Annotated in this window: 54 protein-coding genes (1 of these 54 only partly in view); 23 read left to right on the forward strand and 31 right to left on the reverse strand. The window is 61.8% G+C overall.

Going from position 1 to position 55,089, the window contains the following annotated elements:
- Nucleotides 1–122: 122 nt before the first annotated feature.
- Genes ACQ4WL_RS14700 through modA form a run of 4 tightly spaced genes read right to left on the reverse strand, consistent with a single transcriptional unit; the run spans nucleotide 123 to nucleotide 3,084 of the window.
- Entirely contained in the window at nucleotides 123–890 is a 768-nt protein-coding gene (locus tag ACQ4WL_RS14700; protein WP_436510689.1) for a TOBE domain-containing protein, read from the reverse strand.
- Nucleotides 891–915: 25 nt separating this feature from the next.
- Complete coding sequence (locus ACQ4WL_RS14705; protein WP_436510690.1) at nucleotides 916–1,626, reverse strand: sulfate/molybdate ABC transporter ATP-binding protein; 711 nt, start codon at nucleotides 1,624–1,626, stop codon at nucleotides 916–918.
- Between the two features lie 8 nt (nucleotides 1,627–1,634).
- Nucleotides 1,635–2,306, reverse strand: a complete 672-nt coding sequence (gene modB, locus ACQ4WL_RS14710) for a molybdate ABC transporter permease subunit (RefSeq protein ID WP_436510425.1) — start codon at nucleotides 2,304–2,306, stop codon at nucleotides 1,635–1,637.
- A 19-nt stretch (nucleotides 2,307–2,325) separates the two neighbouring features.
- Nucleotides 2,326–3,084 (reverse strand): molybdate ABC transporter substrate-binding protein, encoded by a 759-nt coding sequence (modA, locus tag ACQ4WL_RS14715; protein WP_436510426.1) that lies wholly within the window; start codon nucleotides 3,082–3,084, stop codon nucleotides 2,326–2,328.
- Nucleotides 3,085–3,225: 141 nt separating this feature from the next.
- Here modA and ACQ4WL_RS14720 point away from each other — a divergent pair, with 141 nt between their 5' ends.
- From ACQ4WL_RS14720 to ACQ4WL_RS14730, 3 genes are all read left to right on the forward strand, one after another.
- Nucleotides 3,226–4,458: a putative DNA modification/repair radical SAM protein gene (locus tag ACQ4WL_RS14720; protein ID WP_436510427.1), complete on the forward strand. Its 1,233-nt coding sequence runs from the start codon at nucleotides 3,226–3,228 to the stop codon at nucleotides 4,456–4,458.
- Complete coding sequence (locus tag ACQ4WL_RS14725) at nucleotides 4,455–5,876, forward strand: UdgX family uracil-DNA binding protein (RefSeq protein WP_436510428.1); 1,422 nt, start codon at nucleotides 4,455–4,457, stop codon at nucleotides 5,874–5,876. The genes ACQ4WL_RS14720 and ACQ4WL_RS14725 overlap by 4 nt, the downstream gene beginning before the upstream one ends.
- Nucleotides 5,877–6,050: 174 nt before the next feature.
- Nucleotides 6,051–7,316, forward strand: a complete 1,266-nt coding sequence (locus tag ACQ4WL_RS14730; protein ID WP_436510429.1) for a DNA cytosine methyltransferase — start codon at nucleotides 6,051–6,053, stop codon at nucleotides 7,314–7,316.
- Between the two features lie 89 nt (nucleotides 7,317–7,405).
- Here the strand turns inward: ACQ4WL_RS14730 and ACQ4WL_RS14735 are convergent, their stop codons facing one another.
- The 6 genes from ACQ4WL_RS14735 to ACQ4WL_RS14760 all read right to left on the reverse strand — a co-directional run bounded on the left by ACQ4WL_RS14735 (nucleotide 7,406) and on the right by ACQ4WL_RS14760 (nucleotide 13,604).
- A complete protein-coding gene (locus ACQ4WL_RS14735) occupies nucleotides 7,406–8,263 on the reverse strand; it encodes a hypothetical protein (protein ID WP_436510430.1) in 858 nt (285 codons plus the stop codon).
- 182 nt (nucleotides 8,264–8,445) lie between these two features.
- Nucleotides 8,446–9,435, reverse strand: coding sequence for a bile acid:sodium symporter family protein (locus tag ACQ4WL_RS14740; protein WP_436510431.1), 990 nt, complete (start codon nucleotides 9,433–9,435; stop codon nucleotides 8,446–8,448).
- A gap of 213 nt (nucleotides 9,436–9,648) precedes the next feature.
- Nucleotides 9,649–10,011 (reverse strand): BON domain-containing protein, encoded by a 363-nt coding sequence (locus ACQ4WL_RS14745; RefSeq protein ID WP_076564669.1) that lies wholly within the window; start codon nucleotides 10,009–10,011, stop codon nucleotides 9,649–9,651.
- Between the two features lie 277 nt (nucleotides 10,012–10,288).
- On the reverse strand, nucleotides 10,289–11,656 hold the full coding sequence (locus tag ACQ4WL_RS14750; protein ID WP_436510432.1) for a sigma 54-interacting transcriptional regulator: 1,368 nt from the start codon (nucleotides 11,654–11,656) through the stop codon (nucleotides 10,289–10,291).
- Entirely contained in the window at nucleotides 11,653–12,195 is a 543-nt protein-coding gene (locus ACQ4WL_RS14755; RefSeq protein WP_436510433.1) for a hypothetical protein, read from the reverse strand. The genes ACQ4WL_RS14750 and ACQ4WL_RS14755 overlap by 4 nt, the downstream gene beginning before the upstream one ends.
- Complete coding sequence (locus ACQ4WL_RS14760; RefSeq protein WP_436510434.1) at nucleotides 12,192–13,604, reverse strand: HAMP domain-containing sensor histidine kinase; 1,413 nt, start codon at nucleotides 13,602–13,604, stop codon at nucleotides 12,192–12,194. Before ACQ4WL_RS14760 ends, ACQ4WL_RS14755 begins: the two co-directional genes overlap by 4 nt.
- Before the next feature lie 298 nt (nucleotides 13,605–13,902).
- Here ACQ4WL_RS14760 and ACQ4WL_RS14765 point away from each other — a divergent pair, with 298 nt between their 5' ends.
- Nucleotides 13,903–16,773, forward strand: a complete 2,871-nt coding sequence (locus tag ACQ4WL_RS14765; RefSeq protein ID WP_436510435.1) for an insulinase family protein — start codon at nucleotides 13,903–13,905, stop codon at nucleotides 16,771–16,773.
- 28 nt (nucleotides 16,774–16,801) lie between these two features.
- Here ACQ4WL_RS14765 and ACQ4WL_RS14770 read toward each other — a convergent pair whose 3' ends face one another.
- Together ACQ4WL_RS14770 and ACQ4WL_RS14775 are read right to left on the reverse strand one after the other, a co-directional pair.
- Entirely contained in the window at nucleotides 16,802–17,206 is a 405-nt protein-coding gene (locus tag ACQ4WL_RS14770) for a VOC family protein (protein WP_436510691.1), read from the reverse strand.
- A 44-nt stretch (nucleotides 17,207–17,250) separates the two neighbouring features.
- Nucleotides 17,251–17,448, reverse strand: coding sequence for a helix-turn-helix domain-containing protein (locus tag ACQ4WL_RS14775; RefSeq protein ID WP_436510436.1), 198 nt, complete (start codon nucleotides 17,446–17,448; stop codon nucleotides 17,251–17,253).
- Nucleotides 17,449–17,669: 221 nt separating this feature from the next.
- Here ACQ4WL_RS14775 and ACQ4WL_RS14780 point away from each other — a divergent pair, with 221 nt between their 5' ends.
- Nucleotides 17,670–18,422 carry an SDR family oxidoreductase gene (locus tag ACQ4WL_RS14780; RefSeq protein WP_436510437.1) on the forward strand — a complete coding sequence of 251 codons (753 nt, stop codon included), beginning with the start codon at nucleotides 17,670–17,672 and terminating at the stop codon, nucleotides 18,420–18,422.
- On the opposite strand, the gene ACQ4WL_RS14785 is transcribed toward ACQ4WL_RS14780, so the two are convergent.
- A complete protein-coding gene (locus tag ACQ4WL_RS14785; RefSeq protein ID WP_436510438.1) occupies nucleotides 18,419–19,318 on the reverse strand; it encodes a LysR substrate-binding domain-containing protein in 900 nt (299 codons plus the stop codon). The two genes, ACQ4WL_RS14780 and ACQ4WL_RS14785, sit on opposite strands and share 4 nt — an antisense overlap.
- Before the next feature lie 112 nt (nucleotides 19,319–19,430).
- Between ACQ4WL_RS14785 and ACQ4WL_RS14790 the strand changes: the two genes are divergently transcribed.
- Complete coding sequence (locus ACQ4WL_RS14790; RefSeq protein ID WP_436510439.1) at nucleotides 19,431–20,717, forward strand: MFS transporter; 1,287 nt, start codon at nucleotides 19,431–19,433, stop codon at nucleotides 20,715–20,717.
- Here the strand turns inward: ACQ4WL_RS14790 and ACQ4WL_RS14795 are convergent.
- Nucleotides 20,693–21,352 carry a helix-turn-helix transcriptional regulator gene (locus tag ACQ4WL_RS14795; RefSeq protein WP_436510440.1) on the reverse strand — a complete coding sequence of 220 codons (660 nt, stop codon included), beginning with the start codon at nucleotides 21,350–21,352 and terminating at the stop codon, nucleotides 20,693–20,695. The two genes, ACQ4WL_RS14790 and ACQ4WL_RS14795, sit on opposite strands and share 25 nt — an antisense overlap.
- A gap of 124 nt (nucleotides 21,353–21,476) precedes the next feature.
- Here ACQ4WL_RS14795 and ACQ4WL_RS14800 point away from each other — a divergent pair, with 124 nt between their 5' ends.
- The 5 genes from ACQ4WL_RS14800 (at nucleotide 21,477) to ACQ4WL_RS14820 (ending at nucleotide 28,227) form a co-directional block, all read left to right on the forward strand.
- Nucleotides 21,477–21,956, forward strand: coding sequence for a DUF2165 family protein (locus tag ACQ4WL_RS14800; protein WP_436510441.1), 480 nt, complete (start codon nucleotides 21,477–21,479; stop codon nucleotides 21,954–21,956).
- A gap of 70 nt (nucleotides 21,957–22,026) precedes the next feature.
- On the forward strand, nucleotides 22,027–23,127 hold the full coding sequence (locus ACQ4WL_RS14805) for an efflux RND transporter periplasmic adaptor subunit (protein ID WP_436510442.1): 1,101 nt from the start codon (nucleotides 22,027–22,029) through the stop codon (nucleotides 23,125–23,127).
- Nucleotides 23,128–23,142: 15 nt separating this feature from the next.
- Nucleotides 23,143–26,241, forward strand: coding sequence for a MexW/MexI family multidrug efflux RND transporter permease subunit (locus tag ACQ4WL_RS14810; RefSeq protein WP_436510443.1), 3,099 nt, complete (start codon nucleotides 23,143–23,145; stop codon nucleotides 26,239–26,241).
- The gene (locus ACQ4WL_RS14815; RefSeq protein WP_436510444.1) at nucleotides 26,238–27,626 is read left to right on the forward strand and encodes an efflux transporter outer membrane subunit; all 1,389 of its coding nucleotides are present in this window, start codon (nucleotides 26,238–26,240) and stop codon (nucleotides 27,624–27,626) included. The genes ACQ4WL_RS14810 and ACQ4WL_RS14815 overlap by 4 nt, the downstream gene beginning before the upstream one ends.
- Nucleotides 27,627–27,651: 25 nt before the next feature.
- Nucleotides 27,652–28,227 (forward strand): DUF1349 domain-containing protein, encoded by a 576-nt coding sequence (locus tag ACQ4WL_RS14820; RefSeq protein ID WP_436510445.1) that lies wholly within the window; start codon nucleotides 27,652–27,654, stop codon nucleotides 28,225–28,227.
- A gap of 1 nt (nucleotide 28,228) precedes the next feature.
- On the opposite strand, the gene ACQ4WL_RS14825 is transcribed toward ACQ4WL_RS14820, so the two are convergent.
- Both ACQ4WL_RS14825 and ACQ4WL_RS14830 read right to left on the reverse strand, forming a co-directional pair.
- The gene (locus tag ACQ4WL_RS14825) at nucleotides 28,229–28,627 is read right to left on the reverse strand and encodes a DUF4440 domain-containing protein (RefSeq protein WP_436510446.1); all 399 of its coding nucleotides are present in this window, start codon (nucleotides 28,625–28,627) and stop codon (nucleotides 28,229–28,231) included.
- A complete protein-coding gene (locus ACQ4WL_RS14830) occupies nucleotides 28,624–30,045 on the reverse strand; it encodes an MFS transporter (protein ID WP_436510447.1) in 1,422 nt (473 codons plus the stop codon). The genes ACQ4WL_RS14825 and ACQ4WL_RS14830 overlap by 4 nt, the downstream gene beginning before the upstream one ends.
- A 127-nt stretch (nucleotides 30,046–30,172) precedes the next feature.
- Here ACQ4WL_RS14830 and ACQ4WL_RS14835 point away from each other — a divergent pair, with 127 nt between their 5' ends.
- Together ACQ4WL_RS14835 and ACQ4WL_RS14840 are read left to right on the forward strand one after the other, a co-directional pair.
- Nucleotides 30,173–31,075, forward strand: a complete 903-nt coding sequence (locus ACQ4WL_RS14835) for a LysR family transcriptional regulator (RefSeq protein WP_436510448.1) — start codon at nucleotides 30,173–30,175, stop codon at nucleotides 31,073–31,075.
- Between the two features lie 114 nt (nucleotides 31,076–31,189).
- A complete protein-coding gene (locus ACQ4WL_RS14840) occupies nucleotides 31,190–32,020 on the forward strand; it encodes a hypothetical protein (protein WP_436510449.1) in 831 nt (276 codons plus the stop codon).
- Between the two features lie 34 nt (nucleotides 32,021–32,054).
- Here ACQ4WL_RS14840 and ACQ4WL_RS14845 read toward each other — a convergent pair whose 3' ends face one another.
- The 4 genes from ACQ4WL_RS14845 to ACQ4WL_RS14860 form a co-directional block, all read right to left on the reverse strand.
- Entirely contained in the window at nucleotides 32,055–33,110 is a 1,056-nt protein-coding gene (locus ACQ4WL_RS14845; protein ID WP_436510450.1) for a bifunctional nicotinamide-nucleotide adenylyltransferase/Nudix hydroxylase, read from the reverse strand.
- Nucleotides 33,107–34,822, reverse strand: coding sequence for an NAD+ synthase (locus tag ACQ4WL_RS14850; RefSeq protein WP_436510451.1), 1,716 nt, complete (start codon nucleotides 34,820–34,822; stop codon nucleotides 33,107–33,109). The genes ACQ4WL_RS14845 and ACQ4WL_RS14850 overlap by 4 nt, the downstream gene beginning before the upstream one ends.
- A 108-nt stretch (nucleotides 34,823–34,930) precedes the next feature.
- A complete protein-coding gene (locus tag ACQ4WL_RS14855) occupies nucleotides 34,931–35,443 on the reverse strand; it encodes a ClbS/DfsB family four-helix bundle protein (RefSeq protein ID WP_436510452.1) in 513 nt (170 codons plus the stop codon).
- Entirely contained in the window at nucleotides 35,443–36,087 is a 645-nt protein-coding gene (locus tag ACQ4WL_RS14860) for an ArsR/SmtB family transcription factor (protein ID WP_436510453.1), read from the reverse strand. The genes ACQ4WL_RS14855 and ACQ4WL_RS14860 overlap by 1 nt, the downstream gene beginning before the upstream one ends.
- Before the next feature lie 63 nt (nucleotides 36,088–36,150).
- Between ACQ4WL_RS14860 and ACQ4WL_RS14865 the strand changes: the two genes are divergently transcribed.
- Nucleotides 36,151–36,639: a DUF2938 domain-containing protein gene (locus ACQ4WL_RS14865; protein ID WP_436510454.1), complete on the forward strand. Its 489-nt coding sequence runs from the start codon at nucleotides 36,151–36,153 to the stop codon at nucleotides 36,637–36,639.
- On the opposite strand, the gene ACQ4WL_RS14870 is transcribed toward ACQ4WL_RS14865, so the two are convergent.
- Nucleotides 36,636–39,104 carry a DUF3772 domain-containing protein gene (locus ACQ4WL_RS14870; RefSeq protein WP_436510455.1) on the reverse strand — a complete coding sequence of 823 codons (2,469 nt, stop codon included), beginning with the start codon at nucleotides 39,102–39,104 and terminating at the stop codon, nucleotides 36,636–36,638. The two genes, ACQ4WL_RS14865 and ACQ4WL_RS14870, sit on opposite strands and share 4 nt — an antisense overlap.
- Before the next feature lie 336 nt (nucleotides 39,105–39,440).
- Between ACQ4WL_RS14870 and ACQ4WL_RS14875 the strand changes: the two genes are divergently transcribed.
- Nucleotides 39,441–39,743 carry a hypothetical protein gene (locus ACQ4WL_RS14875; protein WP_436510456.1) on the forward strand — a complete coding sequence of 101 codons (303 nt, stop codon included), beginning with the start codon at nucleotides 39,441–39,443 and terminating at the stop codon, nucleotides 39,741–39,743.
- Here the strand turns inward: ACQ4WL_RS14875 and ACQ4WL_RS14880 are convergent.
- The 3 genes from ACQ4WL_RS14880 to msuE all read right to left on the reverse strand — a co-directional run bounded on the left by ACQ4WL_RS14880 (nucleotide 39,721) and on the right by msuE (nucleotide 42,399).
- On the reverse strand, nucleotides 39,721–40,746 hold the full coding sequence (locus ACQ4WL_RS14880) for a methionine synthase (RefSeq protein WP_436510457.1): 1,026 nt from the start codon (nucleotides 40,744–40,746) through the stop codon (nucleotides 39,721–39,723). The two genes, ACQ4WL_RS14875 and ACQ4WL_RS14880, sit on opposite strands and share 23 nt — an antisense overlap.
- Before the next feature lie 24 nt (nucleotides 40,747–40,770).
- A complete protein-coding gene (locus ACQ4WL_RS14885; protein WP_436510458.1) occupies nucleotides 40,771–41,751 on the reverse strand; it encodes a DUF1852 domain-containing protein in 981 nt (326 codons plus the stop codon).
- Nucleotides 41,752–41,820: 69 nt separating this feature from the next.
- Complete coding sequence (gene msuE, locus ACQ4WL_RS14890; protein WP_436510459.1) at nucleotides 41,821–42,399, reverse strand: FMN reductase; 579 nt, start codon at nucleotides 42,397–42,399, stop codon at nucleotides 41,821–41,823.
- A gap of 128 nt (nucleotides 42,400–42,527) precedes the next feature.
- Between msuE and ACQ4WL_RS14895 the strand changes: the two genes are divergently transcribed.
- A complete protein-coding gene (locus ACQ4WL_RS14895; RefSeq protein WP_436510460.1) occupies nucleotides 42,528–43,463 on the forward strand; it encodes a LysR family transcriptional regulator in 936 nt (311 codons plus the stop codon).
- Between the two features lie 33 nt (nucleotides 43,464–43,496).
- On the opposite strand, the gene ACQ4WL_RS14900 is transcribed toward ACQ4WL_RS14895, so the two are convergent.
- Complete coding sequence (locus ACQ4WL_RS14900) at nucleotides 43,497–44,654, reverse strand: serine hydrolase domain-containing protein (RefSeq protein WP_436510461.1); 1,158 nt, start codon at nucleotides 44,652–44,654, stop codon at nucleotides 43,497–43,499.
- A gap of 126 nt (nucleotides 44,655–44,780) precedes the next feature.
- Nucleotides 44,781–46,610 carry a glutamine--fructose-6-phosphate transaminase (isomerizing) gene (gene glmS / locus ACQ4WL_RS14905; RefSeq protein ID WP_436476224.1) on the reverse strand — a complete coding sequence of 610 codons (1,830 nt, stop codon included), beginning with the start codon at nucleotides 46,608–46,610 and terminating at the stop codon, nucleotides 44,781–44,783.
- A 161-nt stretch (nucleotides 46,611–46,771) separates the two neighbouring features.
- On the opposite strand from glmS, the gene ACQ4WL_RS14910 reads away from it, so the two are divergent.
- Complete coding sequence (locus ACQ4WL_RS14910) at nucleotides 46,772–47,245, forward strand: Lrp/AsnC family transcriptional regulator (protein ID WP_436510462.1); 474 nt, start codon at nucleotides 46,772–46,774, stop codon at nucleotides 47,243–47,245.
- A gap of 313 nt (nucleotides 47,246–47,558) precedes the next feature.
- Here ACQ4WL_RS14910 and ACQ4WL_RS14915 read toward each other — a convergent pair whose 3' ends face one another.
- From ACQ4WL_RS14915 to glmU, 3 genes are all read right to left on the reverse strand, one after another.
- Nucleotides 47,559–47,963, reverse strand: a complete 405-nt coding sequence (locus tag ACQ4WL_RS14915) for a winged helix-turn-helix domain-containing protein (RefSeq protein ID WP_436510463.1) — start codon at nucleotides 47,961–47,963, stop codon at nucleotides 47,559–47,561.
- Nucleotides 47,960–48,319, reverse strand: a complete 360-nt coding sequence (locus tag ACQ4WL_RS14920) for a hypothetical protein (RefSeq protein WP_436510464.1) — start codon at nucleotides 48,317–48,319, stop codon at nucleotides 47,960–47,962. The genes ACQ4WL_RS14915 and ACQ4WL_RS14920 overlap by 4 nt, the downstream gene beginning before the upstream one ends.
- Before the next feature lie 371 nt (nucleotides 48,320–48,690).
- Nucleotides 48,691–50,067, reverse strand: coding sequence for a bifunctional UDP-N-acetylglucosamine diphosphorylase/glucosamine-1-phosphate N-acetyltransferase GlmU (gene glmU, locus ACQ4WL_RS14925; protein ID WP_436510465.1), 1,377 nt, complete (start codon nucleotides 50,065–50,067; stop codon nucleotides 48,691–48,693).
- Nucleotides 50,068–50,092: 25 nt separating this feature from the next.
- Between glmU and ACQ4WL_RS14930 the strand changes: the two genes are divergently transcribed.
- The 5 genes from ACQ4WL_RS14930 (at nucleotide 50,093) to ACQ4WL_RS14950 (ending at nucleotide 53,475) form a co-directional block, all read left to right on the forward strand.
- Nucleotides 50,093–50,998, forward strand: a complete 906-nt coding sequence (locus ACQ4WL_RS14930) for a DUF6279 family lipoprotein (RefSeq protein ID WP_436510466.1) — start codon at nucleotides 50,093–50,095, stop codon at nucleotides 50,996–50,998.
- Nucleotides 50,999–51,209: 211 nt separating this feature from the next.
- Nucleotides 51,210–51,869, forward strand: a complete 660-nt coding sequence (gene rsmD / locus ACQ4WL_RS14935) for a 16S rRNA (guanine(966)-N(2))-methyltransferase RsmD (protein ID WP_436510467.1) — start codon at nucleotides 51,210–51,212, stop codon at nucleotides 51,867–51,869.
- A 112-nt stretch (nucleotides 51,870–51,981) separates the two neighbouring features.
- Nucleotides 51,982–52,479, forward strand: coding sequence for a pantetheine-phosphate adenylyltransferase (gene coaD, locus ACQ4WL_RS14940; protein WP_034752633.1), 498 nt, complete (start codon nucleotides 51,982–51,984; stop codon nucleotides 52,477–52,479).
- A 14-nt stretch (nucleotides 52,480–52,493) separates the two neighbouring features.
- Complete coding sequence (locus ACQ4WL_RS14945) at nucleotides 52,494–52,760, forward strand: YfhL family 4Fe-4S dicluster ferredoxin (RefSeq protein ID WP_077398358.1); 267 nt, start codon at nucleotides 52,494–52,496, stop codon at nucleotides 52,758–52,760.
- Nucleotides 52,761–52,866: 106 nt separating this feature from the next.
- Nucleotides 52,867–53,475, forward strand: a complete 609-nt coding sequence (locus ACQ4WL_RS14950; protein ID WP_436510468.1) for a chalcone isomerase family protein — start codon at nucleotides 52,867–52,869, stop codon at nucleotides 53,473–53,475.
- A 45-nt stretch (nucleotides 53,476–53,520) separates the two neighbouring features.
- On the opposite strand, the gene ACQ4WL_RS14955 is transcribed toward ACQ4WL_RS14950, so the two are convergent.
- Entirely contained in the window at nucleotides 53,521–53,826 is a 306-nt protein-coding gene (locus tag ACQ4WL_RS14955; RefSeq protein WP_436510469.1) for a hypothetical protein, read from the reverse strand.
- A gap of 193 nt (nucleotides 53,827–54,019) precedes the next feature.
- Here ACQ4WL_RS14955 and ACQ4WL_RS14960 point away from each other — a divergent pair, with 193 nt between their 5' ends.
- Nucleotides 54,020–55,000, forward strand: a complete 981-nt coding sequence (locus ACQ4WL_RS14960) for a LysR family transcriptional regulator (protein WP_034783859.1) — start codon at nucleotides 54,020–54,022, stop codon at nucleotides 54,998–55,000.
- A 53-nt stretch (nucleotides 55,001–55,053) separates the two neighbouring features.
- Here ACQ4WL_RS14960 and ACQ4WL_RS14965 read toward each other — a convergent pair whose 3' ends face one another.
- Nucleotides 55,054–55,089, reverse strand: the 3' end of a protein-coding gene (locus ACQ4WL_RS14965) for a methyl-accepting chemotaxis protein (RefSeq protein ID WP_436510470.1). The gene runs 1,524 nt beyond the window's last position; the window shows 36 of its 1,560 coding nt (coding positions 1,525–1,560); its start codon lies off the right edge, out of view; its stop codon occupies nucleotides 55,054–55,056.

Here is a 55,089-nt window from a genome sequence, read left to right on the forward strand (position 1 = left end):
AGCTGATCATCGGCGCCATGATGCGCAAGCTGGTGCACGTGGCATTCGGCGTGCTCAGGTCGGGAAAAATATTTGATCCTACCTTGCACGCCGCTTGACGGGGATAACAGTATCTACGCAATTTACGCCGGCACACCCAGAATCACGCTGGACGCTTTAAAGATGGCCGTCACCTTGCTGCCGATCTCAATGCCCAGCTCGGTGCTGCTCTGGTTGGTGATGATGGCGGCAATCGTGCCGCCGCGCGGCAAGTCCAGCACCACTTCCGTGTTGACGGCGCCCGTCTGCACGCGCGTCACAAGCCCGGCCAATTGGTTGCGCGCGGAAAAGCGCGCCCCTTCGCTGTCCGCCACGAGGATGATCGACGAGGCCTTGATCAGCGCGAACGCTTCCGCGCCCGGCACCAGGCCCAGGCTTGCACTGCTGCCCTGCGTGACGATGGCAACGATATGCTGGCCGCCGGGCAATGCCAGGGTGACTTCATCGTTGACGGCACCTTGTTTCAGTTCGGCCACTTTGCCCAGGAATTGATTGCGTGCCGTGGTTTTCATGGCCATTCTCCGTATGAGTAAAAGATCGTCGGCGATGCCTTCCGCCTGGCTGCCCAACTGGCGCAGGTAGCGGGCATGCTCGCGCTCGATGATACGGAAATTGTCGACCAGTTGGCGCCCCCGTGGCGTGAGCCGCGTGCCGCCGCCGCCCTTGCCGCCCGTCAAGCGCTCGACCAGCGGCTCGCCAGCCAGGTTGTTCATGGCGTCGATGGCATCCCAGGCAGCCTTGTAGCTCATCTTGACGAGTTTGGCCGCCTGCGTGATGGAGCCGCACTCGGCGATGGCGCCCAGCAATTCCACCCTGCCGGCGCCGCCCAGGTGCTCGCCACCCACCGTCATCCATACCGAGCCTTGCAGGCCAATTTTATCCAATGCGTTCACCCAATGCCATGTGTTCTTCCCTGTTATCGATCTGTCCGTCGCGCAAGTACAGCACATGTTCGCCCAGGATGCGCGCATCTTCCGGATCGTGAGTGATCAGGATCATGGGCACGTCCAGGCGCTGCTGCCACTGGCTCAGTTCCAGACGCATTTTGACACGCAAGGCCGGGTCGAGGGCAGCAAACGGCTCGTCGAGCAGCAGCGCGTTTGGTTCGGCCACGAGCGCCCTCGCCAGCGCCACCCTTTGGCGCTGGCCACCGGACAACTCGTCGGGAAACTGGTGCGCCAGTTCCTGCAAGTGAAACGCGTCTAGCCAATGCTCGACCTTCTGCAATTTTTCGCGCGCGCGCGGGTTGAACCAGCCCCGCGCCAAGCCGAAGCCCACGTTCTGGCGCACCGTCAGGTGCGGGAACAGCGCGTAATCCTGGAACAGGTAAGCGACTTTGCGCTGCTGCGGCGGCAGGTTGATCCCAGCGGCGGAATCGAACAGGGTACGGCCGTTCAGGCGGATATGGCCCGCGTCAGGCGTAATGAGGCCGGCAATGGCTTTCAGGGTCATGCTCTTGCCGGCGCCGGACGGGCCATACACAGCGATGCGCTGGCTGTTCGAGGTGCATTGCACGTGCATGTCGAAGCGGCGTTTGCCGGAGCGCAAGGTGGCGCGGATGTCGAGGTCGAGTTGCATGGGCGTCATCATAGGCCTCATTTGTGCGCGATGCGCCCGGGCGCCAGGCGGCCAGCCGACAGCAGCACCACGATGCAGACCAAGGAGGTAATCAAGACCAGCGTATTGGCCACGTCATCCTGGCCCGCCTGCACGGCTTCATACACGGCCACCGACAGGGTCTGCGTCTTGCCGGGAATGCTGCCGGCCACCATCAGGGTGGCGCCGAACTCGCCCAGCGCGCGCACAAAACCCAGCAACACGCCGGCCAGGATGCCGCGCCAGGCCAGCGGCAAGGTCACGCGGAAGAAAATCGCCATTTCCGAGATGCCCAGCACGCGGGCCGCCTGCTCCAGCTGGCCATCGACGGCTTCGAAGGCGGCACGCGCCGGCTTGAAGACGAGCGGAAAGGCGACCACCGTGGAGGCGATCACGGCGCCCTGCCACGTAAAGATGAGGTTGATGCCGAAGTTGTCCTGCAGCCAGATGCCCAAGGTGCCGCGCCGGCCCAGCAGCACCAGCAAGTAATAGCCGAGCACGGTTGGCGGCATCACCATCGGCAGGGTCAGGAGGGCGTCAAGCAGCTCGCGCCCGGGAAAACGCGTGCGCGCCAGCAGATAGCCCGTACCGATGCCGAGCAACAAATTGAGCGCCGTGGCCCAGGCCGCTACTTTGAGCGACAGGGCCAGCGCGGTCCAGGCGATATCCATGCAGGTGCTTACCTAAAAATCAGGGCTTCTTGAAACCATACTTGGCGAGGATGGCTTGCGCCGGCGCCGTCTGCAGGTAGCTGACGAAGCGCTTCGCTTCGGCGGCATTGCTGCTGCCCTTGATGGTGGCGATCGGGTACAGCACGGGCGCGTCCAACGGCACGTCCAGCACGACGTTGACTTTATCCTTCATGATGGCCGCGTCGGTGGCGTAGACAAAGCCCGCATCGACTTCGCCGCGCGCCACGTAATCGAGCGACTGGCGCACGTTCTGCGTGCCGATAGCTTTAGCCTGCACGGCCTCCCACAACTTCGCCTTCTTCAGCGCGCCTTCCGAATAGCGGCCAACGGGCACGCTGGCCGGGTTGGCGATGGCCACGCGGGTCACACCCTTGTGCGTCAGGTCGCTCAAGCTCTTGATGCCCAGCTTGCTATCGTGCGGCACGATCAGCACCAGGCTGTTGCCGACGAAGTCCATGCGGTCGGCCGGCAGCACCAGGCCCTGCTTTTGCGCCGCATCCATGGTTTCCTGGTCGGCCGAGGCAAACACGTCCACAGGCGCGCCCTTGACGATCTGCTGCAGCAGCACGCCCGAAGCGGCGAAATTCAAGGACACCTTGCTGCCCGGATACTGCGCCTCGTAGCTTTGCGCCGCATCCTTGAACGCATTCGTCAGGCTGGCCGCGGCCGACACCACCACTTCGCCGGCAAAGGCGGACGAGGCGGCAGTGGCGAGCAGGGCGACGCTGATGAGTTTGGCGAGGGAGGTGAGGCGCATGATCGTATCCTTGTAAAGTGAACGGTGAACAAGGACCGTAATATACACTCATATATAGCGTTCTGCCATGGCGCAAGTCAAGGCAGCATAAGGTCGATTCCCTGCTATACTGTATATAAACACAGTATACCGAGGCACCCCATGGAACTGACGGACAAGCTGGAAATCCTGGCCGATGCGGCCAAGTACGACGCGTCCTGCGCCAGCAGCGGGGCGCCAAAACGCGATTCCATCGGCAAGGACGGCTTTGGCGCCACCTCCGGCATGGGCATCTGCCACAGCTACACGCCGGACGGGCGCTGCGTCTCGCTGCTGAAAGTGCTGCTGACCAATTACTGCCTGTACGATTGCCAGTACTGCGTCAACCGCCGTAGCTCAAACGTGCCGCGCGCGCGGTTTACGGTGGCCGAAGTGGTCAAGCTGACGGCCGACTTCTATCTGCGTAATTACATCGACGGCCTGTTCCTCAGCTCCGGCATCATCCGGTCAGCCGACTACACGATGGAGCAGTTGGTGCAGGTGGCGCGCGAGTTGCGCGAGGTACACCAGTTCCGCGGCTACATCCATCTGAAAACCATCCCCGACGCCGATCCTGCCCTGATCGCGCAGGCGGGCCGCTATGCCGACCGGCTCAGCGTCAATATCGAACTGCCGACGCAAGACAGCGTGCAAAAGCTGGCGCCGGAAAAAAGCGTGCACACGATCAAGCTGGCGATGGGGGCGATCCGCCGCAAGCTCGATGAAAAGGCGGAAGAACCGCGCTCGCCGCGTTTCGCGCCCGCCGGGCAGAGCACGCAGATGATCGTCGGCGCCGACGCCAGCGACGACCAGCAGATCCTCTCCACGGCAGAGACCCTGTACGGCAGTTACAAGCTCAAGCGTGTGTACTACTCGGCCTTCAGTCCGATTCCCGACAGCCCGAACAGCGTGCCGCTGGCGCCGCCGCCCATGCTGCGCGAACACCGGCTGTACCAGGCTGATTTCTTGCTGCGCAGCTACGGCTTTCAGGCCAGCGAACTGCTGCCTGCCAGCGGCGGCAACCTGGCGCTCGATATCGATCCCAAGCTGGCCTGGGCGCTGGCGCACCGCGAACATTTTCCGCTGGACTTGAACCGCGCCGCGCAGCACATGATCGCGCGCGTGCCCGGCATCGGCCTGCGCAATGCGCAGCGCATCGTCGACCTGCGCCGGCTGCGGCAAGTGCGCTACGCCGACCTGTCGCGCCTGCGCTGCAGCATGAAAAAGATTGCGCCGTTCATCATTACGGCCGACTACTTTCCCGCGCGCGACACCACCGCCTCCGAACAGCTGCGCCGGGCCATGACAGAAGCGCCCCGGCAGATGAATTTATGGCCGGAGCTGCAGGCCGCATGAAAGAGGTCAATGAGCGCGTCGTGCGGCTCGCGCAATCGTTCGACGAGTGGCGCGCGGCCGCGCGGGAATTGATCGCGCGTGGCGTAGCACCCGCAGACGTAGCCTGGCAGTCGCAACCCGGCGATGGCGACCTGTTTTCCTCCACGCCAGATGCAACGGATACCAACGCGCCGCCGCTGCGCCTGCCACGCCAGCTGGTGGAATTGCTGGAAAGCGCCGCCTGTTTCAACGTGCATGATCGCTGGGCCTTCCTGTACCAGGTGCTGTGGCGCTGGCAACTGGGCCAGCACGACGTGCTCTCGCCGGCCGACACGGACGGCGCGCGCCTGCACGCCATGGACAAGGCCGTACGCCGCGAGGAACACGACATGCATGCCTATGTGCGTTTTCGCGAACGCAGCGAGGCCGAGGGCGCACCCCGCTTTGTCGCCTGGTTCGAACCGACGCACGAGGTGCTACCGCAAGTGGCGCGCCACTTCGCCCGCCGCATGGGCACCATCAGCTGGATGATCGCCACACCCACGGCCAGCATGTTGTGGGATGGCGCAAGCCTGCACGCCGGACCGGCGCTCATGAACGGCGCAGCCGACATCGATGACGCGGGCGAAGCCCTGTGGCTGACGTATTACCGCAGCATCTTCAACCCCGCGCGCGTGAATGCGGATTTGCTGCACAGCCATATCCCCTCGCGCTTCTGGAAAAATCTGCCGGAAGGCGCCATCGTGCCCGCCATGCTCAGCGGCGCCGCGAACGGCGAACGGCGCACGGGCCAGACGGCCACAGTGGGCCAGCGCAGCGGCGCCACCATGATCCCGATTTCCGCCGAACGCGCCCAGCCCGCGCGCGCGGCAGCCACCACTTTGGACCAGTGCCGCCGCTGCGAACTGTGGCAACACGCCACGCAAGCCGTTCCCGGCAGCGGCCCGCCACAGGCGCGCATCATGCTCGTCGGCGAGCAGCCAGGCGACCAGGAGGATCTGGCGGGCTTGCCCTTTGCCGGCCCGGCCGGCGCGCTGCTGGACCAGGCGATGCACGATGCCGGCATGGCACGCGACAGCATCTATCTGACCAACGCCGTCAAGCATTTCAAGTGGGAACCGCGCGGCAAGCGCCGCCTGCACAAGACCCCTGCGCAGCGCGAAATCCTCGCCTGCCATGGCTGGCTGGAAGAAGAGCTACGACGCGTCCAACCGCAAGTGATCGTGGCGCTGGGCAGCACGGCGCTGAAGTCCCTGTTGCAAGATGCAACAGCGACCATGATGCCGTTGGTCGGCACGCCGATCCAGCACGACGGACGCTGGGTGGTGACCGTATATCACCCCTCGTATGTGCTGCGCGCGCCAGACGAGGCGAGCCGGCGGCAGGCGTATGCGGTGATTGTTGCTGGGTTGCAGCAGGCACAGCAACGACTTAACTAGGTCGGTAGACGAACATGATTAATAATTACAAATCGGCATTAAACGTCAGCATACGAACGACTATCAAAGGCAGCACAAGCCTCGATGAAACTTCAGAAAACGATCGACTTTCGACGATCAACAAAGTAAAATGCGGTTAGTTTTTTTGAATCGGTATAAAGTAAGGAGAGTTACATGGGCCGTCCAATAGGAATCGACTTGTTCGCAGGGGCAGGTGGGTTATCGTTAGGTTTTGAGCAAGCAGGTTTCGATATTGCTGCGGCTATTGAAATTGATCCGATTCACTGCGCGACGCACGAGTACAATTTTCCCAAAACAAAAACGATTTGCGCGAGCGTGATCGATCTATCAGGTGATGATATTCGTTTTCAGAGCGGCCTAGGCAGCCGCGAGATTGATGTAGTATTTGGTGGCGCACCTTGCCAAGGCTTTTCCATGATAGGTAAACGGGCTCTAGACGATAACCGTAATCAATTGGTTTTTCACTATGTTCGACTTGTTCGCGAGCTTCAACCGAAATATTGTGTTTTTGAGAACGTAAAGGGACTTACGCTTGGAAAACATTCACAATTTCTATCCGAGCTTATCGAAGCGTTAGAAGAAGCAGGATATAACGTTCTTATGCCGTATAAAGTTCTAAACGCATCCGCATTTGGGGTACCACAGTCAAGAGAACGGCTTTTCCTAATGGCTGCACGAAAAGATCAGATGCTACCGGAGTATCCTATAGCGACTAGTGATCCCGTGACCGTGGGCGATGCGATAGCAGATATCCCTGACGCAAATCAATTCCGCGCGCTAGAAAACTCCGACTCGGTAAAACTGCAATGGAAAACCGATTCAGAATACGCGCGCCGCTTGAGGGGCATGATCAAGGATTCAACCGACTACAGCTACAAGCGCGTTTTCGAAATAAATGAACTCACATGTAGCGCGATCACCGAACACACAGAAACGTCTAAAGCCCGGTTTCTTGCAACAGCTCCGGGACAGACCGAAAAAATCAGTCGCTTCTTAAGGCTGTCCCTCGAGGGAGTCTGCAACACGCTTCGTGCCGGTACCGATAGTGCTCGAGGAGCGCATACGTCTCCACGTCCAATCCATCCAATTTATCCACGAGTTCTGACTGTACGCGAGGCGGCACGCCTTCACTCATATCCTGATTGGTTCCGAATGCATGTCACTAAGTGGCATGGGTTTAGACAAATCGGCAATAGCGTTCCTCCATTGCTTGGACGCGCTGTTGCATCGGCAATAATGCAAGCCTTAAGCATCCTTCCGACACCACCAAAAGGCGCAATGAAATTAGGTGATCCTGCACTTCTAGCTATGAATATGGGTCAGGCTGCGTCTTACTTTTCTGTACTGCGAACAGTTATTGCTCAACGGGAAAGAAAAATCTCGGAAACATCCAAAACTGCTGATTTATTTGATAAATAAAAGCTATGCCAACGAATACCTCAACTTATTTATTAAGAATTTATCCAATTTCAAGTAAACCCCTGAAATTAACAAAACATATTAGTTAGTTATATGCCTTGAACCGATGGTTGTAAAATAAACATAGCTTCTCGATGAAAAACAGGTGTTTCGAACGTGGCAATATTGTCTCGATGTACCGCTTTGAATTCAACCACATACATCCCTTTACCTCTAATTGCCGCAATTGCCGTAGGAACAATCAAATTGTTTGAAGTGGACTCGAAACCAGCTCTAACCTGCCTAGCAATCTGTTCAGTTAGAATGCGTTGATTTCCTTGTTTTGCCTCAACTGTTATGAGGACACTTCCTGATGGATCTTCAACGCTAGGGGTACATTTGGCAAGGTATAAAGCGTCAATCTGGACTTTTCGCAACTTAATGTCCATTTGTAAATGATTTAATTCCAACGCGTCAATTTGTCTATTTTCACCAATGGCAAAATGACTTTCAATAATTCGAAGATTCACTGCTACTTGTAAAAGCCACGATTCGTCTGTTCGACCGAGTGCCTTCGATGCAAGCGGAAGACTCAAACTCTGGACTTGATAATGAGGCGTATCATCTGTTGGTCGAAAATCAACATCAAAACTCTCAGAAACGCCTGCGACCACAGGCACGAATGCAAATACATTTCCGTCGCCGGTTCGTTGTTCACCTACAAATCCCAATTGCCGAATACGATCAGGCCAAATTTTCGCAGCCGCTTTTCCTCGCACTATATCCTTCATGAAGTTAAAAGGATTACTGTCTAACTTGATCGTTGCACCAAGAAATTCATTACAGTAACGCTTCGCATCTTCTAAATCTCTCGCAGTGATGATACTCTTACTTAACGTACCCGTGGCTGGATCGAACAGCAAATCAAAGATGCGTTCAATAACAATAGTTTTCTGGCTTTTTGACATTAGTGACTATATATATAGATTATGGTTACACAAGTTTAACAAGAAATACTAAGTTCATAGCGATAATTTATTTGTATTTTTATTTAATAATTAAATTACAATTATAGCATCAGTGAGTGAAAAATTTCATACGGCCAATTACGGAAAAAACGTAGGTATTTAAATTTGCATATAGATATATTCTATGTTTCATCGCGCCTTGCATATTTCTGCGCAATCACGGCGCAGATCATCAGCTGGATCTGGTGGAACAGCATCAGCGGCAAAATCACCATGCCCAGCGAACGCGTGGAAAACAGCACCTTGGCCATGGGCACGCCGCTGGCCAGGCTTTTCTTCGAGGCGCAAAAGACGATGGCGATTTCATCTTCCTTGTTAAAACCCAGGCGGCGGCTGACAAAAGTCGAGATGCCCAGCACCAGCGCCAGCAGCAGCAGGCTGATCAGACCCAGCGCGACCAGGGTTTCCACCGAGATCGTATGCCACAGGCCTACACTGACGGCTTCGCTGAAGGCCGTGTAGACCACCAGCAAGATCGAACCCTGGTCGACATACTTCAAGGTGGCCTTGTGGCGGTCGACCCAGCGGCCGATCCAGCGGCGCAGGAACTGGCCGGCCAGGAAAGGCAGCAGCAGCTGCATGACAATCGACAATACCGCGTCCGCCGACGACTTGCTTTCCGCGCCCTTGGCCACCAGCAAGCCCACCAGGATGGGGGCGAGGAAAATGCCGATGAAATTCGAGGCCGAGGCGCTGCAGATGGCGGCTGGCACGTTGCCGCGCGCCATGGCCGTCATGGCAATTGAGGATTGCACGGTGGACGGCAGCGCGCACAGGAACAAAATGCCCATGTACAGGTCGGGCGTGAGAAACGTCAGCGCCAGCGGGCGCAGGGCCAGACCCAATAGCGGAAACAGGACAAAGGTGCTGGCCAGCACCAGCAGATGCAGCCGCCAGTGCATGGCGCCGGCCACCACGGCTTCGCGCGACAGCTTGGCACCATGCAAGAAAAACAAGGCGCCGATGGCGACGGTGGTGATGTTGCCAAAGACCACAGCCGTCGTGCCCGTACAAGGCAGGAAGGTGGCCAGCGCCACGGTGATGAGCAGGGCAACGGTAAAACTGTCGGGTTTGAGATTGCGCAGCAGGGCGGCGGGAGAAAAAGAAGACATGCGGTAGCCTGGTAGCGGCGCAGCCTTGCAACAGCATGCTGTGCCGGGGATGACAAACAGCGCCGGGAGCGGCGCCAGTGCTGGCTATTCTACCCGTATTGCCCAACTGCTTGCCTGGCGGCATGGGCATCGCTGCCCGGCAAAAAACCATGCGGACAAAAAAATGCCCTGTCCGCAGACAGGGCAACCCGGAGTAAAGTACAGCGCGAGGGATTAACCGGCGGCTTTGACTTTCAGCTCGTTTTTGATTTCTTTCACGCCGCTCACGGAAGCGACGATCTGCACGACGCGGTCACCCGCTTCGGCACTCGGTACATCGCCCGACAGGACGACGACACCTTGCTTGGTTGCTACCTTGACTGGCAGGGCAGCGGCTTGCGCATCGGCGCTCAGGGCGGCCTTGGCCGAGGAGGTGATGGTTTCGTCGGGGACGGCAGCGGCGGCGTTGGCGGCCACGACAGTGTCAGCAGGAGCTTGTGCTTTTGGTGCGGAGTCAGCGGCATGCGAAGCGGTGATCGAGGCGCCCGACAGTACGATAGCGGCGACCAGGGTATTGAACAGTTTCGATGTTTGCATGGTAGTTCCTCTCAATGAAGTTAAAAGCTTCTTACTTGGCTATAGCAATAAACAGCAACACTTTGAAGCGTCACATCTACCCATACAGCAAGCACCGTGCCAGCTTTTAAATTGCATTCAAAATCAACGACTTACAGCCAAACTCGATTTTTCCAGGGCGTTTCCGACGGATCTGGACGGAAAAGCAGGGCTTTTTGTCGCCGGACAGCGACAGCTTATGGCAACAATATCAATGTTTCTGACTAAGCCCCTGATTTAAAACACTTTATTTTTGTCGCTAATCAGCGACAGGGTCGCCGTCGCCCCGAAACAGGGCCGGCGTCAGCTCGTATTTCTGTAATAAACGGTAGAACTCCGTGCGGTTGCGGTCGGCCAGGCGGGCCGCGTCGGCCACGTTGCCGTCCGTCAGGCGCAGCAATTGAATCAGGTAGTCGCGCTCGAAGCGCTGCTTGGCTTCGTTATAGCTGAGCGCTTCGAGCGACGGCACACGCAGGGCCCGTTGCACCAGGGACAAGGGCACCAGCGGCGCCGTGGCCAGCGCGCACACTTGCTCGACGACATTGACCAACTGACGCACGTTGCCGGGCCATGGCGCGCTGACCAAGGCCGTGAGGGCATCGGGTGCGAAGCCGTTCAGGGGCTTCTGGTATTTGGCCGCCAGTTTCTGCAAGAAATGGTTCGCCAGCAGGGCAATGTCTTCGCGGCGCTCGGCCAGCGGCGGCAAGGTCAAGGTCACCACGTTCAGGCGGTAATACAGGTCTTCGCGGAACTGGCCTTCCGCCATGGCCACGTCCAGGTCGCGGTGCGTGGCGGACAAGAGCCGCACGTCCACCGGACGCGTCTGGTCGGCGCCGACGGGGCGCACGGCCCGCTCCTGCAGCACACGCAGCAGTTTCACCTGTAGCGGCAGGGGCATGTCGCCGATCTCATCTAAAAACAGGGTGCCGCCATCGGCCGCCAGGAACAAGCCTTCGCGGTTGCCGACGGCGCCCGTAAACGCGCCTTTCACGTGGCCGAACAGTTCCGATTCCAGCAGCTGCTCGGGAATGGCGCCACAGTTGACGGCGATGAACGGCGCCTTGGCGCGGCGGCTGGCATTGTGCAGCGCACGTGCCAGCAACTCCTTGCCGGTGCCGCTGGGGCCGCGGATCAAAATGCTGGCGTCCGATCCCGCCACCAGCTTGGCTTCGGCCAGCAGCTCGGCCATCTGCGCGCTACGGCTGATCAGCTCAGCGCGCCAGCTCTCGTCGCCGGACGCCGGCGCCGGCATGACGGTAGACAAGTTGATGGCATACGCCACTTTTTCCATGAGCAGCTTGCCATCGAACGGTTTCGTCAGGTAGGCAAACGCGCCGCGCGCCGTCGCGTCGACGGCGTCGGGGATGGTGCCGTGCGCCGTCAGCAGGATGACGGGCAGGGCCGCATGCTGGCGGCGGATTTCATCGAACAGGGCCAGGCCATCGCGGCCCGGCAATTGCACGTCAGTAATGACCAGGGCCGGCAATTCCACGGCCAGGCGCGCCAGCGCCGCTTCCGCGCTGCCCACGGCAGTGACACGATAATTGCCCGCCTTCAAGCGAATGGTCAGCAGGCGTAGCAGGTCGGGGTCGTCGTCGACCAACAAGATGTGGGCGTGCTCGCTCATTTTTGCGCTCCCGCGGCAGGGCGCACGGACAGGCTGCGCTCAATGTTTTTCAGCGCCTCGAGTTTTTCATTGAGCAAGTCGATGCGGCGCTGGGTGTCGCGCAGCTGCGTGTTGAGCTTGTCGATACTCTCTTCCTGGCGGCGCAGTTCCGCATATTGGCTGCTGAGCAATTGCACCAGCGGTGCCAGCAGTTGACCATCCTTGCCCGTGGTCGTGAGCAATGGCTCGAGCAGCGCTTGCGCGCGGGCCAGGTCGCCGGCACCGCGCACGGTCGCTTGCAGCATGGCGCGGCGGACGGTGTTGTGCGGCGCGTGATCTGCCTTCGCCAGCTCCAGCTGCGCCTTCACCAGTTCCGACGGCGTCATCAGGCGCAAGGCGCTCTGATACGCCAGCAGTTCGGTGAGCTGGGGATCGGCTACCACCACGACGCGCGGCGGCGTTTGCACCAGCACGGGCGTCTGGGTGGGAGGTTTGGCGGCGCACGCGCCCAACAGCAGCGCGCAGGCAGCCATGGCGGCCAGGGAAATTCTCGTCATCATAAGGGCAGTTCTATCCGAAAATGCGCGCCAGCCTGGCGCGGTAAAAGAGTGACGCTGCCATCGTGGGCAGCGATATATTCGCGCACGATGGACAGGCCGATGCCATTGCCGTTGCGCGCGCCGGCCGCCTGGCGCACGCCCTGGTAAAACGGCTCGAAGATACGCGCGGCGTCCTCGGGCGCCACGCCTGTGCCCTCGTCGGTGCAGTCGATGCGCACGCGGCCGCCTTCGCAAGACAGGGTAAAGCGCACGATGCCGCCTTCCGGGCTGAAGCGCACGGCATTCGACAGCAGATTCGCCAGGGCCGTCGCCAGCTTGTCGCGGTCGGCCTGCACGGTCAGGGATTTGCCCTGCACCTCGACGGTCAAACGGCGCGCCAGCCATTGCAGGCGCTGCGCGGCCACCACATCTTGCAGCAAGACCAGCAAGTCGACCTTGCTGTGCGCCAGATGCTGGGCGTCAAAGGCGGCGGTATTGTAGCGCAGCAAGTCTTCGATCTGGGTTTGCAGGGAGGCCGTGTTTTGCTGCAAGATGCCGGCGATTTCGCGCTGGCCATCGCTGAGCTTGCCGGCCACCTCGTCTTCCAGCAAGGCCACTCCTTCGCGCAGGGCAGCCAGCGGCGTCTTCAGTTCGTGCGAGATGTGGCGCAGAAAGCGTTCCTTGTCCGCGTCGAGGTCCGCCAGGCGCTGGCGCAGCCAATCGAGCTGCTGGCCCAGGCGGCGCGTGTCGGCCGGGCCACCGACGACGATGGACTGGTCATAGCGCTTGTCGCCCAGGCGCCCGATGGCCGTCTCGATGCGGCGCAGCGGGCGCGACAGCAAGAAGCCGAAGCAGGTGGCCAGCACGGCCGCCAGCAGCACGGCGCCGCCCACCAGCACGCCCAGCACGCGGCGCTGGCGCTCCAGCTCGGCCAGCAGGGCGTCGTTGCGGCTGCCGATTTCCGTCTTGCTTTCGCGCGCCAGACTCTCATTGATCTGCGTCATGCGGGCGAATGCGCGGTACACGACGGCTTGGCCATCGCGCTTGCGACGTTTTCCCGCTTGCAACACTTCCCAGGCCGCTTGCGCCTGCACCATCCACTCGTCGGCCAGCTGGGGAGCGAACTCGGGAGTGGCGCGGTTCAGCAACTGCAGCGCCGCCGTCGCTTCGTCGCGGGCCGCCGCGTAGCGCTCGCGGAACACGCGATCATCGAGCACGAGAAACTGGCGCGCGCTGCGCTCCATGGCCAGCGTGCGCTCGGACAAACGCTGCGACTGTTCTGTCAGGGTAATCGCCTGCGCCGCCGTCTCGCGCCCCAACTGCGCCAAGTGCTCCAGGGTCAGCAAGGCTTGCACGGAGGCGGCCGTCAAAATGCCCGTCGTCAAAATGAAGGCGGCAAATAACAGTTGGCGAAAGGACAGTCTGGACAAGGTAAGCGCCTTCGGTTCAGTCAGCAAGGGGAAAAGGCGCATGGTACGCTAAGCTTCCATCCTGGGGCGCCACCTGTCCATAAATAATCTATTTGACAACATTGTTGCTTTTGCGTCCGACAAGCAAGCCTCGGCGGCGGCGCGCAGATACTCCTAGTACAATAGAGAAAAGCTTCATACAGGCATCAAGCTGGCACCCGCCCTGGCGAGCCAGCCCTGGCATTGCACCGAACTGCCCCCATATGTCATGCAGCCCCACCGACTATCCGAATCACCTACCGAAGAGATCCCATACCGCATGAGCACATTTGAAAAAGTCAGCAGCAACTTCATTCCAGTCTTGCAGGCAACCATCGAGCAATATGTCGAGCCAGCAACGGGCATGCGCCATATCCACATGCATACCGAGCAGGCTGAGATGGTGTTCCTGGTGGCCTTTCCCACTGTGCCCGAAGTGAGCGACGGGCGCGCCCACATTCTCGAACACCTGGCCTTGTGCGGCTCGTCGCGCTACCCGGTGCGCGACCCGTTCTTCTCGATGCTGCGCCGCTCGACGGCCACCTTCATGAATGCGATGACCTATCCGGACCGCACCGTGTACCCGTTCGCCAGCACCGACCGCAAGGATTTCTTCAACTTGCTCGACGTCTACCTCGATGCAGCCTTCTTCCCGAACCTGGATTACCTGAACTTCCGCCAGGAAGGCTGGCGCCATGCGTTCGAAGGCGACAAGCTGGTGTACCAGGGCATCGTCTTCAATGAAATGAAGGGTGCTTTCAACAGCCCCATGCGCGCGCTCGACAGCGGCATCGCCAGCGCCTTGCTCAAGGGCACGACGTATGAAGTGGAATCGGGCGGCGATCCGCTCGACATCCCGGAGCTGACGCATGCCATGCTGAAAGAATTCCACGCCAGCCACTACCATCCTTCGCAAGCCGTGATCATGACCGCCGGCAATATCGAAGCGTCGGCCGTGCAAGAGCAGGTGGCCGAGCGCGTGCTGTCCAAGCTCAGCGGTTTCTCTGAACGCCGCTTGCCGCAGCTGGCGCCCGCATGGACTGCGCCGCAGGAAAATATCGTCAAGATTCCTTCGCAGGAAGCGCGCGACGATGAATTCGGCCTGCAATTCGCCTGGTTGATGGGCGAGTCGAGCGATCCCATCGCCTACTACCACGCGCATCTGCTGTCGCACGGCTTGCTCGGTGAATCGTCGGCGCCCGTCATGCGCGCCATGGAATCGGCCGGCTATGGCCGCCCATCGGACATGAACGGCCGCGACGCGGGCATCCGCCAGATGGTGTTCCACATCGGCATGGAAGGTTTGACGCAGGAACAGATCGCCGACGCGCACCAGCGCATCTGGACGGCGCTGGAAGAGACGGCGGAAGAGGGCATTCCCGCCGCCGTACTGCACGCGGCCTTGCGCGACATCAAATACAGCCAGCGCGAAATCAGCAGCGGTCGCATGCCTTACGGCCTGGGCCGCTTGCTGCACGCCTTGCCGCTGGCCATGTATGGCGGCGACGTGATGGACGCCTTCGACAATGCGGCCATCCTGGAAACGCTGGAACAGCAAATCGAAGACCCTGCCTTCTTCAAGCAGCTGGTGCGCGAACTGATCGCCAATCCAACCCGTTTGACGACGCACGTGGTGCCCGACAGCGCCTACTTCACGGACCGCGCCGCCCAGGAAGACGCCAAGCTGGCGGCCCTGCAAGCGCAGCTGACGGATGCCGAGCGCGAACACATCGTGGCGGAATCGGCCGCGCTGGAAGCGCATCAGCAACTGCCATCGAATTCGGAAGTCTTGCCGCGCATCCGCCCTGGCGACGTCAGCGCCGCGCCGCGCCCGGCCCTGCCGATTCCACCCGCCGTCGACGGCGCCGTGGCGTTTTCCATCGCCTCGAACGGCATCAGCTATGCCAACGTGCTGTATGACGTGTCTGGCTTGCCGGAAGCGTCGTGGCCCTGGCTGCGCCTGTACACGGACCTGGCGCCGGAACTGGGCGTGGGCGACATGTCGTTCGACGACGCCAGCGCCTGGCGCCAGAGCATGGTGCCGTCGTTCCACATCGGTCTGGAAGCCATTCCCCGCCCGCAACAAGCGATGCGCGTGGAACTGTCGTTCTCGGCCAGCGGCTTGCGCGAAGAACACGCGGCGATTGCCGCCGTGCTGTCGGCCTGGATCGCCAAGCCCCGCTTCGATGAAGAAGAGCGTCTGGCTTTCCTGATCGAAAGCCTGGTGCAAGACAAATTGAGCAGCCTGGCCGAATCGGGCAACCGCTACGCCATGCTGGCTTCGGCAGCACCGCTGTCGCCCACGCGCCGCTTCGACGACATCGTTGGCGGCCCGGCGGCATTGCCGTTCTACCGCCGTTTGCAGCAGCTGAGCAAGACCTCGGCAGGCTTGCAGGAAATCGCGCGCGAGCTCGACACCCTGCACGCGCACATCATCGCCCAAGCGCCAACCGTGCTGTGCGCAGGACTGGAGCACGATGGCATCACCCTGGCCCGTTTGCTGGAGTTACCGGCGGCCAGCACCACTGCGGCAGCACCAGCCATTGACGTCGCACCGGCGGCATTGCCACTGGCCAACACAGCCCTGCATGCGACGAGCCAGATCAACCATTGTTTCGTTTCCTGGGCCGTGCCGGGCGTGCACAATCCGGACGCTTCCGCCCTGGCCGTGGCCGCCGAACTGATGACGAACCAGGTGCTGCATACGGCCCTGCGCGAAAAAGGCGGCGCGTATGGCGGCAGCGCCAGCTATGCGGCCGGCGCCGGCACGTTCACCCTGAGTTCCTACCGCGATCCGCGCCTGGCCGGCACGTTCGCCGACTTCGGCACGACGCTCGATCAAATCCTCGACGGCGATTTCTCGCAAGAGCAGGTGGAAGAAGCCATCATCTGCGTCATCAAGGGTCTCGACAAACCGCACTCGCCGTACGCGGAAGCGCTGACGGCATGGAATATGCAGCAGCGTGGCACGACGGAAGCCGTACGCCAGCAGTTCCGCACCGGCGTGCTGACCTGCACCCTGGCGCAGATCAAGGACGTCACGCGCACCTGGCTGAAAAACGGCCAGCCGAGCCGCGCCGCGTTTGCGGGTAACACGACGCAAGACCTGGCAGGACTGGACGTGGTCGATTTATTGGCGCTGGCCAGCTAAGAGCGTTACAACGAGCGCCGCTGCCTGATCAAGCAGGTACGGCGCTCGGCTCCATGAACATCAGCTCCCATTGATGCCCATCCAGATCCTGGAAACTGTGGCCATACATGAAGCCGAAATCCATCGGCTCCTTGTAAATGCTGCCGCCCGCCTGGACGGCCTTCGCCACCAGGTCATCGACTTCGCCCCGGCTCTCGGCCGACAAACACACCAGCACTTCCGTCGCCACCTTGGTATCGCACAACTGCTTGGGCGTGAACTGCTTGAATTTGTCGTGCGTCAATAACATCACGAAAATATCGTCGGCAACGATCATGCACGTCGCCGTTTCATCCGTGAAATGGGCATTGAAACTGAAGCCCAGCGCCGTGAAGAACGTCACGGAACGTTCGAGCGACTGCACGGGCAGATTGACAAAGATTTTGCGGGCCATCATGTCTCCTTGTAGGTCGAATGAGTACATCCTGCCCGCCGATTCTACACCGGCTTTTCAGCTCTTCGCGCGCGCCACGGTCTGGGCGCGTAGCCGAAATGGCGGCTGAATGCGGCACTGAAATTGGCCGGGTGGCGGTAGCGCGTTTGCCAGCCCGCTTGCGCCACCTGGCAACCATTTCCCAGCAGCAACTTTGCCCGCTGCATGCGCAGCGCCGGCACGGTGCGCTGCGGGAGCGCCATCCCTGCTTGAGTTCAAAGAGGCTCAGGCCCACTTGCGCGTTTGAGCTTGGCAATGCCGATTGCGCACACCTAATAATTATCATTTAATAATTATCATTTTTATAGTGGATATCAGCACAAATGCGCTAAGCTGTGCTTGCAGCGTGGCCGCTGCCTGACGTGGCTCGCCAGCATTGATCAATGTCATCCGCAGCAGCCGCTGCCTCTACAGGGAATCCATCATGAGTCAATATATTGCAGGGAAAGTCGTCGTCATCACCGGTGCCAGCAGCGGCCTGGGTGAAGCCACCGCGCGCCACCTGGCCGCACTGGGCGCCTGTGTCGTGCTTGGTGCGCGGCGCATGGATTTGCTCAATACCATCGCCGAGGAAATCACGGCCGCCGGCGGCCAGGCCGCCATTGCCGATACCGACGTCACGGTGCCTGCCGACGTCAAGAATCTGATCGACACGGCCCTGGCCGTGTTTGGCAAGGTCGACGTGCTGATCAACAACGCGGGGCTGATGGCCATCGCGCCGATGAGCGCCTTGAAGGTCGACGAGTGGAACAACATGATCGATATCAACATCAAGGGCGTGTTGAATGGCATCGCCGCCGTCCTGCCCTATTTTCAGGCGCAAAACAGCGGCCACTTCATCAACATCTCGTCGGTGGCAGGACAAAAAGTCTTCAGTCCGGGCGGCACCGTCTACAGCGGCACCAAGTTTGCCGTCAGCGCCATCTCGGAAGGCTTGCGCCATGAGCTGGCGGCCAGCGGCGGCACCATCCGCACCACCACCATCTTGCCGGGCGCCATCGACACGGAACTGACGGGCGGCAGCAGCCACGCGGAAAGCGCGGCCGGCTTGAAAGAGTTTTACAAGCAAGCCATCCGCGCCGACGCCGTGGCACGCGCCGTGGCGTATGCGATCGGGCAGCCGGACGATGTGGGCATCAATGAAATCGTGCTGCGTCCCACGGTGCAGGAGTTTTAAGCCGTATCTTTCTGCAGCGACTCGATGATCAGGCCGGCCAGGCGCTCGACGGGCGGCCTGGACACGCTGGAGGCGCGCAGCAGTTCCAGCGACAGCGGGGGCAGGGCGGGCAAGCCCGCCGCCACGTGATCGAGCGCGCACACGGAAGAGGGCAAGGCCAGGCTGGTGCGTACCGTCACGCCCAGCCCGGCGGCGGCCGCTGCCCATAGCCCTGCCAGGCTGGGACTGGTAAACGCCGTGCGCCAGGCGATGCCAGCCCTATCGAGCGCCTGCGTGGCGCAGCGCTGGAACAGGCAATCGCGGTCGAACGTAATGAGTGGTAACGGTTCGCCCGATTCGGGGCGCCAGGCCAGGCTGGACGAAGCGATCCAGCGCATGGCCGGTTCCGCAATATGCTGGCGCTGCTGCGGCGGATACTCGGCCACGTCGGCGATGCAGGCGCCGCCCCACAGCAGGGCCAGGTCCAACTGGCCCATGGCCAGGCCATGCATCAAGGCCGTGTTGCGCGCCACATGCGCCTCGATGCGCACTTTCGGGTGCGCGCGGGCAAAGCGCCCCAGCACGTCGGGCAGCAAGGCTTCGCCAAAATCCTCCTGCAAGCCCAGCCTGATCCAGCCTTCCAGTTCCGCGCCGCGCAAGGCGACGGCCGCCTCGTCATTGAGTTCCAGCAGGCGGCGCGCGTAGCCGAGCAAGACTTCGCCGGCCGGCGTCAGCGCCAGGCCCCGGCCATCCTTGCGGAACAGCGGCATGCCCGCCTGCTCCTCGAGTTTTTTCAGCTGCGCGCTGACGGCCGAGGTGGAACGGCCCACCTTGTCGGCCGCGCGGGCAAAGCTGCCCAGCTCGATGCCAGCCACATAGCTGCGCAAGAAGGCGATATCGAAATTAAGCAGGCTCATGGCGCAAATGCAATCGTCCGGTTTTATGGGATGGTGTAGAGAAAATTATCTGATATTCAGAATGATCGTAGCGCGCAACACTGTCAGGGTCAATCACTTTTCTGTCCATGCCATGACCACCAGTTGCCAAGCCGTTTCTGTTCCCGTCCCCGCCACCACGCCCGCGCTGGGCGACGCCCACCGCTGGAAAGTACTGGCCGTCGGCGTGGCGGCCAATGCCAGCTTTTCCGCCGCCGCCAACGGCATGCCCACCACGGCCATCTGGCTGCGCAGCGGCTATCACCTGAGCAATACAGAACTAGGGGTGGCGCTGGGCGCGATGGGCTTGGGCGTGGCCCTCACAGAATTGCCATGGGGCATGGCCACCGACCGCTGGGGCGACCGTCCCGTACTGCTGACAGGCTTGCTGGGCACCATGCTGGCCTTGCTGGCCCTGCTGCTGTGGATCACGCCCCAGGGCAGGGCAGTGCCGCCGTTATGGGCGCTGGCGGCCGGACTGGCGCTGGTGGGCGTGCTGGGCGGCAGCGTGAATGGCGCCAGCGGCCGCGCCGTGATGCGCTGGTTCGGCACGGGTGAACGGGGGTTCGCCATGAGCATCCGCCAGACGGCCGTGCCGCTCGGCGGCGGCCTCGGCGCCCTTATCCTGCCCAGCCTGGCATCGCGCCATGGCTTCATGCCCGTCTTCGGCGCCCTGGCCCTCGTATGCGGCCTGTCGGCGTTTTTTACGTGGCGATGGATGCATGAGCCCGATTTCTCTGCCGAGGCCGCCAAGGGGCCGCAAAACGCGTCCACGGGCGTGTCTGAGGTGATGCCCCCGCAACCGTTACGCAATCGTAAAGTCTGGCGCATGGTGGCCGCCATCGGCTTGCTATGCGTGCCCCAGTTTGCCGTGCTCAGCTACGCCACCGTGTTCCTGCACGACCATGGCCACCTGGGCCTGGCCGCCATCACGGCCGTAATGGTAGCCCTGCAGGCAGGCGCCATGGTGATGCGCATCTGGAGCGGACGCCACACGGACCGCCACGCCAACCGGCCCGCCTACCTGCGCGGCTCGGCCCTGGTGGCGCTGGCCTCATTCGTCTTGCTGGGATGCATCGCCTGGCTGGACGCACCGGGCTGGCTGCTGATGGCCGCCGTGGTGGCTGCCGGCATCGCCGTGTCCGCATGGCATGGCGTGGCCTACACGGAGCTGGCCACGGAAGCGGGCGGCGCCAATGCGGGCACGGCCCTGGGCATGGCGAATACGGCCGTCTACGTGGGGCTGTTCCTCACGCCGATCGCCATCCCGCACCTGCTGGCGGCCAGCAGCTGGCCCGTCGTGTGGTGGCTGGCGGGGCTGGTGGCGCTAGGCACGTGGCCCCTGTTTCCCAAGGCTCAGGGAAACGGCGAAATGCGATAAATACACCGCATGGCGTTCGCCAGCACATGCTGTTCGCGCACGATGCTGGCGCTTGGCCCCACCACTTCCTGGAACAGCTGCAATTCGGAGCGGCAAAAGCCCTGGCAAGTGCGCGCGGCGGCGCAGATGGGGCAATGGTCTTCGATCAACAGCCAGTCCTTGCCGTCCGCTTCCACGCGCGCCATATAGCCCTCTTCATCGCGCACGGCCGCCAGTTGCTGCAAACGCGTGGGCAAGTCCGGCGCCGAGCACGCCAGCGCATAGGCGCTGCGGCTTTCCTCTTCGCGCTGGGTAATCAGCTTGTCCAGCCCTGCCTCGCCGAACAGCTGGCGCACGGAGCCGATCAGCTTGATCGTCAACTGCGCATGCGTGTCGGGAAAGCGCGCATTGCCCGCTTCCGTCAAGACCCAGTTCTGGCGCGGCCGTCCCGCGCCCGCCTGCGCTTCCTGGCGCCCCTCGATCAAGCCCGCCGCCACCAGCTTTTGCACTTGCTGGCGCGCCGCCTCGCCCGTCATGTCCAGGGTCTTGGCCAGGGTCGCCGTGGAGACGGGTCCCTTGGTCTTGATGAAATACAGGATGCGCTCCGTCGTTTGCGGCGCTTCGCTATTATCCAAACGTTTACTTGTGTAATTCATTTCACTCAACTATCATGGGTCCAGTTAACCAACTAATTGCTTGCATAATAGGCCGGTAGCTCCCCGCTGTCGAGGAGTTTCCACGTCCGCATGCCGGCAAGACACCTTTTGGACTGGATTTCCCATGCAGCTGCAGCACTCCATCTGGCTGTTTCACGCCATCCTCGCTACCGGCCTGGCCATCTGGCTCACCCTGGCCGCCATCAACAACCTGCACGCCTTCCGCGGCTCCGTCTGGGCCATCGGCAACACCATGCGCATGGACCCGCTGCGCCAGGACCCGACCATACAAACGCCGCTGCTGCGCCGCGCTCTCACCTCATTGACCCTGCACCGGCTATCGCTGGGCGTGGTGCTGGCGCTGCAACTGCTGGCTGCCATCGCCGCCTGGACGGGCGTGGCGCTGTTCTTTGGCGCGTCGCTGGCCGATGCGCTGCCTTGGCTGAACCTGGCCTTGTGCGCCATGGCCGCCTTTTTGCTGCTGATGCACCTGGGTGGCCTGTGGTTCGGCTACTGGATCGCGCAGGAAGGCTTGCAGACGACGCATCTGGTGCTGCTGCTGTGGACCATCGGCCTATTTTTTCTCTTTAACTTTCACTTCTAACGCGCAGCGAACCTGATCAGCCTCCGCTGCGCCTCTTCTTCCCTTTTGTACTGCTGTAAAGGACTTCATCATGAATACGAAACTCGTCGGCGCCTCCGCGCTGGCCCTCAGCCTGGCCGTCGCGGGTGCCGCGCTGTACCCCCGCGCAGACTCGCATGCGGCCGATGCCGCCGCCTACCCCGCCACCAAGGTGGCGCTGGTTCCCGTCGTGCTGGGCACGCAGGAGCGTTTTTTTGCCGGCGTGGGCGAACTGGAAGCGGCGCGCCAGGTGCAGGTGGCGGCCGAAACGGGCGGGCGCATTACACAGATCCGCTTCGAGTCGGGACAGAGCGTGGCGGCCGGCGCCATCCTCGTGCAGCTCAATGACGCGCCAGAACAGGCGGCCCTGCTGCGCCAGCGCGCGCAGCTGAAAAACGCGGAAAGCAGCCATGCCCGCACCGCGCAGATGGTCAAGGAAAAGGCCGCCACGCAGGAGCAATTGGATAGCGCATTGGCCGCGCGCGACGCGGCCCTGGGCGACGTGCGCCAGACGGAGGCGCTGATCGCGCAAAAGACCATCCGCGCGCCGTTCGCCGGGCAGCTTGGCATCCGCAAGGTGCACGCGGGCCAGTACCTGAATGCGGCCGACACCGTGGCCAGTTTGATCGACACGAAGTCGCTGATGGTGAACTTCGCCCTCGATGAACAGAGCGGCGCAAAGCTGGCGCCGGGCCAGGCCGTGCAAGTGCTGGTCGACGCCTATCCCGGCGACGTCTTCACGGCAAAAATCAACGCCATCGACCCGCTGATCGCCCGCTCACGCATGGTGCAGGTGCAAGCGACGCTCGCCAATCCCCGCAGTGCCTTGAAGCCGGGCATGTACGCGAATGTGCGCGTGGCGCGTGACGCTGGGCAGCAACTGACGGTGCCGGAAACGGCGGTGACCTACAGCGCGTATGGCGACACGGTGTTTGTCGCGCAGCAGGAAGGCAAGCAGCCGCTCACCGTCAAGCGCGTGAGTGTCAAGCTGGGCGAGCGGGCGGGGGGCAGGGTGGCCATTCTTGACGGCTTGCGCGAAGGCCAGCGCGTGGTCGCTTCGGGTCAGCTGAAACTGGCCGACGGCATGGCCGTGCAAGCCGTGGCCAATACCCTGGACGAGGCGAAACGCGCCGCGCCCAAGGCCGGTTCTTAAGGGAGTGCCGCCGCCATGAAATTTACCGATCTGTTCGTACGCCGCCCCGTGCTGGCGCTGGTGATCAGCACATTGATTCTGATGCTGGGCGTGATCGCCATCAAGCAGCTGCCGATCCGCCAATATCCGATGCTCGAATCGTCCACCATCACGGTGACCACCACGTATCCGGGCGCCTCGGCGGAACTGATGCAGGGCTTTGTCACGCAGCCTATCGCCCAAGCCGTGTCGTCGGTGGAAGGCATCGACTACCTGACCTCGTCGTCCGTGCAGGGTAGCAGCACGGTCACCGTGCGCATGGAATTGAACCGCGATTCCACGCAGGCGCTGACGGAAGTCATGGCCAAGGTCAACCAGGTGCGCTATAAATTGCCGGAAGGCGCCTTTGACCCCGTCATCGAGCGCGCGGCCGGCGATTCCTCGGCCGTCGCCTATGTGGGTTTTGCCAGCGAGAGCGTCTCGGCGCCCGCGCTGACGGACTATCTGGCGCGCGTCGTGCAGCCGATGTTCGCCACCATCGATGGCGTGGCGAAAGTCGACGTATATGGCGGCCAGCAGCTGGCCATGCGTTTGTGGATCGACCCGGCCAAACTGGCGGCCCGCGGCTTGACGGCGGCCGACGTGGCCGATAGCGTGCGGCGCAATAACTACCAGGCGGCGCCCGGCAAGGTGAAGGGACAATTCGTCGTCTCGAACATCAGCATCAACACGGACCTGACCAGCGTGGCGCAATTTCGCGACATGGTGATCGCCAAGGGCGGCGATGCAAAGGATAGCGCCGCCCTCGTGCGCCTGAAGGACGTGGGCACGGTGGAACTGGGCGCGGCCGCCACGGAGACGAGCGGCATCATGGATGGCGTGCCGGCAGTGTATCTGGGCCTGTCGCCCACGCCGGGCGGCAACCCGCTGGTAATCGTCGACGGCATCAAGAAGCTGCTGCCCGAAATCCAGAAAACCCTGCCGCCCGGCGTAAAAGTCGAGCTGGCATTCGAGACGGCGCGCTTCATCCAGTCGTCCATCGACGAGGTGGCGCACACCCTGCTCGAAGCGCTGCTCATTGTCGTCATCGTCATCTACCTGTGCATGGGTTCCTTGCGCTCCGTACTGATTCCCGTCGTGATGATCCCGTTGTCGATGCTGGGCGCGGCGGCGCTGATGCTGGCCTTCGGCTTCAGCATCAATTTATTGACCTTGCTGGCGATGGTGCTGGCCGTGGGCCTGGTGGTCGACGACGCCATCGTGGTGGTGGAAAACGTGCACCGGCATATCGAGGAAGGCAAGACGCCCGTGGCGGCCGCGCTGGTGGGCGCGCGCGAAGTGGCCGGCCCCGTGATCGCCATGACCATCACGCTGGCGGCCGTGTATGCGCCGATTGGCATGATGGGGGGTCTCACCGGCGCGCTGTTCAAGGAATTCGCGCTGACCCTGGCCGGCGCCGTGGTGGTGTCGGGCGTGGTGGCGCTGACCTTGTCGCCCGTGATGAGCTCATTGCTGCTGCAGCCCAAACAATCGGAAGGGCGCATGGCGCGCGCCGCCGAGCATTTCTTCGAAGGCTTGACTTCGCGCTATGCGCGCCTGCTGGACCGCTCGCTGCACCACCGCTGGATGAGTGCCGGTTTCGCCGCACTGGTGATGGTGAGCTTGCCGTTTTTGTACCTGCTGCCGCAGCGCGAACTGGCGCCGGCGGAAGACCAGGCCAGCGTGCTGACGGCGATCAAGGCGCCGCAACACGCCAACCTCGATTACGTGGAACGCTTCTCGTACAAGCTCGATGCCATCTACAAGAATATCCCCGAAACGGCGTCGCGCTGGATCATCAATGGCGGCGAAGGCCCCGCGTCGAGCATCGGCGGCATCAACCTCACGCCGTGGGCCGAGCGCTCACGCAATGCGGCCGTCATCCAGGCCGAATTGCAGCATGCCGTGGGCGACGTGGAAGGCACCAGCATCTTCGCCTTCCAGCTGGCGCCCCTGCCGGGTTCGAGCGGCGGCTTGCCCGTGCAACTGGTATTGCGCAGCGCGCAGGATTACGCCACGCTGTTCCGCACCATGGAAGACGTCAAGCAGCGCGCACGCGATAGCGGCCTGTTCGCCGTCGTCGACAGCGACCTCGATTACAACAACCCCGTGGTAAAAGTGCGCGTCGACCGTTCCAAGGCGAACAGCCTGGGCATCCGCATGCAGGACATCGGTGAATCGCTGGCCGTGCTGGTGGGCGAGAATTACCTGAACCGCTTCGGCATGGATGGCCGCGCGTATGACGTCATCGCGCAAAGCCCGCGCGAGCAGCGATTGACGGCGCAAGCCCTGACGCAGCAGTACGTGCGCGCCGACGATGGCAGCTTGCTGCCCCTGTCCGCCGTCGTGTCGGTGAGCGAACAGATCGAGCCGAACATGCTGACGCAGTTCAACCAGCAAAATGCGGCCACCTTCCAGGGTGTGCCAGCGCCGGGCGTGACCCTGGGCGACGCCGTGGCGTTTCTGGACGGCGTGGCAAAAACCCTGCCACCGGGCTTCAGCTACGACTGGCAATCGGATGCGCGCCAGTTCGCCACGGAAGGCAATGCCCTGCTGCTGGCTTTCCTGGCGGCCGTCGTCGTCATCTACCTGGTGCTGGCGGCCCAGTATGAAAGCCTGACGGACCCTTTGATCATCCTGATCACGGTGCCGCTGTCGATCTGCGGCGCCCTGATTCCGCTGGCGCTCGGCTACGCCACCGTGAACATCTACACGCAGATCGGCCTGGTGACCCTGATCGGCTTGATCAGCAAGCACGGCATCCTGATGGTGGAATTTGCCAATGAATTGCAGGTGCATGAACGGCTCGACCGCCTTAGCGCCATCCGCAAGGCGGCGCAGATCCGCTTGCGCCCCATCCTGATGACGACGGCTGCCATGGTGGTGGGCCTGGTGCCGCTGCTGTTCGCTTCCGGCGCGGGCGCCAACAGCCGCTTCGGCTTGGGCGTGGTGATCGTCTCGGGCATGTTGATCGGCACCTTTTTCACCCTGTTCGTGCTGCCCACCGTGTACACCTTTTTGGCCCGCCGCCACACGGCCGACCATGCCACGCCGCGCGCGCGAGATTTGTCGCAGGCGCTGAAGGAATCCCTATGAAAAATTACCGCTATCTTGTCTCCCTTTTCCCCCTGCTGGCCGGCTGCGCCGTCGGTCCCGCCTACGTCACGCCAGGCACGCCCGCCATCACCCTGGCCAGCCCGCAGCAAGCGCAATTCGCGCCCGGTACGAGCGCCGTCAGCGAGGCCGCCTGGTGGACGTTTTTCGACGATGCGCGCCTGTCGCAGCTGATCGCCAGCGCACTCGAACACAACCTCGATATCGCGCAGGCGCAGGCTAACCTGCTGGCCGCGCGCGCCATCTTCGAGGAGCGCCGCCTCGATGAACTGCCTGCCATCACCAGCCAGGCGGGCTGGCAGCGCCAGGTGCAGCAAAACACGGCCGATAGCCGCGCCGCCAGCGCCAGCACGCGCGTGGGGTTCGATGCGCAATGGGAGATCGACCTGTTCGGCCGCCTCGCCCATATCAGCCGCTCGGCGCAGGCGCGCGCCGACGCGGCGCAGGCGGACTTGCGACAAGCGCAGCTAATGATCGCCGCCGAGGTGGCGCGCAATTACTACGAGGCGCTGGGCTATCAGCACAACCTGGCGCTGACGCAGGCGCAGGTGCAAAGCTGGCGCGATACCGTGGCCCTCATCGATACGCGCATTCGCGCCGGCAGCGGCTTGCCGGAAGAGCGCCACAACGCGCTGGCCAATCTGGCGCGCAGCGAGGCGGCCATTCCTCCCTTGCAGGCAGGCTTGCGCCAGGCGCAGTACCGGCTCGATGTCTTTAGCGGACAAGCGCCGGGCGCCATCGCGCTGGCGACGACGCCGCAGCAACAGGCGCCGCTGGCGGGCCAGCTGCCGCTCGGTGACGTGAACCGCCTGATCAAGCAGCGCCCCGACGTGGTGCGCGCCGAACGCCTGCTGGCTGCCTCCAGCGAAGACGTTGGGGCCGCCACGGCGGACCTGTATCCGCGCCTGAGCCTCGGTGGTTTCCTGGGATTCTTTGCGCTGCGCGGCAGCGGCGTGTTCGACGGCGGCACGCGCGCCTTCGAGGTGGCACCAACCGTCAGCTATCCGGCCTTCCGCCTGGGCAGCGTGCGGGCACGCTTGCGCGGTACGCAAGCCGAAGCGCAAGGCGCCCTGGCGCACTATGAACAAACGATGTTATTGGCGCAGGAAGACGTGGAAAACGCCGTCACGCAACTGGCGGAAAACCAGACGCGATTGGCTTCGCTGCTGCAGTCGGCGCGCCACGGCAATGCGGCCCTCGGCATCGCCAGCACGCGCTATGCGGGCGGCGCCGGCAGCTATCAGGCCGTGCTGGAAAACCAGCGCGCGCTGTACGATATCCGCCGCGAAGCGCTGCTGGCGGAAACGGCATCCTACATCGATGCGATTGCCCTGTACAAGGCGCTGGGATGGGGGCAAACTATGTAGCATTTTTTGCTCACGAGGAGAAGCGATGTTCACGCAAGGCAGCTGGCTGAATCCACCGGAAAACTGGTCCGCCGACGGCGCGCAATTGCGCGTGACGACGGATGCGAATACGGATTTCTGGCGCAAGACCGCGTATGGTTTTATCCGCGACAGCGGCCACTTTTTCGGCACAGAAATCGACGGCGATTTTACGGCGCAGCTGCACGTGGCGGCGCAGTATTCTGCGCTGTACGACCAGGCCGGATTAATGGTGCGCATCGACGAACAAAACTGGATCAAATGCGGCGTCGAATTTTCCGACGGCCAGCTACTGTTGAGCACCGTGCTGACGGTGGACAAATCGGATTGGGCCGTCAGCATCGCTCCCGCCATGCCGGACGGTTTCTGGCTACGCGTGACAGTAGAAAAAGGCGTGATCCGCGTGCAGTATTCCACCGATGGCCAGCGCTGGCCGCTGCTGCGCCTGGCGCCGTTTCCCGAGGCCCGCAGCTACCGCGTAGGCCCCATGTGCTGCACGCCGGAACGGGGTGGCCTGGAAGTGGTGTTTTCCCGGTTTTCCATCGGCCCGGCGCAGCAAAAAGACTTGCATGATTTGAGTTAAATTAAACCACCCACGTTTCGTGCAGATGGCGCCACAGCAAGGCGCCAGTGGGTGTTTTGTCATACACGACGGTCGACAGGCGCTCGGTGCTGTCGCCGCCCGGCAGCGACTGGCATTCGCGGTAGGACACGGTGGCGCCGGGCGCGCTGTCCTGGATTAAGACGAGGTCGGAAAGTCGCATCTGCAAACCCGGACGGCTGCCGCCGGCGGCGCGGAAAAACGTTGTCAAGCCGGCGTGATCGAGCTGCTTGCCGCCGGGTGACACCATCGTGAAAGCGGGTGAAAAACGCGCCAGCAATTCGATGCAATGTGCTGGCGTCGTGGCCTCGCCAGAAAGCCAGTCGCGGATCAGCGCGTGCGTGGATAAAACGTCGTCAAAACAGGGGTTCGTTGCGTTCATTTTTTCGCTACTCCATGGTGATGTAAAAGGTCGAGAACGGCGCGGTTATCGATGCGCGCACACAGCACCAAAGGCAGCACGCACGAGGCGGCGGCCAGCGCAAAACACCAGTGAAAAACCTGCGCTGCGCGCAGGTGCTGGGCGGGGTCGTCGAGCGACGCAATGCCGTGCGCCGCCAGCAAGCCATTCAGCAGTACGCTGAGCAGCGCGACACCCAGGCAAAAGCCCAGCTGGCGGTTGATATTCCATACGGCGCTGGCCTGGCTCAGTTGCCCATCCGGCGTGCGCAAAAACGCCGTGCTTTGCGCCGTGCTGCTGCACAAGCCGCCGCCAAAACCCATCACCGCATATGCGCCGCCCAGCCAGAACAACTGGCCCGCGGAGTCCACCCGCAGCAGCATCAGCATGCCCGCCGCCTGCAGCAGGGCACCAAAGATGAACAGCGGTCGTGGCCCCACGCGGCGATAGCTTTTACCGGTCAGCGAAATGGCGCCAAATGAGGCCAGCGCCCACGGCAGCATCAGCGCGCCCGCCGTCGACGCCGGCATGCCCAGCACGCCCTGCAGGAACAGCGTGGCCAGCAGGCTCACGCCCATGAAGACACCCGGCACCAGCAGATACATCAGCATGGAGACACGCAGCAGCGGTTCGGCGGCCAGGCGCAGGTTGAGCAGCGGCGTGGCTTTGCGCAGCGCGCCGCGCACATAACCCCAGGCGCAGACGGCGCCCAGCGCCAGCACACCAGCGCCGGCGGCCAGCTCGCCCGGCGTGCCCAGCATGGTCAAGCCCAGCAACAGCAAAAGGATGGCTGTGCTGCCCGCCACAAGGCCGCCCGTGTCGAGCCGGGGCACTTGCGCGCGCGGCGGATCGGGACGCAGCCAGCAGGCGGCCAGCAGCAGCGCCAGCGCGGCAAACGGCACGTTCAAATAAAAGATCCAGCGCCACGACAGGCTGTCGACGATGACGCCACCCAGCGCGGGCGACAGGGCCGGTGCCAGCAAGCCCACCAGCATGATGACGGAGGACAGGCCAGGGCGCTCGGCAGGCTGGTATAACTGGTAGGTCATGCTTTGGCCCAGCGGAATGAGCAAGCCGCCGCCCAGACCCTGCACGCAGCGCCAGGCGATCAGCGCCTCGATCGATGGCGCCAGGCCGGCGCCGATGCTGGCGCATAAAAAAGTTAGCAACGATGCAATGAGCACGGTTTTGCTGCCATAATAGGCAGCCAGCCAGGCGCTGGCCGGGATGACGATGGTCAGGCCGAGGATATAGCCGGTGCTGATCCAGGCCAGCTGCGCCACCGAGGCGTGCAAGGCATGGCCGATGTCGGGGTAGGCGACGCTGGTGATGAACATGTTGATCAGGTCGACGAAAAACCCCAGCAGATAGATGGCCGCGACCTTTTTGCGATAGTCCATGGTGCTCCGAATGGCAAACGGCCAGCTTAAGCGCCCATCGCCATTTGTGTAACGGGCCAGCCCCGATTACACTGTCAAAGCTATTTTGACAAACCCCTGAAAACCGCATGTTTACTCACGATTCATCATGATCAGTCTCGACCGCCTGTGTATTTTCATCGCCATCGTCGACGCCGGTTCACTGACGGCTGCCGCCGCCGTGCTGGGCCAGAGCAAGGCCGTCGTCAGTTTTAATTTGAAACAGCTGGAGGCGCAGCTGGGCGTGTCGCTGCTCACGCGCAGCACGCGCAGCCTGGCGCTGACCGACGTGGGGCGGCGTTTTTACGAAGATTGCCAGCGCGTGCTCAGCGAAGCGCACGGCGCCATCGAGACGGCGCGCCAGGGCCACCAGGGCTTGCGCGGCACGCTGCGCCTGACCACCACGGTCGAATACGGCAGCCGCACGGTGATCCCCGCGCTGATCGCCTTTGCCGCCGCCCATCCGCAGCTGCAAATCCAGCATTCGTCGTCGTCCTCGCATGAAGACCTGATTTCGGGCGGCTATGACCTGGCCATCCGCATGGGTTCACTCAACGATTCAAGCTACCGCGCCGCGCTGATCGAGCCGTATGCGATCTGGCCCGTCGCCTCGCCCGCCTATCTGGCCAGCCTGCCAGGCAGGGACATCGCCAGCTTGCCCGACTTGCAGCGCGCGCGCTGGCTGGCGCACAGCCGGCTCAGCACGCCCCTGCGCTGGGAGGTGCAGACACCCACAGGCCCCGCCGCCTTCACCGTGCAGGACGACGCCGCCATCCATTCCGACTCCGCCTCGGCCCTGCTGGGCTTTGCCCTGGGCGGCTGCGGCGTGGCCCTGCTGCCGCAGTGGCAAGTAGAAGGGGAAGTGCGCGCGGGACGCCTGCGCCGCCTGCTGCCCGACGTCATCTTCCCGCAGCAGGGCGTGTATGCCGTGTATCCGAACACCCAGCATATTGCGGAAAAGGTGCGCGCCTTTATCGACTTTTTGCGCGCTTTCGTGGGCACGCCCGCCTGAGGTTTCACTTCGTCAATATTTGAGAGGACAATCGTTTCCAGTGGGCAAACGGGCGCCCCTTTCGGTTTTCACGGCCTACACTGGAAGGACGTTGTTCACCGATTGGAGATCATCATGGCACATACACTGGCAGCAGTTTTCGCCCTGCGCGACATGGCCGAGCGCGCCCGGCACGACCTGATCACGGCTGGCCTTCCCGGCGCCAGCATTCGCCTGCACGATGCGGGCAGTGACGAATTTTCCGCCACGGAAAACATCCGCCGCGACGATAGCGACAGCCTGCTCGACAACATCAAGCATTTCTTTTCGGACCTGTTCGGCGGCCACGCCGACCGCCACATCTATGCGGAAGCCGTGCGGCGCGGGCATGTCGTGCTGACACTGGAAGGGGCCAGCGACGCCGATATCCAGCGCGCCACCGACATCGTCGAGCGCTACGCGCCGCTTGACATCGATGCGCACGCCGACCACTGGCGCGCGGGCGGCTGGCAAGGCATGCCGCCAAACGACAGCGCGATGCGCCAGGGCGCCAGCATGCAGTCAAGCGCGCCATCGCAGGAGGGCACGCCCAGCGGCAACCTGAACGCGGCGGCAGCAGCGTCGCAGCAATTTGCGGGCGGCATGGCATCGCCGCCGTCCAATGCGGGCGCCAACGTGCGCCGCTATCCGAGCGCCGACAACCTGCCCGGCACCAGCTACGACGACGAGCAGTATTACCGCAACCACTGGAGCAGCCAGTATGCGTCCAGCGGCGGGCGCTTCGACGACTACGATCCCGCCTACCGCTATGGCCATTCAATGGCGGGCAGCAACAGCTACCGGGGGCAAAGCTGGGAAGAGGTCGAGCTTGAACTGCGCAGCAACTGGGAACACACATATCCGCAGTCGGCGTGGGACGACTTCAAGGCGGCCGTCAGGCATGGCTGGGAACGCGTGACGTCCTGAGCGCCACCGGGCGCTGCGGGCTTCCCCCAGTCCTTCAGCGCCCTTCGTGCGTGAGCTGCAGGAAGTGGTTCAGGATATGAAAGTGGTCTTCGAAGAATTGCTCTTCCATGGCCGGCAGCGATGCCACGGGTACCCACTCAGCCAGCGCAGCATCGTCGGCTGCCGTCACGGCCGGCAGCTGGCGCGTCTTCAAGTCGAAATAATGCGCATGCGTGATAGTGCGCCCACGCTGGCTGCGGTCCGGGTGGTCGAACACGGCCACGCCGACCAGCGCCTCGACGAGGGTGGGCGCCAGCACGCCCAGCTGGGTTTCTTCTGCCAGTTCGCGCAGGGCACCCTGCAGCAGGCGTTCGCGCGGTTCCAGGAAGCCGCCGGGCAAGGCCCAGAGGCCCTTGCCCGGATAGCCGCCACGGCGCACGAGCAAGACGTGGCCGCCCGTCTGCACCAGTGCATCCACGGTGGTGAATATGGGCGCATACGGCGCCGTGCGCCAGCGCGCCTTGTAGGCCTCGATGGCACGGTATTCCTGCACCAGCGGCGCGTACCACGGCAATAGAGTCCACGCCTTCAGATACTGGCCGATGGCCGCCGGCAGCAGCTGCGCCACGGCGCTCAGCGACACATCCACGTCTTCCGCTTCGAACAGCACGTTGCGAATCGCCGTCGCGCCGATGGGCGCACCGGGATCGATCTCCAGATTGAGCAGCTGCCAGTGCGGGAAGTGGTGCAGATAATAACTGGTGGCGTCCTTGAAGCAAGCGACCAGGGTCACGCGCTGCGCCGCAGGCACGGCGCCCGCCACGGCGCGCCGCACGGCGTCGGCCCACAGGCCATCGTCGTAGTAATCGCGCACGGCCACGTAATGCACGCGCGCGCGCTGCGCCTCGGGCAGGGTGGCGGCGATCATGGCGGCCCGCTCCTGCCACGTAAACGGGTTCTTCGGGCTGCGCGCATGGAAGGCGGAACCGAGCACCACCACCACCTGGGCGGCGGTGGCCAGCGCCGTTTGCAGCAAGCCGGCATGGCCATTGTGAAAAGGCTGGAAGCGACCGATCAGGATGGCCACGTCGGCGGAATAGGCAAGGGTCATGCGTCGTCTCCGGTGGGGTAGTGGGCGGCGATCGGCAATTGGCGCCCGCTGCCAAAGGCGCGCGAACGTACGCGGATGATGGGCGCCGCCTGGCGCCGCTTGTATTCGTTGCGGGCGACCAGGCCGAGGATGCGCGTCACCAGCGCCCGCCCCGCGTCCGTCTCGCGCAGCTGGTCGACCAGGGTCAGCGCTTGCGCGCTTTCCTGCGCCGGCAAGCGACGTCCCTCGATATGCCACTTTAAAATTTCATCAAGCACGGGATATGGCGGCAGGCTGTCCGTGTCGCGCTGGCCCGGCGCCAGTTCCGCCGACGGGGGTTTGTCCAGCACGGCGACAGGAATCAGTGCGCGCCCGGCGCTGGCGTTGAGGTGGCGCGACAGGGCGAACACTTCGGTTTTATACAGGTCGCCGATCAAGCCCAGTCCCCCGTTCGTGTCGCCGTACAGGGTGCAGTAGCCGACCGAGATTTCACTCTTGTTGCCGGTGGTGAGCAGCAGGGCGCCGAAGGCATTCGAGTATTCCATCAATATGGTGCCACGCACTCTGGCCTGCAGGTTTTCCAGCGGCAACCCCTGCAGCTTGCCGTCGAAGGCTGCCACGTAGCCAGCCTCGTACTGCGCCACGATGTCGCGTATCGGATGCGTGGTCAGCGCGATGCCAAGATTGGCGCACAGGGCGACGGAATCGGTGACGGAGCCGGCACTGGAAAAGACGGACGGCATGGTGATGGCCGCCACGTTGTCCGCGCCCAGCGCTTCGACGGCCAAGGCCAGGGTCAGCGCCGAATCGATGCCGCCCGAGCAGCCGACCACCACTTTTTGAAAGCGGCAGCGGCGCGCATAGTCGCGCAAACCCAGCACGATCTGGCGCCGCGCAAATTCCACGGCAGCGATGCCTTCCGGGTCGGGCACGGGAAAAGGCTGGCCATCGGGCTGCGCGAAACGGCCATCGGCAAAACGCAGCAATTGAAAATCCTCGACGAAGCGGGCCGCCTCGAACTGCACGCCCAGGCTGGGCGAGATGGCGAACGAGGCGCCGTCGAACACGAGTTGATCCTGGCCGCCCACCTGGTTGACGAACAGCAGGGGCAAGTTGACGCGTGCGCAGGCGGCGCCAAACACGGCGTGGCGCTGCGCGCGCTTGCCGATGTCGGACGGGCTGGCGTTGATGCTGACGACCAGGTCGGGCCGCGCCGCGTGCAGGGCCTCGAAGGGGTTGACGGCGTAGGCGCGGCCGTCGTCGTTCCAGCCATCCTCGCAAATCATGAAGCCGACTTTAGAGCCTGCGATATCGAGGGTGCAGGCGCCAGGCGGGCCTGCTTCGAAATGGCGGCCCTCGTCGAAGATGCCATAGGTGGGCAGCAGCTGCTTGTAGTATTCGGCCACGATGCGCCCGTCGCGCATCGCCAGCAAGGCGTTATACAAAGGCTTGCCGACGCCGGAGTTCGGCCGCGCCGTGCCGATGACGGTGACGAGTTCCGGCCAGCGGGTGGACGCTTGCAGCAGGGTATCGAGCGCCTGCTGCATGTCGCGCAGAAAAGCGGCATCCTCGAACAGGTCGCCCGGGTAATACGCGCACAGCGACAGTTCGGGGCACACCAGCAAGTCGGCGCCATCGCTGCTGGCGCGGCCCATGCGCGCGACGATGGCGGCGACATTGGCGTCGAAGTCGCCCACGGTGGGATTCATCTGGGCGAGGGCGATGGTCAGCATGGCAATCCTTTATTACTTACGCATAATGGTGGCACTTGAGACCACTATCCTGCCTGAAAAATTTTCTGAAGGTACTGATGCAATCGTGCAAGCCTGCGGAACCTTGTGTTACAGCGTCTTCAACCAGGCCCGCAAGCGCGTGCGCGCATTCGCATACGGCGACGAGGTATTGAACTGGATCATGCGCCCCATCGTGTAATGCGTGTACCAAGGCTGGCCATACAGTTGCGCGTCATCATGGCTTTCGATCAGCGCCAGCAGCTGGTCTTTCGCCTGCTCCAGACGCTGCAGCAAGTCGTCCATGCCCAGCTCAGCATAGTCGGCATAGAAGCGCTGCGCCAGTGGACCCAGAGCGTTCCACGTGAAACCTTCGGCGGGAAAGGCGATGTCCTCGATGCGTTTGCCGTCGCGCAGCTGCGCGTGCCAGTGCAAGACCAGCTCGTTCCACCCCACCAGATACGCGAGCAGATCGCACACGCTCATGCGCGTGCCCTTCACTTGTCCTTCCAGCACGGGATCGCGCGCCAAGGCCGGTGGCACGCGCGCCAGCTCCTGCGCCAGCTTGGCGTAGGTGGTGCTAATCGCCTCGACCAGTTCCTGCTTGCTGTTGGGGATCGCCATCACGCCGCCTTCACGACAGGCAAGCCGGCCGCCTGCCAGTCATCGTAGCCGCTGCCGAGACGGCGCGCATGCAAGCCGTGCTGGCGCAAGGCCGCCACGGCCTGCACGGACAGCACGCAATACGGGCCGCGGCAATACGCGGCGAATTCCTGGTTGGCGGGCAGCTCGGCCAGGCGGCGCTGCAAGTCTTCAAAGGGAATATTGATCGCACCGGGCAAGTGACCGGCAGCAAACTCCTGCGCGGGCCGCACGTCGAGCACAGTGATGCTGGCTTCCTGCATGCGTGAGAGCAACTCCTCTCCCGTGATCGCTTCCCCGTGGTCACCCCGGCTCAGCGCCTGCAACTCGCTGCGCTGATGCTGCGCGTACAGCGCCAGCGCATCGAGCAACTGCATGACAGGGCCGCTACCGAGCCGGTACAGCATGCGCTTGCCGTCGCGCCGCGCCTGCACGAAGCCGGCGCGCCGCAACTGCTGCAAATGCTGGGAGGTATTCGCCACGGACAGGCCCGTCAACTCCACCAGCTGCTCTACCGCATACTCGCCCTGCGCGATATGCTCGAGCAGGCGCAGACGCGGCGCGCTGCCCAAAATATGGGCAAACCCGGCGGAACCGGTGAGAAATTCTATTTCGGCATTTTTCATTGACACGATGCTAGCACCCTTATAACATTCAATCAAACAATTGAATGTTATAAGGTGACAGCGATGCAAATACTCTGGCTTGATGCCTTGGCGATCGGCGTGGGCGCGACGGCGGTGATGGATGTGTGGGCGGTAGCGTTAAAGCGCTTCTGGTGCATTCCCTCGCTGAACTTGACGATGGTGGGACGCTGGCTCGGCCATCTGCCGCGCGGTACCTTGACGCATGCCAACATCGCCCAGGCGGCGCCCGTACGCGATGAAGCGGTTCTGGGCTGGACCGCCCATTATGTGATCGGCGTGCTGTTTGCGGCCGTGCTGCTGGCGCTGGCGGGACAGGAGTGGGTGCAACAGCCGACGTTCGCGCCGGCGCTGCTGGCGGGCCTCGTGAGCGTGGCCGCGCCATTTTGCATCTTGCAGCCGGGTATGGGCGCCGGCGTCGCCGCCAGCAAGACGCCGCATCCGACCGCCGCCCGCCTGCGCAGCCTGATGGCCCACACGGCGTTCGGCATCGGCCTGTACCTGGCGGCCCTGCTGTGGTCGACCGTGCGTTAAGTCATTGGCGGCACGGGTGCCGGCGCCGCAGTCGGTGCGGGTACGGCTGCAGAGATGGCCGGCGTCTCCGGCTGCGCCGCAACGCTGCTCAGCACCATCGTGCTGGGCTTGGCAATCGCAATATGCGCCTCATCCAGGCGCTTGAGCAGCTCGAACAGCAGGGCGCTGCGGATACCTGACGTCAGGCGCGGCGACGAGGCATAGCCGGTGGCGTTGAACAGCAACAAGCCATTGTCGATGCCGTCGAGCTGCACGCTGGGCGCCGGCGTGTCGAGCACGTCAGGATTGTCGACAAAGGCGGACAGGATCAGCGCGCGCGCCGCTTGTGCATCCGTGCCCAGCGGCAACGGCAACTTGACCTGCACCAGGCCCAGGGGATTGGCGTGCGTGACGTTGCGCACCGTCTTGGTGATGAATTCCGAGTTCGGCACGATCACCGTGGAACGGTCGCCCAGTTGAATTTCCGTGGCGCGCACATTGATGCGGCGAATGTCGCCTTCCACGCCGCCCAGCGAGACCCAGTCGCCCACTTTGACGGGGCGCTCGGCCAGCAGGATCAGGCCAGACACAAAGTTCTGCACTACCGCCTGCAAGCCAAAACCGATACCCACCGACAAGGCCGACGCCACCCACGCGATGCGTTCCAGGCCGATGCCGGCCGCCGACAGGGCCAGCGCCACGGCCAGCACGCCGCCGATATAGCCAAACAGGGTGATGAACGACACTTGCATGCCGGAATCGAGATTGGTGGTCGGCAAATAACTGTTTTGCAGCCAGCGCTTGAACAAGCCCAGCGCCACAAAGCCCACCACCAGCACCAGCAGGGCCTGGATCAGCGCGGCAGGGCGGATCGCCACCTCGCCGATGGCCAGGCCATCCTGCAGCTTGCCGACCCGCTGGAACAGCTCGCCCGGGCCTTCGCCGAACGGCGCCAGCAGCAGCATCAGGGCCAGCAGCACGACGATGGCGCGGCCAATGCCCGACAGCAGCACGGCCGCCTGGTCGCGCGCCTTGGGCGTGGCCAGCACGGGATTGACGGCGTCCGGCGGCGGCGGGGTGGAAGCCAGCAGCATGCAGATATCATCGACCAGCACCGTCAGCAGATAGGTGCTGCCCACCACCACGATGACCCAGGCGATTTGCTTGGCAATAAAGCTGCCGAAGGCCACATAACCGACCAGCAAGCTGATGACGCTCGACGCCAGCGCCAGCCACAGCAGCACCGTGACGCAGCGCAGCCACAACGGCGTGACCAGGTTGGCGGGATCGGCCTCGCGCAACTGGCGCCAGCTGCGCTCGGCACGCATCAAGCCATAGGCGATGGTCGTGCTCATCACCAGGGCGACGATGCAATTGACGGCCACGGCCGTCGACAGGCCCGCATTGATGACGATGGTGACGCGTTCCGTAGCCCACACCAGCACCACGATGAAGGCAAACGTCGATGGAAAATGGCGCAAGCGGTGCGCCAGCGCATCGGGCAGGGGCAGCAAACGCCACGACACGCGCCAGGGCGACAGCAGCGCGTGGCCCAGGCCCGCCGTAAAACCGGCAAAACAGATGATGCCGATCAAGCTGCTGAGGAAAGTCGAGGTTTTTTCGGACAGGCCGCCCTCCCAGCGCAAGCCCATGGCCAGCAATTCGGCCACCAGGCCCGGCGTGGCAGCCGCCAGCACCAGCACGGCCAGCGCATGCAAGGAGCGGCGCAAGCGGCCATGCGGCACGCGCGTGGCCGTGATCACCAGCAGATAGCGCGAAACCCAGACGCTGGCGCCGATCACGGCCACGATACCGGCCAGCAAGCCGCCCCAGGCCGACCACGGCGTGGCGCGCGCGGCGTTGGCCAACTCCAGCTCCAGCGCCCGCAGGCGTTGCAGATTCTGCGGCAATTCGGCATGCAGCTGTTTCCAGAAGGAACCGGCCAGGATGGACGCCGTGCGCTCGCCCAGGCGCGCCTGCAACTGCGCGCGGCGCACCGTCGACACCTGCTCGGACGCCTGCGTCGCTTCCACCGCCAGCAAGCGCGCCAGCTTCACCTGCGCATCGAGCGCGCTGCTGGTACGATCCAGCTGGCTGCGCTGCGCCGCCACGTCGGGAGCATCTTTCGTGCCCGCCGCGGGCTGGCCCAGCTCGGCCAGCCGCGCCTGCACGCTGGAAAGCGTGGGCGCGAGCGCCTCGGCCACCTTGTCCGCCTCGGCGCTGGCCGCCAGCGCATCGGCGCGCATCTGCGACAGGGCCGCGTCATCGAGTTCGGCATCGCCATCGAGCGCCTTCTGGATGGTGGTGATCTGCTTGCGCAAGCCATCGAGGCGCTGGTCGGCCGTGGCGGCATCATCGACGGGCTGGGACCAGGCGGCAGGTGTTGATAAAGAACAAGCCAGCAGCAGGGTCAATAACAGCGGCAGCAGCCAGCCGCGCCAGGGCTGGCGCGCGGAAAAGAAATGGGGGGTACGGAATGAAATCATGCGGTCCTATCGGCCAGGTCAATACGGGTAAAAGCGAGACAGCATCGCGCCAGCAGGCGCTACGGCAAAGAGCAGCGGCGGGGCGATGGGTGTTACGGGAGTTGCTTAACTGTACGGCAAACAGCGACAGCCTAGCGCACTCCAGCGATAGATGGCGGAAATTTTCGTGCGGCAAGGAATTAGGGAATATAGACGAACATAAAATTGAATTTAGAATGATTAAATTCAATTTTATGTGCATCTATCATGACGCAATAACAAACATATCCGCGCAACCACGCCGTCCTGTTCGACCTGAACGAACAACGCTGGCGCCTCTCGCCCGCCTTCGATGTGGTGCCGGATACGGAAGACGACCCGCAAGCGCTGGTCATGCATGTGAGCGCCGACCACCGCCACATCACGCGCGACGCCATGCTGCGCGATCACACCCGTTTCGGCTTCGCCACGCGCCAGCAGGCGGAAGACTATATGGATGCCTTGCTGACGCGCATCGCGGAAGCTTTTGCGCAGGTGGCGCCGCTGCTGAACGGGGCTTTGCGGGCACGGATGGCGGAGCGCTTGCGGACTATCCTGGGGCGCTTGGCTCAGGTGCAGACATCATTTCACCCGCCGCCTAGGAGATTTCTCCCCGGATGATGTCCGCGCCGGCACTGAGCGCATGCAGCTTGCCTCTGGCGACGCGACGAGCCAAGGGCGCCATGCCACAGTTGGTGCTCGGGTAGAGCCTGTCGGCATCGACAAAGCGCAGCGCTTTGCGCAGGGTGTTGGCGACTTCCTCCGGCGTTTCAATGGTATTGCTTGCCACGTCGATGGCCCCGACCATCACTTTTTTGCCGCGAATGAGTTCAATCAGGTCGATGGGCACACGCGAGTTGTGGCATTCCAGCGAGATGATGTCGATATTCGATTTCTGCAGCTTGGGAAAAGATTCTTCATATTGACGCCACTCGGACCCCAGCGTATTTTTCCAGTCCGTATTGGCTTTGATGCCGTAACCATAGCAAATATGGACGGCGGTTTCGCATTTAAGCCCCTCGATCGCCCTTTCCAGGGTGGCGATCCCCCAATCATTCACCTCATCAAAGAAAACATTGAATGCGGGTTCGTCAAACTGGATGATGTCGACCCCGGCCGCCTCCAATTCTCTGGCTTCCTGATTGAGGATCTTGGCAAATTCCCAGGCCAGTTTTTCGCGGCTCTTGTAGTGGCTGTCATACAGCGTATCGATCATCGTCATGGGACCCGGCAAGGCCCATTTGATCGGCTGCGTGGTTTGCTGGCGTAAGAATTTGGCGTCTTCCACAAAAACCGGCTTGGTGCGGCTCACGGCGCCCACGACGGTCGGCACGCTCGCATCGTAGCGGTCACGAATTCTGACGGTCTCGCGCTTGTCAAAATCAACGCCGCTCAGATGCTCGATAAACGTGGTGACGAAATGCTGGCGGGTCTGCTCGCCATCGCTGACAATATCGATGCCTGCCTGCTGCTGTTCCTGCAGGGACAAACGTAACGCATCTTGTTTGCCCTCAATCAATTCCTCGTCCTGCAATTTCCAGGGCGACCAGAGTTTTTCAGGCTGTGCCAGCCAGGAAGGTTTGGGCAAGCTGCCGGCAGTGGATGTAGGCAATAATTTTTTCATGATCAGTAATGTCGTATATGTTGATTAAGCAGAGAGCGTGGTGGCAGCCCATTGTTCAAGCATATGCTTGTATGGCTTGATGAAGTGCTCTTCCGTATATTTGCCCTGCTTGACAGCCAGCTGGCTGCGCTCTTCCCGGTCATAGACAATTTGCGTCAATGAGTAATCCTGATTCTTCAAGCTAGGCTGATAAAACTTCCCCGCCGCGGAATTGGCGTTGTAAATCTCGGGCCGGTAGATCTTTTGGAACGTTTCCATCGTGCTGATGGTGCCGATCAGCTCAAGATTGGTATAGTCAGCCAGCAGGTCGCCGATAAAATAAAACGCCAGCGGTGCCGCACTGTTTGGCGGCATGAAATAGCGCACCTGCATCCCCATTTTTTCGAAATAGTCATCCGTCGGGGAAAATTCATTCTGTTGATACTCGACGCCCAGGATGGGGTGCCGATTTTCAGTGCGCTGATAGGTCTTGCTGCTCGAGGCGCTGATGCAGATGACCGGCGGCTTGCTGAAGCGTTCTTTGTAAGCATTTGAATTGACAAAGTGTTTGAACAGCTTGCCATGAAAATCGCCGAAATTATCCGGGGCACCAAAGGTGGATTTATTATTGTTGTGCTCTGCCAGCAGCACGCTGAAATCGTAATCGCGCACGTAAGAAGAGAAATTATTCCCGGCAATGCCGGCTATGCGTTCCTTGGTTTTTTTGTCGAGGATATTCGGCTGCAATATCTCGATCAATGGGATGTTGCCGCCTGCGACATCAATATTCAACTCGACGGAAATAATTTCAAGCTCAACTGAGTAGCGGTCTGCGTTCGGGTTGTCCCAATGGGCCAGGTTGTTGAATCGATTGGCTATCATTTTCAGGGTGTTGCGCAAGTTCTCCTGGCGACGCTCTCCCCTGGCCAGATTGGCAAAGTTGGTCGTCAGGCGCGTATTGTCCGATGGGTGATAGTTTTCATCGAAAACAATGCTCTTGATGCTGAATGCAAAATCTTTGCTCATGGTGATCTGGTGTCCTGATTTCTGCAAGAAATATGAATGTGTTCTTTATCGTGACCGTGCTGATGCGAATCAGGCTGCGACCACCTCTTCAGCGGTGGCAGATTGCGCATGGCGCGTCAAGCCGATCAAGGGCAATGCCCGTTGGACCGCCAGTGTCGCCCGCTGGATCAGGGCTTCGTTGTGCAGACGGTAGTCGAGGAAATCCTGGTCGGTCGCGTAGACGCCCAGCGGCAATGTGCGCGCCTGGAAGAAGCTGAACAGCGGCCGCAACTGGTGGTCGATCATCAGGGCATGGCGCTCGCTGCCGCCGGTGGCAGCCAGCAAGACCGGCTTGTCGATCAGGGCATCCTGATGAATGAAGTCGAAGAAGTGCTTGAACAGTCCCGTGTAGGCGCCGCGAAAGACCGGTGTTGCCACCACCAGGATGTCGGCTTGCTCGACCGCCGCAAGTTCCCGTTCCACCGTCTCGGGCAGGTGGGAGCGCCAGGTCGCGCCGGCATGCGGTGCGAGCTGGCCCAGTTCGACCAGGCGTTGTTCGCACAGCACTTCATCGGCGATCAGGTCCATCAGGTGCTCTGCCAGGGCGGCAGCCTTGGAAGGGCGTTGCAGCCCGCCGGAAACGGCGACTAAACGAAGTGGACGTGTCATGTTTGCTTTCATAGGGATGGATGCGCCGGGGCCGAAAAATGCAGGCAACAAGGGCACCGATGATAGCGGCGGGAATCGATGAAGTATAATGGTCTTATTTCATACATCCATGAACATGGCTCATATCAATGCTTGAACGCATCCACCTCAGCATCGTCCAGCAAGTCGAGAAACAAGGTTCGTTGACGGCCGCAGCGGGCGTGCTGCACCTGACCCAGTCGGCCCTGAGCCACAGCATGAAAAAACTGGAGCAGCAACTGGGCACTGACGTCTGGCTGCGCGAAGGGCGCAACCTGCGCCTGACGCAGGCCGGCCAGTATCTGCTGGCGGTGGCGAACCGGGTGCTGCCGCAACTGGACCTGGCCGAAGAGCGCCTGGGCCAGTTCGCGCAGGGCGAGCGCGGTACGCTGCGCATCGGCATGGAATGCCACCCTTGCTACCAGTGGCTGCTCAAAGTGGTGTCGCCCTATCTGGCCGCATGGCCCGACGTGGATGTGGACGTCAAGCAGAAGTTCCAGTTCGGCGGCATCGGCGCGCTGTTCGGCTACGAGATCGACCTGCTGGTCACGCCCGACCCACTGTACAAGCCGGGGCTGACATTCGAACCTGTGTTCGACTACGAGCAGGTGCTCGTCGTGGCCAAGGGCCATGCCCTGGCTACCGCGGCCTATGTGAAGCCGCAGCAACTGACCCAGGAAGTGCTCATCAGCTACCCCGTGGACATCGAGCGCCTGGACATTTATAACCAGTTCCTGTTGCCGGCCGGTGTCACGCCCAAGCGCCACAAAGCCATCGAAACCACCGATATCATGCTGCAGATGGTAGCCAGCGGCCGCGGTGTGGCCGCCCTGCCACGCTGGCTGGTCGAGGAATACGCGGCCAAGATGGACGTGGTGCCTGTGCGGCTGGGCGCGCGCGGCATCGCCAAGCAGATCTTCCTGGGGGCACGCGAGACGGACACCGCCATCGACTACGTGCGCGCCTTCATCGCACTGGCGCGCCAGCCGGTCTTCGCCATGGCGCATGGACACCAAGAAGGTAAAACCCTGGAGGCATCCCGATAAGCCTGGGCCCGCCAGCGACATCACGCACGCCTGTTACCTGGGGCCAGCCTGCTTCGCGCTTTCCATCGATTCCACTGTGTCGAAGATATGCGCCAGCGCGCTTTCCATGGCGCCGGCGGTGGCGTCGCCGCTCTGGTTGGTGATGATGAAGACCCCAAGCTGATATTTGGGAACGACGTAGGCGTAGCTTTGCGCGCGTGGCACGCCACCATGGTGTACATAGTGCGTGCCAAGCTGGCGATTGCTGCCGATGTTCCAGAAATAGCCGATGCTGAAGTCGTCCTGAAAGCGCGCCAAAGGCTGATGCGATTCGACGACCGCGCGATGGGCGCCCAATTGCAGGCGCAAATACTTCGCCATATCCGGCATGGTCGACTTCAGGTTGCCGGCTGCCCCCCAAGGCAGTTGTGGCATCGGTGTGGTCATGACGGGATTGTCGCTGTGGTAGCCGGGCGCCAGCCGACCGGTATCCCTGGCGGTGATTCTCAGCCTGGTATCTTGCATACCGGCTTCACGCGCGAGGAATTGCGTGAGCAGGACGTCATAGGGCATGCCGTAGATTTTTTCGAGCGTGTGCGCAATGAGTTCAGTACCGGCGCTTGAATAGGCGTAGTCCTTGCCAAGCGGACCTTTGATATCGACTGTGTGCAAGTCCTGCCAGAATTGCTGTTGTCCGTAGTTGGCGTAGGCTGCATTGAGCTTTGCCGGCGTGGCGTGTGCAGTGAAATCTTTCAATATGGTGTTCACCTGCAATGGCAGCATGCCCGGCATATTGCTGGTGTGCGTAATCAAATGGCGCAAGCGCACTGGCTGCCCCTGCGACTGCAGGTTCGGGTAGGCATCCGCCAGGTACTTTTGTATGGGATCGTCGAGCGCCGCCTTGCCATCGAGCACAGCGTTCGCCAGTAGCAGGCCAGCAAAAGTTTTGCTGACCGAGCCGATTTCATACAGCGTTGTATCGTTCGGCGGATTGGCTTTGCCGGTCTCCAGCTCGCCTTGATGCAGAATGAATTCCTTGCCCCGATAAACGACAGCAATCGAGGTCGCATGCAGCAATGTTGACTGCAGCAGGGTGGTCGCGGTCTCGCGCATGGCCGCAGGAATGTCGTGCGCAGGTGCTGTGGCTGCGGGCTTGCAAGCGGCCAGCGCGAGTGTCATTACAGTGATGCTTGCGGCGAGTTTGGTCATCATGCGCACCATCCAGGGGGAAGGGGCATTCTCGCACAATGGGTTCAGCGGTGCCGGATAAAAGACAACGCCACCCGGAGGTGGCGTTTTCTTTTTATTCTTGGTGGCCCGGGGTGGCCCCCGGCCCGCTTACTCCACCGTCACCGATTTGGCCAGATTGCGCGGCTTGTCCACATCCGTGCCGCGCGCCAGCGCCGTGTGATACGCCAGCAATTGCAGCGCGACCACGTGCAGGATCGGCGACAAGTCGCCGTAGTGCTCGGGCAGGCGGATCACGTGCAAGCCTTCGCCGGAGCTGATGCGCGAATCCACGTCGGCGAAGACGTACAGCTGGCCGCCACGGGCGCGCACTTCCTGCATGTTCGATTTGAGCTTTTCGATCAGGGCATCGTTCGGCGCGATGGTGACGACGGGCATTTCATTCGTCACCAGGGCCAGCGGGCCGTGCTTCAGTTCGCCGGCCGGATATGCTTCGGCGTGGATGTAGGAAATTTCCTTGAGTTTCAAGGCGCCTTCCAGGGCGATCGGGTAATGCATGCCGCGGCCCAGGAAGAGGGCGTTTTCCTTGCGCGCGAATTCCTCGGACCAGGCGATGATTTGCGGTTCCAGCGCCAGCACGGACGCGATGGCGACGGGCAGGTGGCGCATGGCTTTCAGGTGCGCCGCTTCCTGTTCTTCTGACAGGCGGCCATTGACTTGCGCCAGGCACAGGGTCAGCAGGAACAGGCCGGCCAGCTGCGTCGTGAACGCCTTGGTGGACGCCACGCCCACTTCCACGCCGGCGCGCGTGATGTAGGCCAAGGCGCATTCGCGCACCATGGCGCTGGTGGCCACGTTGCAAATGGTCAAGGTGTGCTGCATGCCCAGGCTGCGCGCGTGTTTCAGGGCGGCCAGGGTGTCGGCCGTCTCGCCGCTTTGCGAAATGGTGACGACCAGGGTGTTCGGATGCGGCACGCTGTCGCGGTAGCGGTATTCGCTGGCCACTTCCACGCTGACGGGCACCTTGGCAATCGCCTCGATCCAGTACTTGGCCGTCATGCCCGCATACGAGCTGGTGCCGCAGGCAAGGATCAGCACGCGGTCGATCTGCTTGAAGATGGCATAGGCATTGTCGCCGAACAGTTCCGGCATGATGCCCGTCACGCCTTCGAGTGTGTCGCCGATGGCGCGCGGCTGTTCAAAAATTTCCTTCTGCATGTAGTGACGGTACGGACCGAGCTCGGCCGCGCCCGTGTGCGCATGCACGGTTTTCACTTCGCGCTCGACGGGCTTGCCATCGACATCGACGATCCAGCAGCGCGACAGTTGCAGGTCGACCACGTCGCCTTCTTCCAGGTAGATGATCTGGTCCGTCGTGCCGGCCAGCGCCATGGCGTCCGAGGCGACAAAATTTTCACCATTGCCCAGGCCGACGATCAGGGGCGAGCCCTGGCGCGCGGCCACCACGCGGTGCGGCTCGTCACGGCAGAAGACGGCGATCGCATACGCGCCGGCCAGGCGTTTCACGGCCTGCTGCACGGTCTCGAACAGGTCGCCGTTGTACATGTGCTCGACCAGGTGGGCGATCACTTCCGTATCCGTCTGGCTCTGGAAGACGTAACCCAAGGCCGTCAGTTCGGCGCGCAGTTCATCGTGGTTTTCGATGATGCCGTTATGCACCAGCGCCACGCGGGCGTTCTCTTCCGTTGGGGAAAAGTGCGGGTGGGCATTGAAGGAGACAGGGGCGCCATGCGTGGCCCAGCGCGTGTGGGCGATGCCCGTAAAACCGCTCAAGCCTTCTTCGGCGATCTGCTTTTCCAGCTCGGCCACGCGCGAGGTGGAGCGCGAACGCTGCAAACGGCCATCCGCATGCAGGGCGATGCCGCAGGAATCGTAGCCGCGGTATTCCAGGCGCTTCAAGCCTTCAACCAGGATGGGAGTGATATTACGTTGCGCTACCGCGCCGACGATGCCGCACATGGAAACCTCTGTCTAAAATTTAATCAATGCAAGCATGCTAATGCAGAGCGCGTGAAATATGCTTTCTAAATATGTGCATTTTTGACTGAATATTTCACACCTATTTTACGATGAAATATTATTTCATTTAAACTCAATATATTTTCCAATTCATCAAAATCATGAGCGATAGCAACATTACTCTCGACGACATTGATCGTCGCATCCTGAACGCCTTGCAAATTGATGCATCGCAAACCAACAGTGAACTGGCGCGCTCGGTGCACGTCTCGGCGCCCACCTGTTTGCGGCGCGTCAAGCATTTGACGGAAAGCGGCGTGATCGAGCGGCAGGTGGCCATCGTCGCGCCGCAACTGGTGGGCGCGCGCCTGACGGCCATCGTGGAAATCACGCTCGACGTGCAGGCGGCGGAACGCATGGCGGAATTCGAGCAGTTCGTGGCGATGGAACCCGCCGTGCTGCAATGCTACCGCGTCTCGCCCGGTCCCGATTTCGTGCTGATGGTGCAGGTGGCCGACATGCCCGCGTATCACGCGCTGGCGCACCGCCTCTTTGCCGCGCACGCCAATGTGCGCAACGTGAAAAGCTATTTTTCCACGTTTCGCAGCAAGTTCGAGACACGCATCGCCGTCTGATTTTTTTGACTGATTTGTCCACCGCTTGCCCACCGCTTTCCCACATACTTATACGGCGCTTTTCCACCGCTTATGCCGCAGTTGCCCACAGGTTTATACACAGGAATGACATGGGCAGCCACGGCAGGATGACAAGCAATTTGCCAGGAAGCAGCGCCACGCGGCCAACGCCGGTGCTGCGCCAGCGCGGAAGGAGGCCATCAAGTGCCAGCAACTGAACTTGTACACCGGCTGCCCACAGCTTGCCAACAAGTTATGCGTCCACTTATCGACAGGCTTATCCACAATCACTGAGTGGCGGCAGACGGACAGGTCAGGGACGCACTTGCGCGTCGGCATAAAACCGGTAACCGGCATTGCGGGCGGTATTGATGGGCAATGTCGTGCCGGTGGCCTGCTCGGCCTTGCGGCGCAAGCGGCTGATCTGGGTGTCCAGGCGGCGCTGGTCACAGCTGAGGAAATCCTCGCCCAGCGACTGGACGATCTGCTGGCGGCTGACGATGCGCTCCGGCTCGGCCATCAGCACATGCAGCACCGTCACATCCTGTTGCGACAACGCAATGGCGCCGCAACCGGGCGGCAAGAGGCGGCGCGGTCCCAGTTCCAGTACCCAGGCCGGGGAGGGCGGCGGCACCGCGGCGGGCAGTGACTGGCCGAGGCGCCGTGCCAGCGCGCCCAGGGTGGCTGCCAGTTCATCCAGGTCGGCCACGGCGGTCACGCGTAACCGCAGTCGCCGAGAAACTCGGTCAATTCCTGTCGCAGCACGGCTTCGTCTTCAAGCAGCATGAGGTTCAACATGGCGCAAGGATAACCGGGCGTCATGCCCCGCATGATCAGCTTCGCCTTGCGCCTGCCCGCCTGATTGCCGCCGGCATTCCCGGCTGAAACAGTCGGGAATCGCTCAGGTTTGCTCAATTTCAAATTCTTCCATTCTGCTGCGCCTGCAAAAAACCTGGACCAGCGCAACGCCGTGTATCTAGTTGCCGGCCTGGCCGTGAACTGGGCGGGCAGGCAGCAGTGGAAAGCCCGGGCATATGTCGCCAGGCCTGCCCTGATCGACTGCAGTACTTGCACACAGGCTATCCACCGCCTATTCATGCGTTTTTCCACAGGCTTATCCACGGCAACAGATGGAAAAGCGGCGATGAAGAACAGTTATCCCCACTTATACCAAGGCTATCCAGCGCTTATCCGCAGGCTTACACACAGACTTATCCACAATATGCCGATATATGCGGCGACGCTGCCGGGGAGCCCCCTGAAATCGAAGGAAAATGTAGCCTCGGGCGCATGACTGGCCATATTGAAGAACTTGCCAACAGCTTATGCATAGGCTTGCACACAGGCTTATGCGCCACTTGTGCAAGGGCTTGCCCACAGAGTTATCCACATATAAAAAAGGCAGGCCATGCGGCCTGCCTGTGTACAAGAAGTGACTGCGCCGCTTACTTCTCGATTTTCACGGGACGCGTCCAGCCATCGATGGTCACCTGGCGCGCGCGCGACACGGTCAGCTTGCCGGCCGGCGCATCTTTCGACAAGGTCGTGCCGGCCCCCAGGGTCGCTCCCTTGCCGACGGTGACGGGCGCGATCAGCTGGCTGTCGCTGCCAATGAAAGCGTCGTCTTCAATCACCGTGCGGAACTTGTTGACGCCATCGTAATTGCAGGTAATCGTGCCAGCGCCGATGTTGACCTTCGAGCCGATGGTGGCATCGCCGATGTAGGCCAGGTGATTGGCCTTGCTGTGCGCGGCGACCTGGCTGTTTTTCACTTCGACAAAGTTACCGATATGCACGTCTTCCGCCAATACCGTGCCCGGGCGCAGGCGCGCGTAGGGGCCGATGATGGAAGCGGCGCCGACGACGGCGTCCTCGATATGGCAAAAGGGCTTGATGTGCGCGCCAGCGGCCACCGTGGCATTGATGATGACGTTGTTGGCACCCACGCGCACGCCGTCGCCCAGTTCGACTCTGCCTTCGAACACGCAGCCGACGTCGATGGTGACATCGCGTCCGCAAATAAGTTCGCCGCGCACGTCGATGCGGGCCGGGTCCAGCAGGGTCACGCCCCGTTCCAGCAGCGCTTGCGCGATATTGTTCTGGTGGATGCGTTCGAGCTGGGCCAGCTGCACCTTGCTGTTGACGCCCGCCACTTCCCACACGGCAGCCGGGTGGGCCGAGGTGACGGTCACGCCATCGGCGACGGCTTGCGCGACGATATCGGTCAGATAGTATTCCCCTTGGGCATTGTCATTCGACAAGGCCGACAGCCATTGTTTCAGGGCCACGGTGGGCGCGACCATGATGCCGCTGTTGATCTCGCGGATGGCGCGCTCTTCTGGCGTGGCATCCTTTTCCTCGACGATGCGCACGATGGCGCCGTTGTCGCGCACGATGCGGCCCAGGCCAAACGGATCGTCCTGTTCCACGGTCAAAATGGCCAGCTTGTCCTTGCCGGCCGCCTGCACCAGCTGCTGCAGGGAGGCGGCGCTGGTCAGCGGCACGTCGCCGTACAAGATCAGGGTCGGCACGCTGTCGTCCAGCAAGGACACCGCTTGCTGCACGGCATGGCCGGTACCCAGCTGCTGCGCCTGCTCAGCGGCGTCGATCGTCAGGGCATGGTTCACCTTATAGCCGTCGAGCAACTTCAGCACCGCTGCGCCCCCATGGCCGTAAATCACGCATAATCGGGACGGCGCCAGACCGCGCGCCGTGTCGATGACGTGCGACAACAGCGGCTTGCCCGCCAACGGGTGCAATACCTTGGGCAGTGCCGACTGCATGCGTTTGCCCATACCGGCAGCGAGAATGACAACGTTCATAGACCGTCTTTTATAAGTTAAGAATATGAAAAAGTTTAACACGCAGGCCCCGTCTTCCACGCCCTTTGGGCGTTTTACTTATGCCGTGCTGGCCTTGATGCTGGTCGTCATGGCCGGCTGCAGCGGCTTGCGCCTGGCCTACAACAACGGCGATACCGTGCTGTACTGGTGGCTGAACGCGTATGTCGACCTGGACCGCGACCAGAAAGGCTGGGTGCGCGACGATATCGACAAGATGTTCGACTGGCACCGCAAGACGCAATTGAAGGATTACGTGGAAATCCTGCGCACAGGCCAGAAGCAGTTGCAAGGCAATATCACGCAGGCGGACCTGATGGCCGACTACGGCGAGATCAAACAGCGCACCCAGGCGCTGCTGCTGAAGGCAGCACCCGAACTGGCCGACCTGGCACGCTCGCTCAAGCCCGAGCAAATCGCGCAGATGGAAAAGAAGTTCAAGTCAAATAACGATGATTACCGCAAAAAATACCTGAGCGGCGACCAGGAGAAACGCCAAAAACTGCGCTACAAGAAAGCCATGGAACAATTCGAACTGTGGTTCGGCAGCTTCAGCAGCGAGCAGGAAGCCATCATCCACAAGGCATCCGATGCGCGTCCGCTAAACAATGAGATCTGGCTCGACGAACGCATGCGGCGCCAGCAGAATGTGTTGAACCTGGTCAAGAAAGTCCACCAAGAAAAGCTCGCCAAGGAAGCGGCTGCGGCCTTGGTCACGACCCTGATCAAGGACAGTTTCGAGCGCCTGGAACACTCGGAGCGCAAGGCTTTTTTTGACACCTACGAAGCGAGCACGGCGCAGATGGTCTTGACGGTGATCAAGATCGCTACGCCGGCGCAAAAAGCCCACGCCATCAAGCGCATGCAGGGCTGGATTGACGATTTCAATTCCCTGGCCAGCGCGCCCAAGTAGACAGGCAGCGCCAGCAGGGGAGATGGGGCCATATGCTATAGTGGCCGCCATCAAATTGAAGAAATGGAACGCCTAACAAAACCGTAGCGAGCGGCAGTGAGTTGTGGCTAAGAAGCGCAGCTGTGCAAATGCACGGGGACGCCGAGTCAGTGAGCATCGCAGGCCGCAAATCGCAACGCGCAGTAGGTTTTGTTAGGTGTTCTAAATGCCCATGCAAAAGAAAATCAAAAAACCCGCCAAAGTCCCCGTCCACCACGCGCCGCCACCGAACCAGGTGCGCATCATCGGCGGCCAGTGGAAACGCTCCGTGCTGCCTGTTTTGCAGGCACTGGGCTTGCGTCCGACGCCAGACCGCGTGCGTGAAACCGTATTCAACTGGATCAATCACTTGCGCGACGGCGACTGGTCCAACGCCCAGGTGCTGGACCTGTTCGCCGGCAGCGGCGCACTGGGCTTTGAAGCGGCCAGCCGCGGCGCCGCGTCCGTCACCATGGTCGACACGCATACGCCCGTGATACGCCAGCTGGAAGAAAACAAGACGAAATTGCGCGCCGAGAATGTGCAACTGCTGCGCGGCGACGCCCTGCTGACGGCGCAAGGCTTGGCATCGCGCGGCCAGCGTTTCGACCTGATCTTCCTCGACCCGCCCTACCAGCAGGATTTCCTGGCGAAAGTGCTGCCCTTGTGCGCCAACCTGCTCAAAGAAGGCGGCATGGTGTACGCGGAATCGGGCTTGCCGCTGGTCTTCGACGAGAGCAACGCACTGGACAAACCCGAGTGGATGGCGCCGTGGGAAGTCATCCGTGCCGACAAGGCGGGCACCGTTTATTATCATTTGCTAACTTACAACAAAGTGCCGTCAACTGCCTGAATCTGCCTATAAATAAGGCAAAAAAGCTCCTTGGCTCGAGGCGCAGCACCAAGGTGGTCACCAATTTCAGGCATAATGCGCGTCTATATTGGTGCATCATCAGGGAGCCGCAATGGTTGTAGCCGTTTATCCAGGAACATTCGATCCGCTCACGCGCGGTCATGAAGATTTGGTGCGCCGCGCATCGGGTCTGTTTGACAAGCTGATCGTCGGTGTGGCCGACAGCAAGAACAAGCAACCGTTTTTCTCGCTCGACGAACGCCTGGAAATCGCCAACGAAGTGTTGGGGCACTATCCGAACGTGCAAGTGGAAAGCTTTTCCGGCCTGCTCAAGGATTTCGTGCGCAAACATGAAGCGAGAGTCATCGTGCGTGGCTTGCGCGCCGTTTCCGACTTCGAATACGAATTCCAGATGGCGGGCATGAACCGCTACCTGCTGCCCGATGTCGAAACCATGTTCCTGACGCCTTCCGACCAGTACCAGTTCATTTCGGGCACCATCGTGCGCGAAATCGCGGCGCTGGGCGGCGACGTCTCCAAGTTTGTCTTCCCCTCGGTGAACCGCTGGCTGCAAAACAAGATTGCCGCCAACGCTGCATCATCGCAATAAGTAAGAGTGAAATCATGGCATTACTGATCACCGACGAATGCATCAATTGCGATATTTGCGAGCCCGAGTGCCCGAATGACGCGATCTACATGGGCGCGGAAATCTACGAAATCGATCCCAACAAGTGCACCGAATGCGTGGGCCACTTTGACGAGCCGCAATGCCAGCAAGTGTGCCCCGTCAGCTGCATCCCCTTCAATCCCGCCTGGCGCGAAAGCCCGGAGCAATTGATGGCCAAGTACGAACGCCTGCAAGCAGAACTGCCTGCGGCCAAAGCCTAAGCGCTCTTCGTCCCCCTCGCCGCCGCCGCGCGCGGCCCTCTTTTACCAACTGTTCTACACTGTGTGCTGACTTATCCACAGCCCATGGTTTCCACGGAGGTAAAAGATGCTTAGCAGCACATCCCGTTTGGGCCGCTCCCTGGCCGCCGCCTGCCTGTGCGCCTGCCTGTGCGCCGCCGTGGCACAAGCAGCGCTGGCCGTCGAGGTGGGTGGCGTCAGGCTGGACGAGACGGTGCAGCTGGCCAGCCGCGAATTAAGACTCAACGGTGCCGGCGTGCGCTACAAGGTCATCTTCAAGGTCTACACGATTGCACTGTACCTGCCGGAAAAGAAAACCCAGCTGGCCGACATCCTGGCCCTGCCTGGGCCGCGCCGTCTGGAAATCGTCATGTTGCGCGACATCACCTCCGACGAGCTGGGTCACGCCTTCATGCAGGGTTTGAAGCGCAGTTCCGACCAGGCCGACCGCACACGCCTGCTGAGCCAGACGATGCAGTTCGGCGCCATGTTCGCCATGGTGCCCGGCCTGAAAAAGGGCGACATCCTGACCGTGGACTGGCTGCCGGAAGAGGGGACGTTGTGCAAGCTGAACGGCAAGCAGGTGGGCGACACGGTGCCGGACCTGGCCTTTTACAATGCGCTGCTGAAAATCTGGCTCGGCGCCCATCCGGCCGACACCTTGTTGCGCGCGCATTTGCTGGGCGACATGGCGTAAAAAAGCCGGCTCACGCCGGCTTGTCATTCTGTAACAGTTTATTGCTCAGGCGCGCGTCGACAGGGCGCGCAATTCGGCGGCATTGCTGGGCGACACGCCATTCATTTTGCCCAGGGTGCGTTGCAAGGCTTGCGCTTCGCGCATCTGCTGGCGCGCCAGGCGCTCTTCGCGGCTCAGCTTGGGACGCACCAGCAGCACCATGGCGCGCGCGATACCCACCAGCAAAGGCTTGAACAGCAGGGCGAAGGCGCCCACGGCCACGATCACCAGCACGAGTTGCAGGGCGTTCAGCAGGGAAATCTCCAGCACGGGTGCGGATACTGCGTAAAGGGCGGAGGCGAAGGTAGACATACTGTTCCAGTGCATTATAGAATTTGCCAGTACTATAGTGCAGTGCAACATATAAATCTAATTCCATTTCTTGATACCAATTATATGAATCGTGAATGGAAAACTGTAATATTTTTTTCACGAGTGAAAATATTCGCGTCCGGCGCGGTTTACACTCTGAAGTAATCAATTCAACTTTTATCTTGGGCTTTCCATGAGTTTTCTGACGCTGGATCTGAACTTGCTGCGTGTTTTCGACGCCGTCATGACGGAACAAAACCTGACGCGCGCAGCCGGCCACCTGGCGATGACGCAGCCGGCGGTATCGAACGCCATCAAACGCCTGCGCGAGAGCCTTGGTGACGAATTGCTGATTCGCACGGCGTATGGCGTGAAACCCACGCCCCGTGCCGAAGCGCTGTGGCCGTCCGTGCGCTCGGCCCTGGCCAGCCTGGAAGCGGCCGTCACGCCGGAAACCTTCGACGTGTCGAAAACGCATGCCACCTTCCGCATGGCCATGGCCGATGCGACCGCCGCTTTCTGGCTGCCCTCGCTGATGCGTTCGATCGAACGCGAAGCGCCGGGCGTCAACGTGCGCATGATGCCGCTGACCACGCGCGAACCGCGACCGATGTTGCTGCGCGGCGATATCGACCTGGCCGTGGGCTTCTTTCCCGGCGTGGCAGCGCAATTGTCGAGCGAAACGGGCTCACCCATCCGCCATGAGCGCCTGTATTCCGGCAAGTATGTGTGCGTGATGCGGCGCGGCCATCCGCTGGCCGACAAGGAATTGACGTTAGATAACTATTGTGCGGCGAACCATTTGTTGGTGAGCTTTTCCGGCCGCGCGCATGGCTTGATCGACGAGGCCCTGTCGCAGATCCACCGCGAACGGCGCATCTTGCTGACGGTCAACCAATTCTTCACCGCAGGGCGCGTGGTGGCCAATTCCGACCTGATCACGGTCTTGCCGCGCCATCTGATCGCCTCGACGGGCATGACGGAGTCCTTGCTGTACAAGGATTTGCCATTGACCTTGCCGGCCGTCCACCTGGACATGCTGTGGCACGAACGCGACGCCCGCAGCCCCGCCCACAAATGGCTGCGCAACCACCTGGAAAGCATGAACACGCCCACTTTACGGACGGCCACGGCGGCCGGCGGCGGCGTGGCGCCCAAGCCGCATGTCGAATAAAACCTGTTACGGAACAAGAAAAAACGCCTGATGATCTCTCATCAGGCGTTTTGCTATGCGTGGTTACTCGAGCGATAACCGATCCTGAA

Origin of the sequence: Janthinobacterium kochi (assembly GCF_051380715.1) — a bacterium.
Classification (GTDB): domain Bacteria; phylum Pseudomonadota; class Gammaproteobacteria; order Burkholderiales; family Burkholderiaceae_D; genus Janthinobacterium.

Coding starts and splice junctions, on each gene's coding strand:
- ACQ4WL_RS14845 (WP_436510450.1), bottom strand. CDS start 33,110: ATGACCCTTGCCTATTCCGCCGACGTGGCCATCCTGATCGGTCGCTTC.
- ACQ4WL_RS14750 (WP_436510432.1), bottom strand. CDS start 11,656: ATGAGCGAGCACGCCCACATCTTGTTGGTCGACGACGACCCCGACCTG.
- ACQ4WL_RS14765 (WP_436510435.1), top strand. CDS start 13,903: ATGAGCACATTTGAAAAAGTCAGCAGCAACTTCATTCCAGTCTTGCAG.
- ACQ4WL_RS14785 (WP_436510438.1), bottom strand. CDS start 19,318: ATGAGCCTGCTTAATTTCGATATCGCCTTCTTGCGCAGCTATGTGGCT.
- ACQ4WL_RS14860 (WP_436510453.1), bottom strand. CDS start 36,087: ATGAAAAATGCCGAAATAGAATTTCTCACCGGTTCCGCCGGGTTTGCC.
- ACQ4WL_RS14725 (WP_436510428.1), top strand. CDS start 4,455: ATGAAAGAGGTCAATGAGCGCGTCGTGCGGCTCGCGCAATCGTTCGAC.
- msuE (WP_436510459.1), bottom strand. CDS start 42,399: ATGACACGTCCACTTCGTTTAGTCGCCGTTTCCGGCGGGCTGCAACGC.
- ACQ4WL_RS14805 (WP_436510442.1), top strand. CDS start 22,027: ATGAATACGAAACTCGTCGGCGCCTCCGCGCTGGCCCTCAGCCTGGCC.
- ACQ4WL_RS14955 (WP_436510469.1), bottom strand. CDS start 53,826: ATGTCTACCTTCGCCTCCGCCCTTTACGCAGTATCCGCACCCGTGCTG.
- ACQ4WL_RS14830 (WP_436510447.1), bottom strand. CDS start 30,045: ATGGACTATCGCAAAAAGGTCGCGGCCATCTATCTGCTGGGGTTTTTC.
- ACQ4WL_RS14855 (WP_436510452.1), bottom strand. CDS start 35,443: ATGGCGATCCCCAACAGCAAGCAGGAACTGGTCGAGGCGATTAGCACC.
- ACQ4WL_RS14700 (WP_436510689.1), bottom strand. CDS start 890: ATGACGGTGGGTGGCGAGCACCTGGGCGGCGCCGGCAGGGTGGAATTG.
- ACQ4WL_RS14815 (WP_436510444.1), top strand. CDS start 26,238: ATGAAAAATTACCGCTATCTTGTCTCCCTTTTCCCCCTGCTGGCCGGC.
- ACQ4WL_RS14825 (WP_436510446.1), bottom strand. CDS start 28,627: ATGAACGCAACGAACCCCTGTTTTGACGACGTTTTATCCACGCACGCG.
- ACQ4WL_RS14720 (WP_436510427.1), top strand. CDS start 3,226: ATGGAACTGACGGACAAGCTGGAAATCCTGGCCGATGCGGCCAAGTAC.
- ACQ4WL_RS14730 (WP_436510429.1), top strand. CDS start 6,051: ATGGGCCGTCCAATAGGAATCGACTTGTTCGCAGGGGCAGGTGGGTTA.
- ACQ4WL_RS14735 (WP_436510430.1), bottom strand. CDS start 8,263: ATGTCAAAAAGCCAGAAAACTATTGTTATTGAACGCATCTTTGATTTG.
- glmU (WP_436510465.1), bottom strand. CDS start 50,067: ATGAACGTTGTCATTCTCGCTGCCGGTATGGGCAAACGCATGCAGTCG.
- ACQ4WL_RS14775 (WP_436510436.1), bottom strand. CDS start 17,448: ATGGCGCTCCCGCAGCGCACCGTGCCGGCGCTGCGCATGCAGCGGGCA.
- ACQ4WL_RS14930 (WP_436510466.1), top strand. CDS start 50,093: ATGAAAAAGTTTAACACGCAGGCCCCGTCTTCCACGCCCTTTGGGCGT.
- ACQ4WL_RS14850 (WP_436510451.1), bottom strand. CDS start 34,822: ATGCTGACCATCGCCCTCGCCCAGATGAATCCCACCGTGGGCGACTTC.
- ACQ4WL_RS14800 (WP_436510441.1), top strand. CDS start 21,477: ATGCAGCTGCAGCACTCCATCTGGCTGTTTCACGCCATCCTCGCTACC.
- ACQ4WL_RS14910 (WP_436510462.1), top strand. CDS start 46,772: ATGAGCGATAGCAACATTACTCTCGACGACATTGATCGTCGCATCCTG.
- ACQ4WL_RS14770 (WP_436510691.1), bottom strand. CDS start 17,206: ATGGCCCGCAAAATCTTTGTCAATCTGCCCGTGCAGTCGCTCGAACGT.
- ACQ4WL_RS14840 (WP_436510449.1), top strand. CDS start 31,190: ATGGCACATACACTGGCAGCAGTTTTCGCCCTGCGCGACATGGCCGAG.
- modA (WP_436510426.1), bottom strand. CDS start 3,084: ATGCGCCTCACCTCCCTCGCCAAACTCATCAGCGTCGCCCTGCTCGCC.
- ACQ4WL_RS14820 (WP_436510445.1), top strand. CDS start 27,652: ATGTTCACGCAAGGCAGCTGGCTGAATCCACCGGAAAACTGGTCCGCC.
- ACQ4WL_RS14835 (WP_436510448.1), top strand. CDS start 30,173: ATGATCAGTCTCGACCGCCTGTGTATTTTCATCGCCATCGTCGACGCC.
- ACQ4WL_RS14780 (WP_436510437.1), top strand. CDS start 17,670: ATGAGTCAATATATTGCAGGGAAAGTCGTCGTCATCACCGGTGCCAGC.
- rsmD (WP_436510467.1), top strand. CDS start 51,210: ATGCAAAAGAAAATCAAAAAACCCGCCAAAGTCCCCGTCCACCACGCG.
- ACQ4WL_RS14950 (WP_436510468.1), top strand. CDS start 52,867: ATGCTTAGCAGCACATCCCGTTTGGGCCGCTCCCTGGCCGCCGCCTGC.
- coaD (WP_034752633.1), top strand. CDS start 51,982: ATGGTTGTAGCCGTTTATCCAGGAACATTCGATCCGCTCACGCGCGGT.
- ACQ4WL_RS14960 (WP_034783859.1), top strand. CDS start 54,020: ATGAGTTTTCTGACGCTGGATCTGAACTTGCTGCGTGTTTTCGACGCC.
- ACQ4WL_RS14945 (WP_077398358.1), top strand. CDS start 52,494: ATGGCATTACTGATCACCGACGAATGCATCAATTGCGATATTTGCGAG.
- ACQ4WL_RS14900 (WP_436510461.1), bottom strand. CDS start 44,654: ATGATGACCAAACTCGCCGCAAGCATCACTGTAATGACACTCGCGCTG.
- ACQ4WL_RS14895 (WP_436510460.1), top strand. CDS start 42,528: ATGCTTGAACGCATCCACCTCAGCATCGTCCAGCAAGTCGAGAAACAA.
- ACQ4WL_RS14755 (WP_436510433.1), bottom strand. CDS start 12,195: ATGATGACGAGAATTTCCCTGGCCGCCATGGCTGCCTGCGCGCTGCTG.
- ACQ4WL_RS14880 (WP_436510457.1), bottom strand. CDS start 40,746: ATGAAAAAATTATTGCCTACATCCACTGCCGGCAGCTTGCCCAAACCT.
- ACQ4WL_RS14740 (WP_436510431.1), bottom strand. CDS start 9,435: ATGTCTTCTTTTTCTCCCGCCGCCCTGCTGCGCAATCTCAAACCCGAC.
- ACQ4WL_RS14790 (WP_436510439.1), top strand. CDS start 19,431: ATGACCACCAGTTGCCAAGCCGTTTCTGTTCCCGTCCCCGCCACCACG.
- ACQ4WL_RS14870 (WP_436510455.1), bottom strand. CDS start 39,104: ATGATTTCATTCCGTACCCCCCATTTCTTTTCCGCGCGCCAGCCCTGG.
- ACQ4WL_RS14885 (WP_436510458.1), bottom strand. CDS start 41,751: ATGAGCAAAGATTTTGCATTCAGCATCAAGAGCATTGTTTTCGATGAA.
- modB (WP_436510425.1), bottom strand. CDS start 2,306: ATGGATATCGCCTGGACCGCGCTGGCCCTGTCGCTCAAAGTAGCGGCC.
- ACQ4WL_RS14865 (WP_436510454.1), top strand. CDS start 36,151: ATGCAAATACTCTGGCTTGATGCCTTGGCGATCGGCGTGGGCGCGACG.
- ACQ4WL_RS14705 (WP_436510690.1), bottom strand. CDS start 1,626: ATGACGCCCATGCAACTCGACCTCGACATCCGCGCCACCTTGCGCTCC.
- ACQ4WL_RS14745 (WP_076564669.1), bottom strand. CDS start 10,011: ATGCAAACATCGAAACTGTTCAATACCCTGGTCGCCGCTATCGTACTG.
- ACQ4WL_RS14795 (WP_436510440.1), bottom strand. CDS start 21,352: ATGAATTACACAAGTAAACGTTTGGATAATAGCGAAGCGCCGCAAACG.
- glmS (WP_436476224.1), bottom strand. CDS start 46,610: ATGTGCGGCATCGTCGGCGCGGTAGCGCAACGTAATATCACTCCCATC.
- ACQ4WL_RS14810 (WP_436510443.1), top strand. CDS start 23,143: ATGAAATTTACCGATCTGTTCGTACGCCGCCCCGTGCTGGCGCTGGTG.